Source organism: Bacillus sp. 3103sda1 (assembly GCF_024159135.1).
GTDB lineage: Bacteria > Bacillota > Bacilli > Bacillales > Bacillaceae_G > Bacillus_A > Bacillus_A rhizoplanae.
This window is the reverse complement of record NZ_JAMYWS010000001.1, coordinates 397844-455514: the sequence shown is the minus strand read 5'-3', so window position 1 is coordinate 455514 and position 57671 is coordinate 397844. Positions and strand designations below refer to the sequence as shown.

General features: G+C 36.6%; 53 protein-coding genes, 5 pseudogenes and 1 other annotated feature (2 of these 59 running past the window's edge). Of the genes and pseudogenes, 18 read left to right on the top strand and 40 right to left on the bottom strand.

Annotated elements, in window-relative coordinates:
- A protein-coding gene (locus tag NKR74_RS02290) for a sigma-54 interaction domain-containing protein (RefSeq protein WP_253628512.1) crosses the window boundary here: on the top strand, window positions 1–112 show its 3' end. 1304 nt of this gene lie to the left of the window's left edge; the window shows 112 of its 1416 coding nt (coding positions 1305–1416); the start codon falls outside the window, past its left edge; the stop codon is at window positions 110–112.
- A gap of 87 nt (window positions 113–199) precedes the next feature.
- Here the strand turns inward: NKR74_RS02290 and NKR74_RS02285 are convergent, their stop codons facing one another.
- Complete coding sequence (locus NKR74_RS02285; protein WP_253628511.1) at window positions 200–1474, bottom strand: acetylornithine deacetylase; 1275 nt, start codon at window positions 1472–1474, stop codon at window positions 200–202.
- 204 nt (window positions 1475–1678) lie between these two features.
- Here NKR74_RS02285 and NKR74_RS02280 point away from each other — a divergent pair, with 204 nt between their 5' ends.
- Window positions 1679–2464: a DUF4240 domain-containing protein gene (locus tag NKR74_RS02280; RefSeq protein ID WP_253628510.1), complete on the top strand. Its 786-nt coding sequence runs from the start codon at window positions 1679–1681 to the stop codon at window positions 2462–2464.
- Window positions 2465–2742: 278 nt separating this feature from the next.
- On the opposite strand, the gene truA is transcribed toward NKR74_RS02280, so the two are convergent.
- Both truA and NKR74_RS02270 read right to left on the bottom strand, forming a co-directional pair.
- Window positions 2743–3480, bottom strand: coding sequence for a tRNA pseudouridine(38-40) synthase TruA (gene truA, locus NKR74_RS02275; RefSeq protein WP_098306837.1), 738 nt, complete (start codon window positions 3478–3480; stop codon window positions 2743–2745).
- Window positions 3481–3763: 283 nt separating this feature from the next.
- The gene (locus NKR74_RS02270) at window positions 3764–4606 is read right to left on the bottom strand and encodes a DnaD domain-containing protein (RefSeq protein ID WP_253628509.1); all 843 of its coding nucleotides are present in this window, start codon (window positions 4604–4606) and stop codon (window positions 3764–3766) included.
- A gap of 374 nt (window positions 4607–4980) precedes the next feature.
- Between NKR74_RS02270 and NKR74_RS02265 the strand changes: the two genes are divergently transcribed.
- Window positions 4981–6444, top strand: a complete 1464-nt coding sequence (locus NKR74_RS02265; protein WP_253628508.1) for a L,D-transpeptidase family protein — start codon at window positions 4981–4983, stop codon at window positions 6442–6444.
- A 371-nt stretch (window positions 6445–6815) separates the two neighbouring features.
- Here NKR74_RS02265 and scpC read toward each other — a convergent pair whose 3' ends face one another.
- Both scpC and NKR74_RS02255 read right to left on the bottom strand, forming a co-directional pair.
- Window positions 6816–8330: a succinyl-CoA:acetate CoA-transferase ScpC gene (scpC, locus tag NKR74_RS02260; RefSeq protein WP_253628507.1), complete on the bottom strand. Its 1515-nt coding sequence runs from the start codon at window positions 8328–8330 to the stop codon at window positions 6816–6818.
- A 127-nt stretch (window positions 8331–8457) separates the two neighbouring features.
- Entirely contained in the window at window positions 8458–9102 is a 645-nt protein-coding gene (locus NKR74_RS02255) for a LytTR family DNA-binding domain-containing protein (protein ID WP_098306827.1), read from the bottom strand.
- Between the two features lie 58 nt (window positions 9103–9160).
- Here NKR74_RS02255 and NKR74_RS02250 point away from each other — a divergent pair.
- Window positions 9161–9559: pseudogene (locus NKR74_RS02250) on the top strand (IS200/IS605 family accessory protein TnpB-related protein); the annotation flags it as partial.
- A 201-nt stretch (window positions 9560–9760) separates the two neighbouring features.
- On the opposite strand, the gene NKR74_RS02245 reads toward NKR74_RS02250, so the two are convergent.
- Window positions 9761–10933 (bottom strand): MFS transporter, encoded by a 1173-nt coding sequence (locus NKR74_RS02245; RefSeq protein ID WP_098311043.1) that lies wholly within the window; start codon window positions 10931–10933, stop codon window positions 9761–9763.
- Window positions 10934–11014: 81 nt separating this feature from the next.
- Here NKR74_RS02245 and yeiL point away from each other — a divergent pair, with 81 nt between their 5' ends.
- Window positions 11015–11686 (top strand): transcriptional regulator YeiL, encoded by a 672-nt coding sequence (yeiL, locus tag NKR74_RS02240; protein ID WP_098311044.1) that lies wholly within the window; start codon window positions 11015–11017, stop codon window positions 11684–11686.
- A gap of 343 nt (window positions 11687–12029) precedes the next feature.
- Here the strand turns inward: yeiL and NKR74_RS02235 are convergent, their stop codons facing one another.
- Both NKR74_RS02235 and NKR74_RS02230 read right to left on the bottom strand, forming a co-directional pair.
- Complete coding sequence (locus NKR74_RS02235; protein WP_098311045.1) at window positions 12030–12494, bottom strand: phage tail protein; 465 nt, start codon at window positions 12492–12494, stop codon at window positions 12030–12032.
- A 22-nt stretch (window positions 12495–12516) separates the two neighbouring features.
- The gene (locus NKR74_RS02230) at window positions 12517–12996 is read right to left on the bottom strand and encodes a GyrI-like domain-containing protein (protein ID WP_098311046.1); all 480 of its coding nucleotides are present in this window, start codon (window positions 12994–12996) and stop codon (window positions 12517–12519) included.
- A gap of 109 nt (window positions 12997–13105) precedes the next feature.
- Here NKR74_RS02230 and NKR74_RS02225 point away from each other — a divergent pair, with 109 nt between their 5' ends.
- Window positions 13106–14068 (top strand): helix-turn-helix transcriptional regulator, encoded by a 963-nt coding sequence (locus NKR74_RS02225; RefSeq protein ID WP_098311047.1) that lies wholly within the window; start codon window positions 13106–13108, stop codon window positions 14066–14068.
- A gap of 520 nt (window positions 14069–14588) precedes the next feature.
- Window positions 14589–15377: a COG4705 family protein gene (locus tag NKR74_RS02220; protein ID WP_253628506.1), complete on the top strand. Its 789-nt coding sequence runs from the start codon at window positions 14589–14591 to the stop codon at window positions 15375–15377.
- A gap of 109 nt (window positions 15378–15486) precedes the next feature.
- Here the strand turns inward: NKR74_RS02220 and NKR74_RS02215 are convergent.
- The 7 genes and pseudogenes from NKR74_RS02215 to NKR74_RS02185 form a co-directional block, all read right to left on the bottom strand.
- Window positions 15487–15996: pseudogene (locus tag NKR74_RS02215) on the bottom strand (IS200/IS605 family accessory protein TnpB-related protein); the annotation flags it as partial.
- Window positions 15997–16246: 250 nt separating this feature from the next.
- Window positions 16247–17716: a glutamate decarboxylase gene (gene gad / locus NKR74_RS02210; protein WP_253628505.1), complete on the bottom strand. Its 1470-nt coding sequence runs from the start codon at window positions 17714–17716 to the stop codon at window positions 16247–16249.
- Between the two features lie 288 nt (window positions 17717–18004).
- The gene (gene rlmD / locus NKR74_RS02205) at window positions 18005–19390 is read right to left on the bottom strand and encodes a 23S rRNA (uracil(1939)-C(5))-methyltransferase RlmD (RefSeq protein ID WP_253628504.1); all 1386 of its coding nucleotides are present in this window, start codon (window positions 19388–19390) and stop codon (window positions 18005–18007) included.
- Window positions 19391–19400: 10 nt separating this feature from the next.
- Window positions 19401–20264 carry a DNA-3-methyladenine glycosylase family protein gene (locus tag NKR74_RS02200; protein ID WP_253628503.1) on the bottom strand — a complete coding sequence of 288 codons (864 nt, stop codon included), beginning with the start codon at window positions 20262–20264 and terminating at the stop codon, window positions 19401–19403.
- Between the two features lie 58 nt (window positions 20265–20322).
- Window positions 20323–21105: a delta-lactam-biosynthetic de-N-acetylase gene (gene pdaA, locus NKR74_RS02195; RefSeq protein WP_253628502.1), complete on the bottom strand. Its 783-nt coding sequence runs from the start codon at window positions 21103–21105 to the stop codon at window positions 20323–20325.
- A gap of 141 nt (window positions 21106–21246) precedes the next feature.
- On the bottom strand, window positions 21247–22773 hold the full coding sequence (locus NKR74_RS02190) for a fumarate hydratase (protein ID WP_253628501.1): 1527 nt from the start codon (window positions 22771–22773) through the stop codon (window positions 21247–21249).
- Window positions 22774–22890: 117 nt separating this feature from the next.
- Window positions 22891–23073 carry an SE1561 family protein gene (locus NKR74_RS02185; RefSeq protein ID WP_098310889.1) on the bottom strand — a complete coding sequence of 61 codons (183 nt, stop codon included), beginning with the start codon at window positions 23071–23073 and terminating at the stop codon, window positions 22891–22893.
- A gap of 418 nt (window positions 23074–23491) precedes the next feature.
- Here NKR74_RS02185 and yfkAB point away from each other — a divergent pair, with 418 nt between their 5' ends.
- Window positions 23492–24619, top strand: coding sequence for a radical SAM/CxCxxxxC motif protein YfkAB (yfkAB, locus tag NKR74_RS02180; RefSeq protein WP_253628500.1), 1128 nt, complete (start codon window positions 23492–23494; stop codon window positions 24617–24619).
- 126 nt (window positions 24620–24745) lie between these two features.
- Here yfkAB and NKR74_RS02175 read toward each other — a convergent pair whose 3' ends face one another.
- A complete protein-coding gene (locus NKR74_RS02175; RefSeq protein WP_098310887.1) occupies window positions 24746–25543 on the bottom strand; it encodes a YfkD famly protein in 798 nt (265 codons plus the stop codon).
- 133 nt (window positions 25544–25676) lie between these two features.
- Complete coding sequence (gene cax, locus NKR74_RS02170) at window positions 25677–26735, bottom strand: calcium/proton exchanger (protein ID WP_141525096.1); 1059 nt, start codon at window positions 26733–26735, stop codon at window positions 25677–25679.
- 198 nt (window positions 26736–26933) lie between these two features.
- Between cax and NKR74_RS02165 the strand changes: the two genes are divergently transcribed.
- The 3 genes from NKR74_RS02165 (at window position 26934) to NKR74_RS02155 (ending at window position 28159) form a co-directional block, all read left to right on the top strand.
- The gene (locus NKR74_RS02165; RefSeq protein ID WP_253628499.1) at window positions 26934–27350 is read left to right on the top strand and encodes a pyridoxamine 5'-phosphate oxidase family protein; all 417 of its coding nucleotides are present in this window, start codon (window positions 26934–26936) and stop codon (window positions 27348–27350) included.
- 162 nt (window positions 27351–27512) lie between these two features.
- The gene (locus tag NKR74_RS02160; protein WP_028411195.1) at window positions 27513–27659 is read left to right on the top strand and encodes a BH0509 family protein; all 147 of its coding nucleotides are present in this window, start codon (window positions 27513–27515) and stop codon (window positions 27657–27659) included.
- A 71-nt stretch (window positions 27660–27730) separates the two neighbouring features.
- A complete protein-coding gene (locus NKR74_RS02155; protein ID WP_098310884.1) occupies window positions 27731–28159 on the top strand; it encodes an EamA family transporter in 429 nt (142 codons plus the stop codon).
- Window positions 28160–28184: 25 nt separating this feature from the next.
- Here the strand turns inward: NKR74_RS02155 and NKR74_RS02150 are convergent, their stop codons facing one another.
- Entirely contained in the window at window positions 28185–28787 is a 603-nt protein-coding gene (locus tag NKR74_RS02150) for a DedA family protein (protein WP_253628498.1), read from the bottom strand.
- A 363-nt stretch (window positions 28788–29150) separates the two neighbouring features.
- Between NKR74_RS02150 and NKR74_RS02145 the strand changes: the two genes are divergently transcribed.
- Entirely contained in the window at window positions 29151–31949 is a 2799-nt protein-coding gene (locus NKR74_RS02145) for a dynamin family protein (protein ID WP_253628497.1), read from the top strand.
- Between the two features lie 186 nt (window positions 31950–32135).
- On the opposite strand, the gene lepB is transcribed toward NKR74_RS02145, so the two are convergent.
- The 3 genes from lepB to NKR74_RS02130 form a co-directional block, all read right to left on the bottom strand.
- Complete coding sequence (gene lepB / locus NKR74_RS02140; protein WP_253628496.1) at window positions 32136–32669, bottom strand: signal peptidase I; 534 nt, start codon at window positions 32667–32669, stop codon at window positions 32136–32138.
- Window positions 32670–32934: 265 nt separating this feature from the next.
- Window positions 32935–33615, bottom strand: coding sequence for a lysoplasmalogenase (locus NKR74_RS02135; RefSeq protein ID WP_253628495.1), 681 nt, complete (start codon window positions 33613–33615; stop codon window positions 32935–32937).
- 170 nt (window positions 33616–33785) lie between these two features.
- A complete protein-coding gene (locus NKR74_RS02130) occupies window positions 33786–34745 on the bottom strand; it encodes a DMT family transporter (RefSeq protein WP_253628494.1) in 960 nt (319 codons plus the stop codon).
- 269 nt (window positions 34746–35014) lie between these two features.
- Between NKR74_RS02130 and NKR74_RS02125 the strand changes: the two genes are divergently transcribed.
- Window positions 35015–36943 (top strand): heavy metal translocating P-type ATPase, encoded by a 1929-nt coding sequence (locus tag NKR74_RS02125; protein WP_253628493.1) that lies wholly within the window; start codon window positions 35015–35017, stop codon window positions 36941–36943.
- A 186-nt stretch (window positions 36944–37129) separates the two neighbouring features.
- On the opposite strand, the gene NKR74_RS02120 is transcribed toward NKR74_RS02125, so the two are convergent.
- From NKR74_RS02120 to NKR74_RS02110, 3 genes are all read right to left on the bottom strand, one after another.
- Window positions 37130–37999 (bottom strand): YihY/virulence factor BrkB family protein, encoded by an 870-nt coding sequence (locus NKR74_RS02120; protein WP_253628492.1) that lies wholly within the window; start codon window positions 37997–37999, stop codon window positions 37130–37132.
- Window positions 38000–38004: 5 nt separating this feature from the next.
- Window positions 38005–38493, bottom strand: coding sequence for a DUF4075 domain-containing protein (locus NKR74_RS02115; RefSeq protein ID WP_098311124.1), 489 nt, complete (start codon window positions 38491–38493; stop codon window positions 38005–38007).
- 175 nt (window positions 38494–38668) lie between these two features.
- Complete coding sequence (locus tag NKR74_RS02110; RefSeq protein ID WP_253628491.1) at window positions 38669–39133, bottom strand: low molecular weight protein-tyrosine-phosphatase; 465 nt, start codon at window positions 39131–39133, stop codon at window positions 38669–38671.
- 165 nt (window positions 39134–39298) lie between these two features.
- Between NKR74_RS02110 and NKR74_RS02105 the strand changes: the two genes are divergently transcribed.
- Window positions 39299–39523: a DUF1128 domain-containing protein gene (locus tag NKR74_RS02105; RefSeq protein ID WP_098311126.1), complete on the top strand. Its 225-nt coding sequence runs from the start codon at window positions 39299–39301 to the stop codon at window positions 39521–39523.
- Window positions 39524–39622: 99 nt separating this feature from the next.
- Here the strand turns inward: NKR74_RS02105 and NKR74_RS02100 are convergent, their stop codons facing one another.
- The 8 genes from NKR74_RS02100 to NKR74_RS02065 all read right to left on the bottom strand — a co-directional run bounded on the left by NKR74_RS02100 (window position 39623) and on the right by NKR74_RS02065 (window position 47636).
- Window positions 39623–40705, bottom strand: coding sequence for a toxic anion resistance protein (locus NKR74_RS02100; protein WP_098311127.1), 1083 nt, complete (start codon window positions 40703–40705; stop codon window positions 39623–39625).
- Between the two features lie 18 nt (window positions 40706–40723).
- Window positions 40724–42355, bottom strand: coding sequence for a YceG family protein (locus NKR74_RS02095; RefSeq protein ID WP_253628490.1), 1632 nt, complete (start codon window positions 42353–42355; stop codon window positions 40724–40726).
- A gap of 79 nt (window positions 42356–42434) precedes the next feature.
- Entirely contained in the window at window positions 42435–43220 is a 786-nt protein-coding gene (locus NKR74_RS02090; protein ID WP_098311129.1) for a TerC family protein, read from the bottom strand.
- Between the two features lie 73 nt (window positions 43221–43293).
- On the bottom strand, window positions 43294–43872 hold the full coding sequence (locus tag NKR74_RS02085) for a TerD family protein (protein ID WP_253628489.1): 579 nt from the start codon (window positions 43870–43872) through the stop codon (window positions 43294–43296).
- 29 nt (window positions 43873–43901) lie between these two features.
- Window positions 43902–44486, bottom strand: coding sequence for a TerD family protein (locus tag NKR74_RS02080; RefSeq protein WP_253628488.1), 585 nt, complete (start codon window positions 44484–44486; stop codon window positions 43902–43904).
- A 20-nt stretch (window positions 44487–44506) separates the two neighbouring features.
- Window positions 44507–45103: a TerD family protein gene (locus NKR74_RS02075; RefSeq protein WP_253628487.1), complete on the bottom strand. Its 597-nt coding sequence runs from the start codon at window positions 45101–45103 to the stop codon at window positions 44507–44509.
- 473 nt (window positions 45104–45576) lie between these two features.
- The gene (gene proS, locus NKR74_RS02070; RefSeq protein ID WP_253628486.1) at window positions 45577–47007 is read right to left on the bottom strand and encodes a proline--tRNA ligase; all 1431 of its coding nucleotides are present in this window, start codon (window positions 47005–47007) and stop codon (window positions 45577–45579) included.
- 45 nt (window positions 47008–47052) lie between these two features.
- Window positions 47053–47256: a binding site (T-box leader), on the bottom strand.
- Window positions 47257–47360: 104 nt separating this feature from the next.
- Window positions 47361–47636 carry a YesK-like family protein gene (locus NKR74_RS02065; protein ID WP_253628485.1) on the bottom strand — a complete coding sequence of 92 codons (276 nt, stop codon included), beginning with the start codon at window positions 47634–47636 and terminating at the stop codon, window positions 47361–47363.
- Between the two features lie 148 nt (window positions 47637–47784).
- On the opposite strand from NKR74_RS02065, the gene NKR74_RS02060 reads away from it, so the two are divergent.
- Together NKR74_RS02060 and NKR74_RS02055 are read left to right on the top strand one after the other, a co-directional pair.
- Complete coding sequence (locus tag NKR74_RS02060; RefSeq protein WP_098309106.1) at window positions 47785–49098, top strand: alkaline phosphatase family protein; 1314 nt, start codon at window positions 47785–47787, stop codon at window positions 49096–49098.
- Window positions 49099–49194: 96 nt separating this feature from the next.
- Entirely contained in the window at window positions 49195–50481 is a 1287-nt protein-coding gene (locus NKR74_RS02055; protein WP_098309107.1) for an MFS transporter, read from the top strand.
- 193 nt (window positions 50482–50674) lie between these two features.
- Here the strand turns inward: NKR74_RS02055 and NKR74_RS02050 are convergent.
- Window positions 50675–51088 (bottom strand): annotated as a pseudogene (locus tag NKR74_RS02050) (MFS transporter); the annotation flags it as partial.
- 896 nt (window positions 51089–51984) lie between these two features.
- Here NKR74_RS02050 and NKR74_RS02045 point away from each other — a divergent pair.
- Window positions 51985–53304 carry an amino acid permease gene (locus NKR74_RS02045; RefSeq protein ID WP_098309109.1) on the top strand — a complete coding sequence of 440 codons (1320 nt, stop codon included), beginning with the start codon at window positions 51985–51987 and terminating at the stop codon, window positions 53302–53304.
- Window positions 53305–53379: 75 nt separating this feature from the next.
- Here the strand turns inward: NKR74_RS02045 and NKR74_RS02040 are convergent.
- Window positions 53380–53534, bottom strand: a pseudogene (locus NKR74_RS02040) (IS6 family transposase); the annotation flags it as partial.
- 104 nt (window positions 53535–53638) lie between these two features.
- On the opposite strand from NKR74_RS02040, the gene NKR74_RS02035 reads away from it, so the two are divergent.
- Window positions 53639–55069, top strand: a complete 1431-nt coding sequence (locus NKR74_RS02035) for an IS4 family transposase (RefSeq protein ID WP_253628483.1) — start codon at window positions 53639–53641, stop codon at window positions 55067–55069.
- Between the two features lie 285 nt (window positions 55070–55354).
- Here the strand turns inward: NKR74_RS02035 and NKR74_RS02030 are convergent, their stop codons facing one another.
- The 6 genes and pseudogenes from NKR74_RS02030 to NKR74_RS02005 form a co-directional block, all read right to left on the bottom strand.
- Window positions 55355–55498: a histidine kinase gene (locus NKR74_RS02030; protein WP_253628482.1), complete on the bottom strand. Its 144-nt coding sequence runs from the start codon at window positions 55496–55498 to the stop codon at window positions 55355–55357.
- A gap of 171 nt (window positions 55499–55669) precedes the next feature.
- A complete protein-coding gene (locus tag NKR74_RS02025) occupies window positions 55670–55912 on the bottom strand; it encodes a hypothetical protein (protein ID WP_253628481.1) in 243 nt (80 codons plus the stop codon).
- A 17-nt stretch (window positions 55913–55929) separates the two neighbouring features.
- A complete protein-coding gene (locus NKR74_RS02020; protein ID WP_098309112.1) occupies window positions 55930–56241 on the bottom strand; it encodes a thioredoxin family protein in 312 nt (103 codons plus the stop codon).
- Window positions 56242–56256: 15 nt separating this feature from the next.
- Window positions 56257–56557: pseudogene (locus NKR74_RS02015) on the bottom strand (DnaJ family domain-containing protein); the annotation flags it as partial.
- A 336-nt stretch (window positions 56558–56893) separates the two neighbouring features.
- Window positions 56894–57562 carry a methionine ABC transporter permease gene (locus NKR74_RS02010; RefSeq protein ID WP_098309113.1) on the bottom strand — a complete coding sequence of 223 codons (669 nt, stop codon included), beginning with the start codon at window positions 57560–57562 and terminating at the stop codon, window positions 56894–56896.
- Window positions 57537–57671: the final stretch of a methionine ABC transporter ATP-binding protein gene (locus NKR74_RS02005; RefSeq protein ID WP_098309114.1), read on the bottom strand. 906 nt of this gene lie beyond the right edge of the window; 135 of the gene's 1041 nt are visible here — the last part of the coding sequence; its start codon lies off the right edge, out of view; its stop codon occupies window positions 57537–57539. Before NKR74_RS02005 ends, NKR74_RS02010 begins: the two co-directional genes overlap by 26 nt.

The window sequence follows — 57671 nt, the reverse complement described above, 5'->3', positions numbered from 1 at the left end:
CATTCAAGTTCTTAACGAACATAACGGTAATATCTCACAAGCCGCAAAATACTTAGGATTAAGTAGGCAAAATCTACAGTATCGATTAAAAAAGTACGGGCTAAACACGTAAAGATTATCGCTCTATCATTAATCCATACGAGTTTCTATAAAGTTTCTATAAGTACAGCAAAAAAGGGCGTTCTTAAAGAACAGCCCTCTATTTTTTTGTATGACACCACTCATAAACAAATGACAGAATCACTTTTGTAAACTCAACAAGCTGTTCTATCTCAACCTTTTCATTTACTGAGTGCGCTTCTTCTAACGTGCCTGGCCCGTAAATCACTGCTGGAATGTTAAATTCACTAAACCATCCTCCATCAGTTACTGTTGCAGACATATCAAGAATGGCACTGCGGTGTAATGTTGATTCATGTACAGCAGCAAGTTGTCGTACCGCTGGATGATCTTGATCAACTTCTAATGAAGGAAAGATTTCACCACGATCCACAATCATAGATTCCCCGCCCCATTTAAATTGTGGTGGATTTTCACGCAACCATGGATCAGCTGCCGCAAGTCTGCCAATATAACCTTCAATCTCTTCAATCACTTGTTGATGTGTTTCATTTGGATAAAAGTGTACCGTAATCCATAATCGGCATTCATCCGCAATAAATGCTGCATGACGGCCGCCTTCAATGACAGCCGGATTAATTGTCGTTGTCCCTACTGGATAACCTTCATATGTTTTCATAATAGCCCAGTGACGTTCTAGCTCTTGCAACCCTTGCACAATTTTCATCATCTTTTCAATCGCACTCGCTCCAAACAAGCGACCGCCGGCATGAATCATTTGTCTGCGCGTTGCATCATGAAATGTTTGCGGGCTTTTCACAGTAATCCATCCTGTAATAACCCCGCCTTGGCCTTGCATATGTAAATCACTTGTATCCACAACAACTGCAAAATCAGCATTATATCCACGCTTGCAACATTGAAGCGTTCCTGCTTCTCCCACTTCTTCTCCAATTACCGATTGAAAAATCAAATCCCCAGGCAGTTCCATACCAGCTTCTTGCAAAAGCTGAATGGCAAATAGAGCTCCAGCTAGTCCACCTTTCATATCAGCAGCGCCGCGGCCAACAAGCCAACCATCTTTAATAAAAGGTTCAAACGGTCCAGTTTCCCATGGTTCATCTGCTGAAACTTCTGCTACATCCATATGACCATTAATAATTAAGCTTTTGTGCGAATCTCCTGCTGTACCCTGTTTCACTCCAACAATATTCGGATCATTCGGATACACATCCCATTTATCAATCTTAAAATCACGCTTCGTTAAAAAATCAGCGATAAATTGCTGTGCTTCATTCGTATTTCTTGCTGGTGGTGCAGGAGTTTCAAAACGGATTAATGTTTTTGCCAGTTCTACTATTTCATCTTTTCTTACATCAATTTGTTCTAGTAGCTGTGAAATCGTTTCATTCATTGCAAATTCCCCTTTGCATACCTAGTATATTCTTGCTCTTATTTTCACATAAAAAAGAGACTGTTTACAATGTTACAGTCTCTCATAAGCCACAAAATATATTTGTAAAGAACTTATTCTACAGAAACAATTCATACAAGAGAAGATTCTATCAAATATTTTTAATATATAATGAATGCAAAAGTAATTAAGGAGATAATGGCTATGCAAAAATTACTCATATATCAAGATAACTCCTCTCATAAATTTTGGAGAATCAACGTTACCGGAAACTGCTTTACCGTTACTTATGGAAAGATTGGAACCATTGGTGCTATTCAAAGTAAACAATTTGATTCACCTCAAAAATGTGAAAAAGAAGCTAATAAACTAATCAATTCAAAGTTAAAAAAGGGATATATAATTACAGACAATACTGAAGAAATAGTAAAAGAAAGTACGATAACAGAGGACACTTTCTGGAATTTACTAGATTCAGCGAAAAAGAAAGGTGATGATCCAGAAGAACAAGTCGAATGGCTAATTAATCACTTATCCAGAAAACCAATTAAAGATATTATTGAGTTTGACTTCATTCTTCAAAATTATCATCATTCTTCTTATACATCTGACTTATGGGCCGCTGCCTATATTATCATGGGTGGTTGCTCCGATGATTCGTTTGACTATTTTAGAGCATGGCTGATTTTTCAAGGAAAAGATATATTTAACGTTACCCTACGGGATCCACAGGCTATTATTCCAGCTTTACAATTGATAGAAGACGGAGAAGTCCCTGAATTGGAAGATCTGCTATTTGTAGCAAGTAGTGCATATGAAGAAAAGACGGGATTAGATGATGAACAATATAACAATCTATACTTGCAAACAAAAGACGGGCCATACAGTTTCCCAGACATCGAATTTGATTGGGATGAAAATGACGAAGAAGGATTAAAAAATAAATTCCCCAAATTGTGGGAGTTGTATGGTGATGAACCATTAGGATAGCAAAAAACAATAAAGTGAAACTTCCATCAGTGGTTTTTTTCATCCCCCACTGATGGTTAGTTAAACCAATCGGGCTTTTACGGGCAGCTATCCCCCACCTATCTTCTTCGCTTCTCTCTCAATCTTGAAGTGGGGGTCTTACTGCCCGTTAATGCGGGATAAAACTTGATTTGATTGAAGCATCCCTTGAATTGAAACGATAAAATCCCAGCAAGTAAAAAAGAAATTGACTTACCTTTTACCTGCTAGGATTTTTATTTTCTCTCTCATTATCTTAATTAAAAATCAACCTTCTCCAAATACAACCCACTTGCATCGGCAAGACAATTTATTTGGTTTCGTTGTTTTGCCTCTAAAATTTGCGGTATTGCTTCAGCATCTAGCTGGCCTAATCCAACTTCTATTAACGCTCCAACAATTTTCCTCACCATATTGTGAAGAAATCCGTTTCCGCTTACTCTAATTTGGATAAAGCCCTCGTCTTCAACGATATCAAGCATATATACTTCTCGAACCATAGACTTCTTCTTAGATTTAGCATTTGAAAAGGCAGTAAAATCATGTGAGCCGATTAAATATTGAGCTGCTTTTTTCATGCGTTCAATATTTAACTTTTTTCCAACGTGCATGCTGTATTTTCGCATGAATGGATTTGTATGTTCCTCATTCCAAATCTTATATAAATACGTTTTCGCTTTCGAGTTGTAGCGGGCATGGAAACGCTCCGGAACTAATTCCACATCAGTAATACTAATATCATTTGGTAAGTATTGATTTAAGTACTTTTTAACTTTAGGTTCCGCCAAATTCTCATCAATCGTAAAATTAGCTACTTGATTAAGAGCATGTACACCAGCATCCGTTCTGCTGCAGCCAATAATTTCGATTTCTCTTCCGAGCATTTCAGATAATACACTCTCTATTTTTCCTTGAATGGTATTATCATTATTGCCAAGACGCTGCCAGCCCTTATAGCGTGCACCATCATATTGAATCGTCAATTTATAATTGTTCATTGTATTCTCCTTACTTTAATTCGCTGAATAAAGTGAAACTTCCATCAGTGGGAAGTTTCTTCATCCCCAACCTACCTTCTTCGCTATTCTCTGAATCTTGAAGTGAGGGTCTTACTGCCCATTAATGGGGGATAAAACAAAATCTTAAGCATTCTATGATGTTTTTCGTTATCTTCTTTCCATAGTAACACAAGACAGCTACTTTAGTGTCTACTTGTGCCAATGTATTATGCGCGTAGCCTAAATCAACAGTGTATAATCTCCCTCTTCTCGTTCACGGACGCTACCCATGTTCCTGCCAGAACTTCTGCAGTTCTTCTTCAGACGGTACATTTTTCTCCCACTCTTCGCACTCCTCTAGAAGCTTCTCAGTCTCATGGACGACAGACGGTTCCTTCTTCCGAAACCTCACTGTGGCTTCCTCTACTTCACTAAACTTCGTATATACTTTTCCATACCAATCTCGTAAGATGCCCTTCACATAAGCAAGCGTCCGCTTGTTGTTTTCATGAGCAATCTGGAGTGCTTTTAATACAAGTTCATCTGACAGATCATCCATCCACGCATTCAGTTCCTCCGTCGTATACCGTGACAAGCTGCCAAAGTTTTGTTCATAAAACATGAATACATTGTCGCCCGAATCAATTTTTCCATCTACTTCACAGCTTTCGGCATCATCTTGAGGAGCAGCTTGAAACTCCTCAACCGGCATACCGAAATGCTCCAATAATAGCGGAATGCTCAACTCCTCTTCCAAGCATTTTTGAAGAAACATATGAATAAACTTTTTGCTTTTCACAGTCTTTAACTCACGCAACACGCATTTCTCAATGTTTGTGTTCGCAACTGGGTTATAACGCAACCAATTCTGGATATATAACTCCTTCGTTTCTGCATCATATAATATTTTTCCATAGTCGATGAACCGCTGCAGCAGCTTCTCGACAGTCTCTCTGTTATAGCCTGTTTCCATCTCCGCCAAACGCTTCGGTAACGAATAAATACCGCATTGCGTCGTTTTAGAGCATGTCAGCAAGTATATGTAAAAGTATCGCTCCTCCGGCGTTAAGTCCAATATAAAATCATCCTGCCAAAAATTCACCTGTACATTCCGGTATACTGCCATATGTATTCCTCCCATCTTTACCGCAAATATAAAATTGCTGTTTCCTTAATAGATATAAGGATGAGTGAGGAAATTTGGTAGTTTTATTTTATAAAAAATTACTACTACGGTTTTATTGCTTTCGGGGTGATTCTTGTAGTAGTAGTGTTTTTTATTTTGTTTTTGTAATGATTTATTACTTGCAAGGGGCTTGGGATGGGCTTACAAGGGGTTTGTAAGGGGCTATTCATTGTGAGTCGAAAGAATTTGGCTATCATTACTATAAAACATGGTAAAAAATAGTGAAAATTTAAGAATAATAAGGTAAACTAATCAATGGTCTTATTTTACTAGTTTAAAGTCAATTGACGTTGATGTATGCGGAGGAAAGATTTATGAACAACAACACGCTAAATGAATCAGTTGAAGAAATTGATAAAAAACGAAGTGATAAAAAACGGGTAAACTCAATCAAGTGGTTTAAAAATTGGAAGTTTATCACAGCGGGTGGCGCTGTTATAATTGCACTTCTAATTGGGGGAATGAGTTATTATCAGGCAACCCGTTTCAATTCACATGTTACGATTAATGACACAAACGTCGGCGGTCTGACTGCTGATCAGGCAATAAAGAAATTACAAACATCTGTATTAAAAAACGAAGTCTATGTTGATCAACAACAAATTTTAGATGAAGAAGATACACAAATAGGATTTACGGATGAAGATTTGCCTAAAGTTAAGAAATTACTAAAAAGCCAGTGGACATTTTTCCCTTCCTCAAAGGAAAAAAATTATTGGCTGATACCCGAAAAGGCGGATCAATATCGAAGCGAAACGATGAAAAAACTTGTAGAAGAAAAGCTCTTATCTATGAATAAAGATTTAAAAGCGCCTCAAGATGCTATGGCGAAGTTGGAGCAGGGCAAAGTTGTTATCTCAAAAAGCATTGACGGAAAACAGTATGATGTCGCTAATCTATTGAAGGATTACGACAAGCAGAAGTATAAAAGTGAAATCCATTTGAATCCTGTATACATACAGCCTATTAAAGAAAACAATCCGATTGTAAAAAAAGAGGAGAAATCGCTACAGGATCTTCTTCAACAAACCATTGATTATAAGGTACAAAATGAAGTTTACTCTTTAACAGCTAAAGATCTAATTAAAAATGCCTCTATGTCAAAGGATATGAAGGTTACAATCGATGCGAGTGACATTAAAAACAAAATTACTGAAATTAATAAATCTCAAGCAACATTAAATAAAAACTTCACATTTACAACCCATTCTGGTTCGGTCATATCAGTAAAAGGACAAGGCTATGGCTGGGCAATAGATGTTGAAAAAGAAGCAAAACGAATCCAAGAAGCCTTCGAAAAAGGGGAGAAATCGCTTTCTGCTTCTAATATTTACGGAAATGGCTGGGAAAATAAAGGCATCGGTTATGAAACAACAGCCAATAATGGTATTGGAGACACGTATGCTGAAGTGTCAATTGCAGAACAGCAAATTTGGATTTATAAAAATGGACAATTGGCAGTTACAACGAATGTAGTGACTGGTAAACATAGTACCAATGAAGATACATCACCAGGAGTGTGGTATATCCTCTATAAACGATCACCGTACACACTCAAAGGCAGCGCAGTAGGTAAACCTGATTATTCCGTTAAGGTAAATTACTGGGCTCCGTTCACAAACAGCGGACAAGGGTTCCACGATGCCGGCTGGCGAACAAACTGGGCAAATAATGCCTATTTAACGGGAGGTTCGGGCGGATGTGTCAATCTCCCTCCTAGTGTTGCGAAAACTGTGTATGATAATCTCAGTACTTATGAACCGGTTATTGTGTACTAGCGAATAGCAGTCTCTCATGAAGTGAGGCATGTATCCAGAACTGAAAAAGTATTTTCTTTATAAAAAAAAGAAGCAGGCAATCGCAAGTGATTGTCTGCTTCTTTTTTTTATGTATGATACGTCCTTCTCATGTGCAGGTGGAGAAACAGTTATATGCTTATATTCACTTGCAACAAAAACTCCATTTACTTATGGTACAGTTCACCGTTATGAATCTATATGAGGTAAATTTCTAGGTGATTGAACTCTACTGGGCTTACCACCACGACTCTTCATGATATTTTTTGCTTTCTTCGTATTTAAGTAATGCAAATATAGTGATTCGTTGGATATACCATAAAAAAATTTAAGCGGTTACTTGTGATACGTACCTATACGCTTTCTACTGCCGCTTCAAGCATTGTTCCATTTTTAGCATAATTCGTATGCCAAGAAAAAGCTTTTTCTAAAACATGAGGAGTTTGTCCACCCCTTGTTTGTGCTTCTTCGTAATAAGCTCGTAGCTGGTCACGATACATTGGATGTGCGCAATTCTCAATAATCAGTTCCACTCTTTCCCTTGGCGCCAGTCCCCTTAAGTCAGCATATCCCTGTTCAGTGACAATCACATCTACATCGTGTTCAGTATGGTCTACATGAGAGACGAAAGGAACGATGCTTGAAATGTTACCGCCTTTCGCAATGGATTTAGTAACAAAGATAGCTAGGCGTGCATTTCTTGCAAAATCACCAGAACCACCAATGCCGTTCATCATCTTTGTACCTAAAACGTGAGTAGAGTTGACATTTCCGTATATATCTAATTCTAAAGCAGTATTAATCGAGATTAATCCAAGGCGGCGAATGATTTCAGGATGATTAGAAATCTCTTGCGGGCGCATCATTAATTTATCGCGATATTTTTCAAAGTTGGAAAATACCTGTTGCATTTTCTCTTCGGAAAGCGTGATGGAGCAGCAGGAAGCAAAATGGACTTTCCCAGCATCCATAAGATCAAAGACCGCATCCTGTAATACCTCAGAATACACTTCTAAATCTTCAAACTCCGAATCTAACATTCCATGCAGCACTGCATTGGCCACTGAACCAATTCCCGATTGTAATGGTGCTAAACGATTTGTTAATCTGCCTACTTTTACTTCTTTTCGAAGGAACTCTATTAAATGCTGTGCCATGATAACCGTTTCTTCATCTGGAGGAACAATCGTCGATGGCGAATCAAGTTGGTTCGTAAACACAATACCCTTCACTTTTTCAACATCAATTGGAATGCCGATAGTTCCAATTCGATCATCCGATTTAACGAGCGGAATTGGAGGCCTTGCCCCTTGTTTTCCTGGTTCATATAAATCATGCAGCCCCTCTAGTTGTGTAGATTGAGCCATATTAATTTCAATAATAATGGACTTGGCATTTAGGGAAAACGCTAAGGAATTTCCAATTGAAGTGGTTGGAATAATCATTCCGTCCTCAGTTATCGCAACCGCTTCTAAAATAGCGACATCTATATCCATAACGTCGGCACGGAGTAGCTCTGCTGTATGAGACAAGTGCTGATCCACAAATAAAAAGTCTCCTTTATTAATTCCTTTTCGCATGGTCGCATCGGCTTGGAAGGGCAATCTTTTTCCTAAAATTCCTGCTTCAGCAAATAATTTATCTACATCCGAACCTAAGGAAGCTCCAGTATAAACATTTACTTTAAAAGATTCATCATGCTTAACGCGGTTCACCAGCGCAAATGGGACTGCCTTCACATCACCTGCACGTGTAAATCCACTTAAGCCTAAAGTCATTCCATTTTGAATCCAGGAAGCCGCTTCTTCAGGTGTAACTACCCGGTCCTTTAGACGTTGGTCCCTGATTCTCTCCAAATTATTCTCCATAAGTAATCCCTCTCTTAATGAATATTCATAATTATTTTACACATTAACACTATCAAAATAGGGATTTTGGTATACGATACCGAAAATTCAGATAAAATAGCAAATCTAGGCTCTAGAGCAGAGAAATCTAGAATCCTAGAAGCTTCCGAAAATAACTGGCGTATGATTGACTAACTGGTACCCTCTCACCATTATCCATCGAAAGTAAAAAGGTAGAATGGGTATCAGGATAAATCGCTTTAATATGATTAACATTTACAATAAATGAGCGGTGGCATCTAATAAACGAATCCTTCGGAAGCAAGTATTCGAATTCTTGCAGAGAGTATTTATGCGTTCCTGATAACTCTTCGGAATTCACATACGTCTTTTTATCTTTAGCCTCTAAATAAATGACCTTTGAAAAAGGAATCGGAATCCAGCCGTCCGTTGTTTTTAAGGTAACGACCGATTTTCCATCCGTTAAAGCTGGATAAATTGCCGTCACGCAACCCTCAAGTTTTCCATTATTTAAAAATGGTACGGCCATTCCATGATAAGGAATACCAAAAACATCCCGATTAATAAACTCAGAAACCTTTTGCTTCGTCACGATTGCTTTATGGGCAATCGTCCCTTCCTTTATAGGGTCCCCGACGCTAATTTTTAAATCAATTCGTTTACTTGGCCGATAGTATATATATTCTTTTGTATTAGAAACAGCAATTGAAATTTCATCTGAAAATACTTCACCAATAACATCTAGTAGTAAGCCTAAGGTTATATCTTCCATACTATTAACACCTCATTTACTATTATACTACTTAACACCAAACTGTACTGATTCTGATGGGAAAAATACATCATGGAAACAAAACAGTGATATGGGAAAAAGACAGAATCAATCCTTTTGCCATATCCCACACAATCTCCTCATTGAAATGATCATCTATAAAGCAAAACGAAAAGGCATTCCTGTACAAGTCGTGGAAGAATCGTATACAAGCAAGGCATCCTTTCTAGACAGTGATGCGATCCCCACTTACGGTGAGGAAGACATTCCTGTATTCAGTGGAAAACGGATCAAACGTGGATTATATCGTACGAAAGAGAATAAACTACTGAACGCAGATGTGAATGGTTCCTATAACATCTTAAAAAAAGCAGTTCCAAAGGCGTTTGCCGATGGAATAGAGGGGTTGTGCCATCAGGCAGCTGTGTCAACTCCACTCGTGTTAAGCATCTTTTGAAGATGATACACGAGAAACCCCCACTTCAAGATCCGAAGGAGATAAGTGGCGGGAGTTTTCATAATAACCCAGTATTACCTAATAATGCTCTACGATGATCTTAAGTATTAGGAAAAACGAAAATATGCCGCTGCTTGAATATCCGAAGATTTGTGCGGCATATAAGATCGATTTAGCTTCGTATAGTCTTAAATAAACAAACTAAATAAAAACTGCTGCTTTCTTTTTATATTCCAAATTTCGATAAACAAGTGCAAGCAGCATCGACGGTATGGTACAAACAATCATCCCGATAAAGGCGTATCTTGGCTCGATTTCGTATAAATAACCGCCAAACATCGTGAACACCGCAGTACTCCAGCTAAGTGCCAGTGCTGAATACATGCCTTGTGCTTTTGGAATCTGCGCATGTGGAATATTTTTGATTAAATATTTCATAAAGGCATAATGCCCCATTGCAAATGAGCATGCATGCAATGTTTGTGCGATACAGAAAACAATAACATTTGGAAAGGCAAATACTAATATCCAACGTACGGATGAACCAAGTGCCGCTAGCGTCAGTAAGGAGCCTACTGAAAATTTATGAAAGCTCTGATCTGCGATTGAGAAGAAAATGATTTCTGCGATCACGGCAATGTTAATAATTAACCCAATTAAATATTTGGGTGCGTGAATATCTTGTAAAAAAATATAGCCATAGCTGTAATAAGAAGCGTGTGCCGCTTGCAGTAAAATCACAATGACGAGCACCAAACCAAAGTGTTTGATGCGAAATAATTCCAGCATACCGCCTTTTTTTGTTTGATCCTCTTGCGGTTTTTTAGATAAAACAACGGGTGCACGCATAAAACCAAGACACACGAATACCAATGTGCCGAGTAACAGTGCCCATAAAATCACTTCATCCCCAAACGCCCCTGTAAAGATGGTTAAGATCATACCTGCCACGACAAATCCAATGGATCCCCACGAGCGGCTCTTCCCATAATGTCTTAATTGATTACTTTGCGCAAGTACGCCAGCTGCGCTATCTAAAGCAGGCATCAGCGCTGGGTAAATAAAATTCAAAAGTAACGTTACCAAAAGTAAGCTAACAAAGGAACTCGCTGGAATACAACACAGGATAGCAATTAGTGTGCCGATTGCCATCCCATTTAATAAGATTTTACTACTAAATTTCCTCGATAAATAAGGAAATGCAATTAATGTAGAAAGGCCTCTTGCAACCAAACCTAAGCTCATAATCAAACTAGTTTGTGAAAGAGTAAGCCCTTTTGTATGAATCATCCATCCTGTCCAATAGGGTAGAAAAATGCCCCATGTCATATAAAAACTAAAAAACTGTCTACTCATCCAGCGTTGTGTGTTCATTCTGTATCCCCCTCATTGTTTGCATGATAACATGGAGATACGTACAATAATATGAGATATCTCACATTTTTGAGGTGGATTATGGAAATTTATAAAAATGAGAAAAGGAAAAGATATTTGAATGAGTACTCCATTGCGCATTTATTTTCTTTTCCGATTGAAGAGTTTATAGAAGTGCATGAATATAAACGCGATGAATGGATTATTCAAGAAGGCATGCGACCGGATTTTTTATTTTATGTCATTGAAGGAAAAGCAAAAATTTATGTAACGCATCAAAATGGGAAAGTTTCCTTAATTAATTTTATCAATGCGAATGATTATATTGGGGAAATGGAATTATTAAATGAGGTGTACTATACAAAAGGGATCCAAACCTCCACTAAGACCATTTGCTTTGCGCTTCCTTTTCATCGCTGTCGCACACAAATGTTAGAAGATGCAAAATTTCTACGTGAACTAACCAAATTTTTAAGTGTAAAAGCAACACAAATGGCTGCAAAGTATTCGTATAGTCTCGCCTTCCCGCTTGAAAACCGGCTTGCGGATTTTATTTTGCAAACCTCGGATGAAGAGGTCTATAAGGAGAAACACGTAACTGTTTGTGATTTTTTAGGCGTCTCCTATCGACATTTATTACATGTGCTTGCACAATTTTGCGACAAAGGGTATTTGCAAAAGGAAGGACGTCACTATCGCATTCAGCAGCACAACCTACTATATGAACTTGCTGAGATGTTGAGGAATAAATAACTAACTGTGATTCATAAATAGTGGTATACCAAAATAGAAGAACAGACGTTTACTCCGATAAAAACCTTAATTTAATGGGCCTCACTTAGATTAATCACGCTGAACCGTATCATAAGTAAATGATGTTTTTGCGAAAAAAGTAACAGCACCCTCTAATTTGATGGAGAGGTGCTGTTTTGTTATTTTGAATGCCTAGATGAGCATTTGTTGCATGAATGGTTGTTTTTGCTCTTGCGATGAATTTAATTTTTTTGCTCAATCAGGATTTTCTTATCCAAATGAAGAAAAAGAATGACCAACTACCAAAAATGGCTGAATTCCTCCACTTGCGCTTTGGCTTACTTTAATATTCTCCTTTAATTACAAAAAACGAGCCCCGAATTGTTCCAGCTAGTTTAGACTTCTGCCTAGCAAACTTAAACTTCGTTTCTAACTCCTTTGGTACCTCCATCGCCTCAGAAAGTTTAAAACCAACGGCACGCTTCTTAGGGTCATCAACCGTATACATGACGTTGACCCCAAGACCATCCTCATAAAAGACGTAGGCAAATTTGATATTTTCCACTTGAAAACGCGACGTTTCTAAAGGTTTGGCCGCAAACTCAATATCACGTTCTTCTTTCAAAATTCGGTTCACATAATCAAGGGTCTCCTGGCTTTCGCTGGCTGGTACAACCGTAAATTCATGCTTATATTTGTTCATAAAGTAACGGGCTTCATGAGCACGTAAACCAGCAAGCGCTTCTACTGCTGGTGAAGACTCTAAACCAACTGTAGACACATTTTTAAAATCAACGATATAGGACATTTCCATCCCTCCTTTAATCCTTTTATTTCCTAACAACAGGAATCCACATTTCACCAAATACTAAGCCGTTTCGCTGCCCCATCTCAACCGTTGCATTTGGCCCGCCAACATAGGCAATATTCTTTGCTTCTGGCAAGACTTGACCAAAGGCAATGCCAGTAAGCTTATTACTCAACTCATCAGCCGTTTCTCCTTCCCCTTTAACAACTAGGTATGCCCCTTTAGGAAATTGGATAACTCTGGATTCTTCTGGTACCAATGCCTCTGTCATGACGCCAGCATAATGCATCATCTTGTTATTCACCGCTTCGTTCACGGCAAAAATGTAGTCATTTGTGGCTATGGCTTTTAAAGTGTCAAGCCTTCCATCTTGTTTGACGGCCCGCCAAAAGTCTGACTTTTCCTTGTTTATGCCAGCAAAGTCTGTGTAATCGCTCTTAAGCTCAGTTCCAAAACCTAAAACGGTAAAGCTGTCTTTTTCTTCTAGTGTATAATCTGCCATATTCAAAACCTTCCTTTTTTTAAATTAATCAAATGATTTGTCTTTTCACTTGATAAGTTTATAATAGCCTTAAATCATGTCAAAAAATGATACTGTTTAGGAGGTCCTGATGAAAAAAGTTGAGCGGATTAATATCATCATGCGGTATATCAATAACCGCGCCCACTTTACAATTTCTGAAATCATGCGAGAATTTAACATCTCTCGTTCGACAGCTATTAGAGATATCAGAGAGATTGAAGCCATGGGGATGCCACTTGTCGCTGAAGTTGGAAGGGATGGGGGTTATTTTGTTATGAACAACTCTGTCCTGCCTACTGTTCGCTTTACCGATAATGAGATCAAAGCTCTTTTTATTGCCTTTATGGCTACAAGAAATCAACAACTCCCCTATCTAAAGAGTCGTCATTCTTTAGCTGAAAAATTACTAGGCCTCATCTCAGAAAACCAGCAAGAGGACCTTGTTCTTTTAAATCAAATCTTGCTTTTTGAAGGGACCAACCCCAATAATCCCGACCTGCTTGATCTGTCAGACCTCCCCCATCCTATGTTAGAAAAGCTTATCCAAATCCTTCTTTTGGATAGCTATTTATTGATTACCATCAAAGAAGAGAAGGTAATAAAGTCTTATCCAATTTATCTCTTGCACCTTTATCGTGAAAAAAGCCTTTGGCTGATTGAAGGCTTTGACTTAAAGGAAGAAAAGAGACAGACTTTTCCTGTCGACAATCTCACCAATGTCAAACCATACCCTACGAAAAAAAGATTAAGTAAGAAAAAGATTTTAGAAAAACTAAGTAAGCAGGAAGAAGTAATCAACCTTGTCGTTGAACTTGGTCCAAAGGCGATTGCCCAGTTCAAAAAATACCATCCTTTAAAAGTTTCAATTTCCTATACGAATCCTTACCAAACCACAGCCATTCTAAAGACTTTTATCAATGTTAATAATTCAGAAGAATTGACCGAAATAACAAATTGGCTACTTTTCCTAGGTGGGGATATCAAGGTCAGGGAAGTGCCAGAAGAAGTCCTAGAAGGTTTACAAGAGAGATTATTCCTATACTGCCGATAAGCAGTGCCAGTTAAAACCAAAATAATTTTGAGCTTGGCCAGTTGCTGGTTACTACTTATTTTCGCAAACCCTGAAAAGATAAGGGTTTCTGAATGTCGGAAATATTTTGAAAGGGTAATAGCATTTTTATCAGTATTGTTCTTTATTGAATTTCTAGTAAATTCATTCTAGCAAAAAAAGGTTAAACCTCATTTAGATGCGTTACGCATGAACCATGCCACAAGTAACAGTAAATTATATTTTTTTTTGAGTAAATGAACTTTATTTAATAAATTTCTAATATAATTCTCATTCTCCTTTCATGCAGTGAAGGGTGTTTCCTTGTAACATATTTTTATGTTCTGATACAGTGGTGGCTGTACAAATGATTATTTCCGCAAATCCGTTTGTTGAACGGCTAACAGACCGGATTATACAAAAAGCCCAATTCAGAAAAAATAATAGACTTTAAAAATAATTTCTTTTGCATCCAGATTGTTTTTTTGTGAAGGAAAGAATCATTGGAGGGAAAAACGAGCATATGAATAAGTCCTTATCGGCCGTTATGCATCGCGCAAAGCCGATCTTGTCGAAAGTTCCGGAAGTTACAGTCTATTTTTGGATTACCAAGGTGCTGACTACTGGAATGGGAGAGGTGTTTTCTGATTACCTAGTCAATCATATGAATCCGATCATTGCAGTTGCTCTTGGGGGATTTGGTTTAGCGGCCTCATTGGTACTTCAATTCTTGGTACGAAGATATGTGCCATGGATCTACTGGCTCGTTATTGTGATGGTCAGTATTTTTGGTACGATGGCTGCTGATGCTGTGCATGTTGTGTTGGGAGTCCCATACCTTGTATCAACCGTGTTTTTTGCAGCGACACTGGCAGTTATCTTCGTCATCTGGAACACGTTCGAGAAGAATCTGTCTATCCACAGTATTTACACGACTCGCCGCGAGATTTTTTACTGGTGCACTGTACTGAGTACGTTCGCCCTCGGTACTTCTGCAGGTGACATGACCGCGTCAACAATGCACTTAGGTTACTTTTCCTCGGGGGTGCTGTTTGCCGTCTTACTTGCCATTCCAGCTCTAGGATATTGGTTGTTTGGTCTAAATGAGATATTTGCCTTCTGGTTCGCCTACATCATGACTCGTCCAGTAGGTGCCTCGTTTTCGGATTGGATCTCGGCGTCTCACAACCGCGGTGGTCTTGGGCTTGGTGAAGGTCCGGTCAGTCTTGTCTTAACGATTATTATTGTTGTTCTTGTCGGCTACTTGACGATTAGCAAAAAAGATCGTAAGGATGAGTCTGCCGCGGCATAGGAGCGGTAGAAAGCTCACTTTCCCATAGCTTTTTCTTATTCTAATTAGGATGAAAACTCCCGCCACTTATCTCCTTCGGATCTTGAAGTGGGGGTTTCTCGTATATCATCTTCAAGCTTAACACGAGTGGAGTTGACACAGCTGCCTGATGGCACAACCCCTCTATTCCATCGGCAAACGCCTTTGGAACTGCTTTTTTTAAGATGTTATAGGAACCATTCACATCTGCGTTCAGTAGTTTATTCTCTTTCGTACGATATAATCCACGTTTGATCCGTTTTCCACTGAATACAGGAATGTCTTCCTCACCGTAAGTGGGGATCGCATCACTGTCTAGAAAGGATGCCTTGCTTGTATACGATTCTTCTACGACTTGTACAGCAATACCTTTTCGTTTTGCCTTATAGGTGATCATTTCAATGAGTAGATTATGCGGGAGATGGCAGAACGATTGATTCTGTCGTTTCCCCATCTCACTGTTTTGTTTCCACGATGTATTTTTCCCAATCACAATCGTAGAAATTTCGTATTGAACTGCAAGCTGAACAATATGGTAACTCATTTTGTGAAAGAGGTCTTTGATTTTGAGAAAACGTTTCTCATGAAGCCTTTCTAAACGATTACCCATTTTCATATTTTTCGAATCAATTGGCGGAATCTCTCCGTCTATTTATCAGATCGGGTGCTTAATCTATTCCCCCAACCGATAAGAGATATAAACTTTTCTTCTGTATAAAGCATATCCTTATTGGTCGACTTAATCTCCATGAAAAGTCCCTCCAATAAATTTCTTAATGGAGGGATTCATCTAAGATAGTTAATTTCACCGGTGGTTAGCTCAACTTAATGACTACGGGATCTGTCCCCACTTAGTGATGAAACCCATTATCACGTTTCGTATCATGTGGCATAGGCCCGTCCAGGGAATCCAGAAAGGCAACGGCCTGTTTGAGGTTCCTCAAAAATAAATGCGCGAGATCCATGGAAAATCCATTTCGAACCACAACGCGCATAATCGTCACCGCTTCCATATCTGGGGGCAATGGATAGGCGGGTACTTGCCAGCCGAACACACGCAATTGTCGAGATAAATCATAAAGATTCCAGTTTAATGTGTAACCATCTTTCAGTCGCCAAGCGAAAACCGGAATATCCGAACCATCGGACAAAAGTTCGAACGGTTCCATCTTCTGAATCGCCTTGCTAAGAAAAAGAGCGACTTTCTGAGAAGCCCTTTGGACATCATAGTACCCACTTTTCCCCAAACGCAGGTAATTGTAATATTGCAGGAGCACTTGTGCGCCAGGACGAGAGAAATTCAGGGCAAAAGTCGGCATGTTCCCGCCCAAATAGGAGACGCGGAAGATTAGATCCTCAGGGAGATCTTCAGCTTCCCGCCAAATTATCCAACCCAACCCAGGATAGACTAATCCATATTTATGTCCGGATACATTGATGGACTTCACCCTCGGTAATTGAAAATCCCAGACTAAATCTGGTTGAAGAAACGGTGCTATAAATCCCCCCGAAGCCGCATCCACATGCATGGGAATGTCGAGGCCCGTCCTCTCCTGTAAATCGTCCAACGCTTTCGCAATGGCGGCAACCGGTTCGTAAAGCCCGGTATAAGTCTCACCGAGAATCGGTACCACACCAATCGTATTTTCATCCACGGCAGCGAGGACCCTCTTAGGATCCAATCGGGGATGCTCTGGGCTAACCTTTACATAGCGTGGTTCAACCTCCCAATAGTTCGCGAATTTTTCCCAAACGACTTGAACAGCAGAACTAAACACAATATTGGGCCGATCCACCGGCTTCCCTTCGCTTTTGCGTGCGTTTTGCCAGCGTCTCTTTAACGCAAGCCCCCCGAGCATACATGCTTCCGACGATCCAGTTGTTGAAACGCCCATAGTCGTAAGGGGGGTGGGCGAATGCCAGAGGTTGGCTAAAATGCGGACACACCGCTCCTCAATTTCGGCTGTCTGTGGATATTCATCCTTGTCAATCATGTTCTTGTCGAATGATTTGGCATATAAGTGCTCTGCGGCAGGCTCCATCCATGTGCTAACGAATGTTGCAAGATTCAAGCGGGCATTGCCATCAAGAGCAATTTCATCATGGACGATTTGATACGCTGTTTCTGGTAACATGCCTTCATCAGGCATGTGAAAGCGCGGAACGACTAATTCTCCTTCGCGGGCAAACAGAGGATTTACAGAAAATTCGTGAGGCAGCTCCATTTGCACGTGACGCGGTAGATATTGTGGATTATCTTGCATGATCTCTTTTCCTTCGTATGCATCGTTTTGAGCTTCTGCTTTTCGATCCTGTGGCATACAAGTCCCCCTTAATTAATTGTTTAACAAACTTATTATTTACAAAAAAGCATTTGTTAAATCAAGGGGACAATTCTAATAAAAGGTGCTGCCACCATTCGAATTAAAGGAGTATATTAACGTAAGCCATTCAAATAACAAAACAGTACCTCTCTAGCAAATTAGAGGGTGCTGTTGTTTCTTCGCTAAAGCCTCATTTACTTATGATACGGTTCAGCGTAATCAATCCTAAATAAAAATTAGGCCTTATCGATTTTTCGATAAGGCCTATGGCTCACTACTACACCTTTAACTTTCTTTTCTAACAAGCCTTACAACATTCTCCACATGCGCCGTATGTGGGAACATATCCACCGGCTGCACATACTCCACTTCATAGCTCTTCATTAATGTTTTCACATCACGTGCTAATGACGAAGGATTACAAGAAACATACACAACTTGCTTTGGTTTTACTTTCAAGATCGTTTCAAGTAGTTTATCATCACAGCCTGTACGCGGCGGATCGACAACGATGACATCCGGACGCCACCCTTCTTTCACCCATTTTGGTAACCATTGTTCTGCTTTTCCAGCCTCATACTTTGTATTTGTAAAACCGTGACGTTTTGCATTTTTCTTCGCATCTTCAATCGCTTCTGGAATCACATCCATACCACGTACTTCCGCTGCATCTTTTGCAAGCCAAAGTCCGATTGTACCAACACCGCAATACGCATCTACGATTTTTTCTTTTCCTGTTAAAGCAGCTGCTTTTTTCGCTTCGTTATATAAAACAACTGTTTGCTCAGGATTCAACTGGAAGAATGCGCGTGCCGATAATTCAAATGATAAATCACCAAGCGTTTCTTGAATGATTTCTTTTCCAGCTAAGCGGAATGTTTTATCACCAAAAATAACAGATGTTTTACGCCAGTTCACATTTTGCATAATCGATTTTACAGTTGGCATCTGTTTTTGTACTTCTGCGATAAATTGATCTTTATTTGGTAATTCTTCTTTTGTTGTAATTAATGTGACTTGTACTTCCCCTGTTTGAACCGCAGCACGTGTCACAATTGTACGTACAAGACCTTTTTGTTTTTTCTCATTGTAAATAGAAATGTTCAGTTTTTCTAATATACGTCTTACAACTTTTGTTGCTTCGTTTGTTGCTTTATGCTGAATCATACAATGAGAAATATCAATTAATTGATGTGAGTTTTGTTTGTATAAGCCTGTAATGACTTTTTCGTCTTTACGCCCTACTTGCAATTGACTTTTATTGCGATAATGCCACGGATCTCCCATACCAAGTGTCGGACGAATATCCGCTTCCATACTTCCGTTCATATACTTTTCAAATGCTTGTACAACAATATCACGCTTTTGATTCAACTGCTCTTGATAATCTAAATGTTGCAGCTGACAACCGCCACATTCATCGTATACAGGACATGGCGGCTTCACACGATGCGGTGAAGCCTTGCGAATTTTTTTCACTTTTGCTTCTGCAAAACCACGTTGAATTTTCGTTGCTTCTGCAACAACTTCCTCTCCCGGTAATGCTCCTGGAATGAAGACAACTTGTCTCTTAAAGTAACCTACGCCCTCTCCGTTAATTCCAAGACGTTTAATTGTCACAGGAAACGTTTGACCAACTTCCAACTTACTCTCATGTTGTTTTTGTATCATTGTTACACCTCTACTCTATACTTTTCCATAAATATAATGATGCATAACTGCAATATGGTTCACACTCTTGTTTCATTCGTTCTAAAAATGCGTCATCTGGCTTTTGTTCTAACTGAAATAACTGTTGAAGCGCGCGTTGAATTCCGATATCTGCTTTTGGAAACATATTTTGGCGTCCAAGCCCGAACAGTAAGAAATTTTGTACGGTCCATGCCCCAATACCTCGCAGCGGCAATAGTTGTTCTCTAACCTCTTCGTCAGTTTTCCCCTCTAACTCTTCTAAGTTTAACTTACCGTCCATAATATGTTTCGCAAGTCCAATGATATATTCTGCCTTCCGCTGACTAAATTTTTGATTTCTCAATTCTTCTACTGTAATATTTGCTACTTGTTCAGGTTTTGGAAAAAAGAAAACACCGTGTTTCTCTGTTCCGTATGTTTTTACAAATTGTTCTGTAAGCTTTGTAGCAAATTTCAAATGAACTTGTTGATGAATAATGCAGCGAAGAAGACAAGAAAAATAATCAAACTCTAAAATAATGGGTGTATATGCAAACGTTTCAAAAAGTGGACGTAATGACGTGTTTATAAAATGATGTTGAATCTCATGAAAAGGTTGATTCCATTGGAAAATAGAAGAAATACGCTTCATAATTTTATCTTGTTTGTCTGTTTGGCTAGAGATCCAAAATTGTGGCTGTTCCATTGTTCCCTTTCCTTGTACACGTACAACAAGTTGCTCTTCATCTATGCTAAGCGGAACATGAATTGTTTTATCTTCTAGATTAACGACATTTAATGGATCAAAAGATAATCGCTTTAACACTTCTTCAAAACGATACGGGTATTCTAACGTAACTTGTTCGCTCCACATACGTTCCCCATCCTTTTTACACATCATTATAGCATGAGAAAACCGCAAGCATACATGCTTACGGTTGATTGCCTTTTACTAAATCATCTAAGCTTTTAAAATGATACCCCTTCTCGCGTAAATCATCAATGATTTTCGCCAATGCTTCTGTATTATCTTTGGAAACAGAGTGCAATAAAATAATAGCTCCAGGATGAATCATATTCATAACATTATTATGAGCATATTGCCAGCCTCTTTGCTGATCTACTTTCCAATCGAGAAAAGCAAGTGACCAAAATACATTATAATAGCCCATTTCTTTTGCAAGTGCTAATGTACGCTCACTAAAGATCCCGCGTGGCGGCCTTACATATAGTACTTCTTTTTGTCCTGTTACCTTCTTAATTTCCTCTGTTACAATTTGCAGTTCTTCACGAAGCTTTGCATCATGTACTGTTGTAAAATCCGGATGACTCTGGGAATGATTACCAACTATATGTCCTTCATTTGCCATTCTTTTCAATAAATCTGGTTGGCTTTTTATATAATGTCCTGTTACAAAAAACGTTGCTGGCACCTTCTTTTCTTTTAACACATCAAGAATCTTTCCTGTAAAGCCATTTTCATACCCATTATCAAACGTTAAGTAAATATCTTTTTTCTTTGTATCCCCTAAATAAAATCCTCCATTTTTCTGCAGCAGCTCTGTAAATTTCTGACCAGCATCCGGAGGAGTTTCATTCTTCGCACGTGGAATCCCCCAATGGTTCGGTGTATTTACATAAGCAAACACAGAAGCTGGGACAAGTACCATCATAATTGAAAAGATAATACTGATGTATAACCAATTACGCTTCATTTATAAGCTCCTTTTCATATATAATCGTACTTGTAGTTTCTGTGTCTCTAATTTGTTTCATGCTGAACACGTTTTTCCATTTATGCCAATACAAAGAAAGAGCATCTCCACTATTGGAAATGCTCTTTCTCCTCATTCATCTTATTTAAATACTGGTTCTTTAAACGTTGCTAATTTCTCTAAAGATGTTTTATCAACATCAGCATGTAAGCTATTACCATGAGAATCCATCGTTACAACTGCTTTAAATCCTTCTATACGTAAATGCCACATTGCTTCTGGAATACCAAATTGTAAGAAATCAACATTTTCTACTTCTTTAATACACTCTGCGTAGTACTGTGCTGCACCGCCAATTGCATTTAAATATACGCCGCCATGCTCATTTAATGCCGCCAATGTTTTCGCACCCATACCACCTTTACCAATAACAGCACGAATACCAAACTTCTTCATAATATCGCCTTGGTAAGGTTCTTCACGAATACTTGTTGTTGGTCCTGCCGCTTTAATTTTCCAATTGTCGTTTTCATCTTTTACAACAACTGGTCCGCAGTGATAAATAACTTGTCCATTTAAATCAACTGGGCAATCGTTATCCATTAAATGCTTATGAATCGCATCACGACCTGTGTACATCATACCGTTAATCGTTACAACATCACCGACGCGAAGTTCACGAATTTGCTCTTCTGTAATTGGAGCTTGCAGGACGATTTCACGTTGCGTATTTGCATCTTCCTTCGCTTCCTCGTGCTTTAACGTATCTTCACCTTCTTGATATAACCAGTCAATGATTTCACCTGATTCTGGATGAATCATTACACCTAAGCGGCGATACGCCCAGCAGTTATACGCAACAGAAACATAAAAACTAGCTGGAAGACGGTTGTATACGCCAATTTTGCAACCAAGCAATGTCGTTTCGCCGCCAAAGCCCATCGTTCCAATGCCAAGCTTATTCGCATTTTCAATAATATATTCTTCAAGCTGCTTCAATTCTGGGATTGGATTTTCATCATCTAATGTACGGAATAATTGGTTTTTCGCAAGCTCATAACCAGACGTACGATCTCCTCCGATACCAACACCAATTACGCCAGCACTACATCCTTGCCCTTGTGCTTGGTATACCGCATGAAGAAGACATTTACGAATTCCTTCTAAATCGCGACCAGCTCGTCCTAGTCCTTCTAGTTCACAAGGTAAGCTATATTGAATATTTTTATTTTCACAGCCACCGCCTTTTAAAATAAGACGTGCATCAATATAATCTTTTTCCCATTGCTCAAACTTAATAACAGGTGTTCCTGGTCCTAAGTTATTTCCGCTATTATCGCCAAAAAGAGAATCAACAGAGTTTGGACGAAGCTTCCCGTCTTTTGTTGCCTGTTCAATTGCTTGGTAGATCGCTTCTTTAATGTGTAATTGATTTACACCAACTGGTGTGTAAACTTTAAAAGTTGGCATCCCTGTGTCTTGGCAAATTGGCGAAATATTGTCATCTGCCATTTTAATGTTATTTGTAATTGTTCCAAGCGCCATCGCTGAACGAGTCCCTGCATTTTCTCGTTCTTTCGCTCGTTGAATTGCACGGCGAACATCTTTCGGTAAATTCGTCGACGTTTCAACAATTAGTTGATACATGCTTTCTTGAAGCTTTTTCATTATTACTTCCCCCTCAATTGTGAACGCTACCAAAACGCTTTAAAAAATTTCACATTTTGATTATACCTCTTTTTTTGTGTTGCTTCTAACAAAAAAGAATCAGCAATTTGCTGATTCTTACTCACCTTTTTTAAATTGCTCGCATTTAAATTCAATATCATCTAACATTTCAAGAAGACGGTCCACATCTTCTAGTTCTACATCTTCTGGTTCAATTGTATCAATAACTTCTAAAAACATATTTAGACGTTCTTTCAAATATACTAATTGTGAATCTTTATCATAAGTAGCATTTCCCATAGGTGCTCTCTCCTTTTTATTCGAGTTATCCTAATTAGCTCTTACTAGACATAAATGTTCAAAATAACACACTTATACAACTCGATTGTTTCGACTCATACTCATTTTGCTTGTTGAATCTTTATTTTATTATACAGCAAAAATGATTATCACGGTCATAAAATTTTTTCGTCAATTTGATTAAAATAGTTTATCCTGCTATTCGCGAACAGTAATCCTCATCCCTCAAAATTCAGCATAAAGCACAGAAATTAGGTATGGAAAAACTGCTGGTATATGCCCGATTGGTGAGAGCTTTCCATCAATGGGGATGAAAAAACTCCCCACTGATGGAAGTTTCACTTTATTAAAAAGCAATCTTCTTCTATCATAGAGAATGGACAAATTGTTATTTCAATAGTCAAAGGAGTATTTCATAATGAATACATCACAAAAAATGAAGCCGATTACTCCTTCTTATGATCCATGGGAAGCGTATATGGACCTTGAAGAGTATGGCAAATTATTATTAACAAACGTTGAGTTTACAACTACAACGTTATGCAATATGCGCTGTGAACATTGTGCTGTTGGTTATACATTACAGCCAAAAGATCCGAATCCACTTCCGCTTGATTTGTTATTACAACGATTAGATGAAGTTCCTCATCTACGTTCTTTAAGTATTACAGGCGGCGAACCAATGCTTTCAAAAAAATCCGTTGATAACTATGTAACACCGCTCTTAAAATATGCTCACGAACGAGGCGTTCGTACACAGATTAACTCTAACCTAACTATAGATTTAGCTCGTTATGAACAAATTATTCCTTACTTAGATGTTCTTCATATTTCCCATAACTGGGGAACTATTGATGATTTCGTTGAGGGCGGATTTGCCATGATGGAACGCAAACCATCATATGAACAACGTGCCAAACTGTTTGAACGTATGATTTCAAATAGTAAAGCATTATCAGAAGCGGGTGTTCTTGTTTCTGCTGAAACAATGCTAAATAAACGTACCCTTCCACACATTGAACATATTCACCGTCAAATTGTTGAAGAGATGGGCTGCAAACGTCATGAGATACATCCGATGTATCCAAGTGATTTTGCGAGCAATCTTGAAATTTTAACGAAAGATGAAATTCGCAGTGCAATTTCACATCTTCTTGATATTCGTGATGAAAATGTATGGATGTTATTTGGAACATTGCCATTCTATGCATGTAGCAATGACGAACGTGATTTAGAAGTATTCAAAAAGCTACATACAAGTAAAAACGTCACAGTACGCAATGACCCAGACGGTCGTTCTCGCTTAAATGTAAATATTTTTGACGGTAATATTATCGTTACAGATTTCGGTGACATTCCATTGCTTGGAAACGTCCAAACGAACACATTGCAAGAAGCTTATGACAAATGGAGCTCTTCACAAACAGCAAAAGAATTAAGCTGTCATTGTCCAGCTGTAAAATGCCTTGGACCAAATATTCTTGTGAAAAATAGTTATTATTCAACAGAAGACTTCTTAACAAAACAAGCAAATCTCACTCTATAAGTGAAAAAAAAAGCCAGCGCAATATGCGCTGGCTTTTTTTCCTCTATTCGCCGGCAGTAAGAGCCCGATTGGTGAGAGCTTTCCATCAGTGAAAGATGAAGAACCCCCAATGATGGAAGTTTCACTTTATTTTGGGGTAGGAGACGAAATAAACTTAAATGAAATATGATCTTGAATTGGTATGGAAGCTCCAATTCCTTGTGATGTTATATTTTTTATCATAAGTTTTCGCTGATTTCCTTTTAAGACAAGATATACTTCTCCAAATGTTACTTTTCCTTTTTCATTAACTGCTGGCGTATATGCGTATAAGTATCCAAGTTGTTTCGGACTAATATTGTATACTCGTTCATGCTCGGTTCCATAGCCAATAATTGTTTTAAACGAAAGAGGTAAGCGTACTTTTTCCATTGCTTTTAGTAGCATCATCTTCTTTACATCTTCCGCATTTTTAATGTAAGAAGTGAGTCCACCTTCCACAATTTTTTGTGCTTCTTGCTTATAACGAAGTGAATAAAACCCCTGTCCACCACGATTATCATGGAAATTCCGATTCACTTGTCGATATTCCCAATTCATCGTTGTTTCAGTTGATTCATAATTTAAAGGCCATTGTCCTAAATAAATTTTAGCCCGGTATCCAACTGCAAGCGGCGCATTAGAAATAGACGTCTCATTAAACATTCGAATTAGGTCCGGATTTTCAATCACTATTGGCGATGTTTCAAGCAATGTTTTTGCTAGTTCGCTCGGTTGTAAGCGCGGCAAATCTTGTGTTGGATTTGGATACGTATTTTCTTTTGAAATGTTTAAAACAGACGGTGGAATTTTCACATTCAGTTCTGTCTTTGCAAAGCTACTACAAGGGAATAAAAAGATAAACGAGAACATGATGATGAGACAAATACTGGACACTCGTTTCATCCGTAAAGCTCCTTCCTAATGGGACTATACGGTTATATTCTTTTCCGCACTCCTCGTTGTTATCCAAACTTTTTATCAAAAAATAGGAGAAAACCCCACTTCAAGATCTAAAAGTGATAAGTGATAGAAGTTTTTATAATAAATAAAAACCGATACCCATAATGAGATACGCTGCAAGTAATGTTAAACCTTCAAACCAATTCGTATCGCCATCATTTGATATAGCAATTGTCAAAAATACAGCTGTAATCATTGCCACTAATTCCGGGAAAGTGAATATAAGAGGCATTTCCACTGCAAAAAACATAGAACTAATGACAAGTACAGGCGCAACAAACATTGCAATTTGTAATGTTGATCCAACTGCAATTTCAACTGCAATATTAACCTTATTTTTGTAGGCCATGAGAATAGCCGATGCATGCTCTGCTGCATTTCCAACAATGGCCACAATAATAACCCCAATAAATAATTCACTCCAGCCAAATGCTTTTGCAACTGTTTCAAACGTATGTACAAGCGCCTCTGATACATAGCCAACCGCTACTGTTGCAAGTGCTAAAATAAGCAACGCTCTTCCTTTTGACCATTCTGGCTCTTCGTCGTGTTGTTCTATTATTTCTTCTTTAGGCTGATATACTCCTCGATGCGTGACAAGTTTAAAATACAATGCAGCTAAATATAAAATAATCATAACGATTGAAACGCCAATACTAAGTTGGAATGTTTTTCCTATGTTCATTTTCATTGAAAATATTTCTGGAATAACAAATGCAACAACAACCGCAAAAATTAATAGGGCTGAATTATGTCTTGCATCATATACATTAAAGCTTTGACGTTTATACTTTAGACCACCTACAAAAAATGAAAGGCCGCCCACTAGCAATAGGTTACCGAGAACAGAACCTGTTAACGAAGCGAGCACTACTTCTATTAACCCAGCTTGCAATGCAAAAATAGAAATAATAAGCTCAACTGCATTACCAAATGTTGCATTTAACAAGCCACCGATACGTGGTCCTGACAAAATCGCCAAACTTTCTGTCGCTCTCCCCATAAAGCCAGCAAGCCCAATAATCGTAATACAATATACGGCAAACATAATTGTTTGTGGCCAGTGCATGACGTTACCAAGAATGGAAAACGGCACACCAATAACTACAACGAATAAAAAGATTTTATTAAACATCCTTTTCATCCTTCCAATTTTCATCAATTACCCTTTGTTTTATCATTATTCTTCTAACTTACCCAATTTTCATAAAAATTACGTTTAAAAAAGGTCATTGAAGAAAAAAGTAAGAGCGAGCAAAGAATTTTTCATCACGTAAAAGCCTGTTAATTCAACTAATAATAAGTGCGAGACAATAGAAAGGGGCATAAACAAATGCATATAAAAGAAAAAATAGCAAATATCATTCAAAATCAAAAAACAGGTGTACTGGCAACACTTCGTGACAACAAACCACATAGCTGCTTTATGATATTTTTTCATGAAGATTTCGTATTGTACGCTGCAACAGATCGTCATTCAAAAAAGATAACAGATATAGAACAAAATCCAAACGTTCATATTTTACTTGGTAGGGAAGGAAAGAACTGGGATGAAGAGTACATTGAAGTAGAAGGAATCGCTTCTATTGAAGAAGACAATACATTAAAAAATAAATTCTGGACAAACAGCTTGAAACGTTGGTTACTTGGTCCTGAAGATCCAAATTACGTTTTAATAAAAATTAATCCTAAAACAATTTATTACATTGATAGTGTCGGTACAACGCAACCAGAATTTTTACGCCTATAGCAAAAAGAAACGAGATCTCACGAAATATGAGGTCTCGTTTTGTCGAAAAGTTCTTTTCCAAAAAAATTTGAAAAAGCTGGAACTTTCTAAAGATTCTGTTATATAATAGCATTAACTTAAATAAACTGTATTAAAACAGAATGAAAGGGGAAATAAAAAATGATGAAAAGAGAAGAACGGAAAAACATGATTGAATTTATTGAAAAGAAAAAAGGGATTGAACGCGAAGAACTTATGTATATGACAGATGACGAGGTAGAACATATTTATAACGTGACGTACTTCTTATATGAGGAGATTGCAGAATAATAAGAAAAGACCATTCCCTAACAGGAATGGTCTTTTTTTATGTAAAATAATAGATGATCGGAGGAATTCATATGAGCTCATGGTTATTATTCGCATTACTATCAGCAATCACGGCAGCACTTGTATCTATCTTTGGAAAAATAGGACTAGAAGGAATTGATTCGAACGTTGCAACGACAATTCGTTCAATCATTATGGCCTTATTTATGATCGGCGTTATTATCATCCAAGGAAAATTCCAAAATATCGGAGAAGTATTAGTAAACAAGAAAGCATTATTATTTATCACACTTAGCGGTGTAGCAGGGGCTTCTTCTTGGCTCTTTTACTTTCTCGCCTTAAAAACAGGAAAGGTTTCACAAGTAGCACCTGTTGATAAGTTAAGCGTGGTCTTTTCGATTATCCTCGCTATGATTATTCTTGGTGAAAAATTAAATTTCATGACTGGTATCGGTGTTCTCCTTATTACAACAGGAGTTCTTTTTATTGCTTTTAGTTAATAAAAAAACCGCTATATAATATAAATTAGCGGTTTTTCTTAGCTTTTTGTATTCTTACATATGTATAAACAATCAAAGCGATGACAATTGAAATAATAAAAATCCAAAATCCATATCGATGTAAATTGTACTCTACCTCTCTCCACTTTTCTCCTAATTTCCATCCAAGCCCAATAAATACACTCACCCAAATCAAAGCACCGCCATACGCATATAAGCAAAACTTACCCCATTTTAAGTTGGACATTCCTGCAAAATATGCAGTTAGATGTCTGACACCAGGTAAAAAATAGCCAATCATTAGTAAAAAAGGACCATACTTCCCAAATAAAATATGAGTCCTCTCAATTTGTGCTTCTTTAATTCCCACTTTAGAACCATATTTTTTTAGTACAGGAAGTCCTAGCTTTAAACCGAGCATATAACTTAATGTAATCCCAAGTATAGACCCAGCCATACTGCTCATAAAAGCCTCTGTACCTGACATATATCCCCTTGAAATATTATATCCGATAAATGTAAGTAAAAATTCATCTGGTATCGGTAATCCAACGATTCCTCCAGCAAGTGCAATAATAATTCCATAATAACCATAGTGTGCGATTAATTCACCAATATGTTGTTCCATTCGCACGACACATCCAATACGTTATCGTTATTCCACATTGTACCCTCTCTATCAATGAAGCAAACATGGCATACATATTCACTATACATTGTTTTTATAACGAACTCTACATGTAATGTTACAACTTAATGTAGAATATTATATTCGCATTAAGTTATTAGGAACATCTAATGTTGTTTCACAACTGAAAGGAAATTGAAAAAGAACTGAAACTTTTCGCATAAAAATTCAATCATACTTAAAAAATGAAAGGAAAATGAAATTTTCCAAAAGAAAATCTTTGTTAAAATAAAAAGCATAAATACAAAAAAATGTTGACACATAGAGGAAAATGTATTTTTCAAGATATAGTGGGGGAAAAAAATGAGACTAGAAAAACAATTAATAAAAAAGATATATTATGAAACATTCCTAATGGAGAATGAAACACATCCACCTCTTCAAGTACTTGGAGAAGCTTATTTAAACGAACAAAAAAATGAGTTTTCCGATGGATCTTATATTCGTTTTGCACAAGGTGAATTTTATTATCACCATCAAGATTTTGAATCGGCTATTTTTAAATGGGAGAAAGTCAATAATGAATTAGCACCATGGGCACAAAAAAATATTGCGGATGCTTACTTCGAACTTAACCAATTATCAGTTGCTGAAAATGTTTATACCTCCATTACTACTGATAACAAAATACTTATGACCGAAATTGCACTGGAATTACTTTCTCTTTACATCGAGCAAAATAAACTTGATTCAGCTTTCGCTGTTATTAAAGAAGCGGTTTCTTTAAATCCCGATTATCCAAACGTTACAACAATTGCACGTTCCTTTTATGAAGAACAGCAAGATTTTGGCAGTGCAGTAGAGCTTGCTGTGAATGAGTTAATTCGAACAGAATCTTTTCCATGGTTTGAGGTTCTAAAAGAATATATTGATAAAGGATTTACTAAAACCATTTCACCAGATTATTTTTATGAAGTATTAGTTACATTAAATAATGTAGACCAAGTACAATTTACGCAAATTGTTTCATCACTTTGGCACAGCTATAAAAATGAACAAACTTACTTATTATGGCTTAAAACAATAAATGAATTTTTCTTACATATCGAAATACATTCGTCCGATATATGGGAAAAAATCTCTTCTCTTTACGAAGAAACGTACTTTGAATTAATTCAAGGTCAATATATGCTGAGACAATTACACGATATCATTCCGAATCTTTTAACAAATTGGTTAAAGGTAGCCAATCCGTCTCATTCTGTATTTCCATCTGCAGCAGTATTGGCATGGGATGAGATTTTCCCTTCCAAAATAGATTCAGCAAATATAAAACATGCGGAAAACCTCCTGTCATATTCTACTCATCATGCGGATGGCTTAGGGTATAGTTTACATCTTTTTGAATCTATTACACAGTGGGCACAAAAAAATGATTTAGAAATAGGTCATCGATTTAGATGGTTAGTTGAAGAGCTTGCAGATTTAAGAACAAATCGTCTTTTAGTAACTGGAACTTCAGGAAACGGAAAATCTTCATTTATTAACTCAATACTAGGAGAAAATATATTAGAAAACTCAGGCTCAAATGTAGTTGTCTTTAAAAATGATGATCATACAGAAATTAACGCCGTAACAGATTCAGCAATTACAACAACTGAGAATTTCTCTGATTTCCATAACATGATGTCTCTGCATCGCCAAACATATAGAGATAGAGCATGTGTTGAATTTAAATTACCATGCAGATTTTTAAGTAAAAATAAACTTACATTCGTTGTTACACCTAGCTTTAGCAGGAACAACGATGGTAGAAATGAAACATTTGAATATTTACATTCAGTAGACGAATTATTATTCGTATTGAATGCTGATTCACCTTTTACTGACAAAGAACGTGACATTCTATTAAGCATTCAAGAACATACACCAAATCTACAAATTCATTTCTTATTAAATAAAATTGATAACATTTACAGTGAAGCAGAAGCAAAAAGAGTTATACATGATACGCAAGCGAGAATAAACGCATATTTCCCGCATGCTAGAGTTTTCCCATATTCTTCGTTATATACAAATAGTCAACAACTAGCCGAGTTCACTGAGTTTATTCATTTTAACTTTAACCATAAAAATATCGATGCAGAACGTACTGAAAAGCTATTAGTTTTCATTCGAAAAACAATTACATATCTTTTGGATAAACGCGTCGAGATGGAAAACAACCTAGTGGATTCTATTAATTGGAATGAAGATATGTTAGTTAGACTAAATGGTTTTATTAATAACGTTACTGCTTTTGAGAAAGAAAAGATTCATTTAATTACAGAATCATATCGTACAATGAAAAACGCAATTACTAATGATATTAGAGAACATATTCCGAAACTATTGCAGAGTTGTTCTGATTTAATTAGTGAAGAAAGCGATTTTGGACACATTGATATTGAACTAAATACAGCGATGAACGAAAGAGTTCACACATATCTCGAACAAACTGTGTTACCTAATCTTGCTCGCTCTATGCAAAATTGGATTGCAGCTTCTAATAACGAGTTCCTTCAAAGTCAATCGTACTTAGAAGAAATCTGTGAAGGACTTAATTCTTTATGTGGAGAAAATCGAATACAGTTAGAATGTGACTTTAAAGTGCTTGATGACTGGCGCAGAGATACTGATAGAATGACAACTAGAATACAAATGGAAGAAGTAAATATCTTACGCCGCTTTACACCAGCACAATTTTTACTGAAAAGTGCCGGTAAATTATTTGGAGTTCTTCCTAAAAATAAAGCTATGCTATATAGCAAATACAAACAGTATTTAGAAAATGAAGATTATACCGATGTAACAGCTTCTATTATGAACAAATTTTTCTTGCAGTTTGAGCTATTTGAAAATGCACTAGAGCGGGATATTACTATGTTCTTTAGAAATCCATTTGGCGCGTTGAAACAAGCTGTAGAAAACACTCATTTAGAAATACAAGAAAAACAAAATACACTGCACAAAATGAAATCAAATCCTGAAGTTTATCATGACCCTATAACGCTCTTTGAATTGAGATTACGTCAGTATGAAGTAATCTTAACTACAGGTGAGGATCATTCCTATACAGATTCAACTTTAGAAACAGAAATAGATGAACTATCTACCTTCTAATTTTCTCATATTGTACTAAATAAAAAGCAGCCAATATTGGCTGCTTTTTATACTAGACTCTTATGTGAATATAAAAAAGGATTAATTTTTAACGTATTTCCGAAAGAAGTCCCCATCTTCAAGCGCGTGACGGGCAAGAGCCCAGCAAGAATGTGACCAATAATATCTTCCATATCCACTCTCCTTCTAATCTACTATGTGCATCCGTTCAAAAGGATAATATATTGCAACCAAACTTCCTAATACATCATCTTTATCAATAAGTCCTAGCCCGTTACGACTATCTCGGCTCACTAATCGATTATCCCCCATCACAAAGATTTTATTTTTTGGAATTATCATCGGACCAAAATCCTCAGTTAAATTTATCATAAGTTGTTTTGCCTGCTTCTTATTTTTTTCCAAATATGATTCCTTTTGCAATTGACTATTTATATACAACTGATCATTTTTCATTTCAATTGTATCTCCAGGTAAACCGATAATACGCTTTACATAAAAATTATCTGTTTTTATCACAATTACATCACCATGGTTATAGCTATCAACTTTCCTTGCTAACTTATTTATAATGACTTTATCTCCTTCATAAAGTGTAGGCTGCATGGAAGCTCCTTGCACCGTCGTCGGAAAAAATACAAATACTTTCATAAAAAAAGCAATCATGCATGCAATCGCAAATACTTCAATCCATTCCCGAAAGCGGCTTTTCTGTCTCATGCTTATCTCCTTTATCCCTCTATGTACATATATTATAAAATATTTTTGTAAATATATTCTATATTATCAGTAAATTATCCGCGCCATTTATAGAATGGAATCTAACATTCGATATATAGAAAATGAAGGAAGAACTGCTTAAGAGCAGTTCTTCCTTCATTTTCTATACGTATAGCAATTATTCCTACGTCAACTTCATAATAATCTCCTTATGCTGATGATATTTTCTTAAACGTTCATCGTTAGCACCTGATTAGTTCAACAACTACATTCCAACATAAATAATACACATTTGTGCTCCAACATATGTTGCCCAAACCCAAAGAGGGTCATATTTTATATTTCTTCCCCCGATATCAGTAATTCCAATAATAAAGTCAGAAATGACAAACAGCAAACCACCAAGCGCTGGAATCCACCATATTCCACCGTAAGAATATGCAAGTCCAAATGCAAAGCACGCCATTCCACCAACCCAAAGCCCGTATACAAGTGCTCCTATTGTAAATAGCTTATCTTGCTTATTATTTCTAATAAAAAAGAACCAACCGATAATTAAAAATAACCCATATCCTACTAAGCCAAACCATAATCCTGTCCATGAAATACCTGTTTCTAAAAAAGCTGTAACATACAAGCAATGTGCAATAGCAAATGTGACCATCCCACCAATTAAACGGTTACCAAATGGAATTAAGCCTGCCATAAATAAATCGCCAATTGTTGACAAAATCATACCGATTGCAACCCATTGCCGATAAGGTGTCGCAGGGTCTTGCACCCACATCCATATTGCAGCTCCAGTTAATGAAAAGCTTAGGAGTAAACGTACAAATAAAGGTAATGGTTCGTTTTTCTTTGTTTGTTTTGATTGCCTTATTGCATAAATTGTACCAAATAGAAACAAAGTTACTTGTCCAATCAGCAGTACGTACATTTCATTCATATTTTTCTCCTTGATGAATTAATATTTCTACGTTATTCGATATAAAAACATCATTTCCCTTCCTTTTATCTACAAATTTCAACAAAAATATGTGTGTTTCTATTACTCCATCACTTTCTAAAAAAAATTCCATTTAATATTTCCTAACTTTACATATGAAAAAGAGGCTCTTACTGAACCTCTTCATGCTGCTTTTGTATTTGCTCCGTTTTTTTCACCATAGGTGCACGATTCACCACAATGATTCCCGTCGCTACACATGCCAATCCAAACAATACGAAAGAATGAATCGCTTCACCCAAAATTAAGCTTGATAATATTACACCAAACACTGGAATGAAGAACATGTACATCGATACTTTTCCAACTTTGTTGTATTTCATCACTGTATTCCAAATACAAAATCCCGCTGCCGATAAGAAAGATAAGTATAGTAGCATAAGCAACGTTTGCATATGGAATGTAAATGGCATGAATCCAACTTGTAAAATCCCGATGAACAATAAACCTAAAGAACCAATAATCATTTGATATGCAGTCATATAGCCTACATCCATTGTTTTACTGCCTTCTTTCGCCAAAATGTTACCGTATGAGTACAGCATTGCTGCACCTAATAATAACAATTCGCCAATACCAAAATGAAAATCCATATTTCCTTTTGGAATATTTACAAGGACTACACCGCAAAACCCAATTGATACTCCAACGATTTTTCTCATATTTAATGAATCATCTTTATATAGAAAATGTGCTAATAAAATTTGAAAGAATGAAGATGTTCCAGAGATAACTGCTCCTTCAATCCCGGTGCTATAACTCATGCCAATATAAAAACAAATATATTGTAAAAACGTTTGAAACAAACCAATCTGAACAAGCTGCTTCGCTGTACCTTTTTGGAAAGATACATTTTTTCCTAATACTTTTAAAAAGAATAAGAGCATTAATCCCGCTATGAAAAATCGGTAACCTGCAAATAAAATTTGTTCACCTACTTCATGAGGTTGAATGTCTAACTGTACATAACTTAATTTAATAAATGGAAACGCACTGCCCCATAAAAAAGTTGCACTTAATGCCGCTACAAATACGCCGAGCGGATGTGTAAAAAATCTTTCTGTCTTCACGTGATGTCTTCCTTTCCGTACTTTTTACGAACAATATTCATATATAACAAAGCAAACTCAAAAACACAAGTATTTTCACTTCTAATCATTAAATAAAAAATCTTTCTATAAGTGGAAACATATGTTACAATTTAGAATAATAATAAAGTGAATAACTACACAGAATGTGTTTTCTAAGAAATGCTGCTATCCGTATGGATGGCAGCTTTCGTCATTTTATAAGGGTTTCGATGATGATTCTTTTTCTCAATAGAAAGGAGTAAAAAGCTATGAATTCACAAGTAAAAGTATTATCAACACAAACAACAACGCCAACTTCTCCATCCTGGTTGGAAACATTCCAAAAACATTATGAACTCATTTTTGCGATTACATCTGGAATTTTTATTTTGGCAGGTTGGTTACTAACAAAGAATGATATTACAACAGCTGCAACCATATTTTACGTATTAGCTTATGTAATTGGAGGTTATGCCAAAGCAAAAGAAGGGATTGAAGACACAATTGCAGAAAAAGAGCTGAACGTCGAAATGCTCATGATTTTTGCGGCTATCGGCTCAGCCATTATCGGCTACTGGACAGAAGGTGCCATATTAATCTTTATCTTCGCTTTAAGCGGAGCTATGGAAGCTTACACGCTGGATAAAAGTCAAAAAGAAATTTCAGCACTGCTCGACTTACAACCTGAAGAAGCACTGCGCATCTCTCGCGGAGTAGAAGAACGTATTTCAGTCCAGCAGCTGCATATTGGTGACATCATTTTAATTAAGCCAGGTGAACGTATTCCTGCTGACGGTGTAATTCACACTGGCGAAACAAATATTGATGAAGCTGCCATTTCAGGTGAACCAATTCCAAATGAAAAGAGACCAGGCGACGAAGTATTCGCGGGAACGGTTAACTTGCGCGGTGCCATTGAAGTGGAAATCACAAAACATAGCGATCAAACATTGTTCCAAAAAATTATTCGTCTCGTGCAAAATGCACAAAGTGAAAAATCTCCTTCACAACTTTTTATTGAAAAATTTGAAGGAACATATGTGAAAGGAGTACTTCTTGTTGTAGGGCTCATGATGTTTGTTCCTCACTATGCTCTTGACTGGAGCTGGAATGAAACATTTTACCGGGCAATGATTCTACTCGTTGTTGCTTCTCCTTGTGCGCTCGTTGCAGCCATTACACCAGCTACGTTATCGGCGATTTCAAACGGTGCAAGGCATGGCATCTTATTTAAAGGCGGTGTTCATTTAGAAAGACTCGCTTCATTAAAAGCCATTGCCTTTGATAAAACAGGTACATTAACACAAGGAAAACCAACAGTAACAGATGTATATACCCGTGATGGAGTATCTGAAAAAGAGTTACTGTACATTACAGCATCTATTGAAAGTCATTCTACACATCCTCTAGCAGAATCAATTGTTAAATATGCAAAACACGCATATGATATTACATTAACAAAACCAGAAAACGTAGAAGATGTAACCGGATTTGGCTTGAAAGGAATACTGCAAAACAAAGCTTATAAAATCGGGAAAGCTGATTTTATCGGTGCAGAAGCAACATTATTCCATAACGGCGTTTCAACACATTTAGAACAAGAAGGAAAAACTGTTGTATATATAGGCGATGAGAAAGGTATTCTTGGTATTATCGCCTTGAAAGATACACTACGCCAAGAAACAATTGCAGCAATTCACGAGCTTCAAGGCCTTGGTATCGAAGCGATTATGATTACAGGCGATAATGAACAAACGGCAAAAACCATCGCTGCTGAAAGTAATATTAAAGAGTATTATGCATCTTGCTTACCAGAAACAAAAGTGGAAGCAATAAAAGAATTGAAAAAGAAATATGGTACAGTGGCAATGGTCGGTGATGGCATTAATGATGCTCCTGCATTAGCCACAGCAAGTATTGGAGTTGCGATGGGAGAAGGAACTGATGTTGCTTTAGAAACTGCAGATGTTGTCTTGATGAAAAATGAACTTTCTCGCTTAGCACAAGCAATTCGCTTATCAAAACGAATGAATCGTATTGTAAAGCAAAACGTTACCTTTTCGTTGACAGTAATTATGCTGCTCATTTGTTCGAACTTCCTACAATTTTTAGCACTTCCATTAGGTGTCATCGGTCATGAAGGAAGTACCATTCTCGTTATTTTAAATGGGTTACGATTATTAAAAGCAAATAATTAAAAGGGTTCCAATATGGAACCCTTTTTTTAATGATAACCGTTATGTCCGTTTGCACTGCTGCTCGTTTTATGTTTTGGCTGTGAGCTGCTGTGTTGTTTACGTTGGTTTTTATCGTTTTTGCTATTGCCAGTTTTATTTTGGCCCATGAATAATCCCCCCTATTCCCTTTTAGTATGGAACAGAAGGTTACTTTTGATTACGGGAATTATTGTCACTCGTTCGATAATAATTCAAGAGTGCGTTAATTTCTCCACCAAGCAAAATCACCCAGCCAGTTAAATAAAACCATAATATTAAAATAATAATAGCACCGAGACTACCGTATGTATTAGAATAATTTCCAAAGTGATCGACATAGAATGCAAATGAATACGATGCCACAATCCATCCGATTGTAGCAAATAATGCTCCTGTTATCACTTCTCTTCTATTTACATGACGATTTGGAGCAAATTTATACAAAAAGCAAAATAAACCAAATAATACGAGAAAACTTAATAGTAATCGAACAATACTCCAAACAAGGGAAAATTCATGAGATAAACCTAAAATTTTAAAAATTGCTGATCCAATTACTTGGCCAAATACAGGTAAAATTAAAGCAAAAACAATCATAAAAATCGTTGCTAATGTTAATACAACTGACAATGCTCTTGTTGCAATATATGAACGTGTTTCAGTAATATCATAAGCACGATTAAATGCCTTCATCACAGCATTTACACCATTCGAAGCAAAATATAACATTGCAAGTAAACCAAACGATAATAATCCGCCATTTTGTTCACTTACTATTGTATCTACATTTGTTTCAATTAAACTCAATACATCTTCAGGAGCATAATTCTGTAAAAAGCCTAATACATCTTCTGTCTGAATTGGAATATATCCAAGAAGAGTTATTAAAAAAACAAGTGCTGGAAACATAGAAAGCAAGAAGAAATAGGCAAGCTGTGCTGATAAGCCTGCCACATCATCTCGCATTGTTCGATCATATAAGTCTTTCCCAAATGTGAAAACATGATGAGTTCTTGCTTGTTGTAAAAATGTTCTCATCTTTTTTAAACGCTTTTCTTTTCTTCTTGATTTTGTTCTAGCTCAATAAACGCTTCTGACTTCTTCTCTTCTACAATAGATTCCTTCGTACCGCTATCTTCTGCTACAATCAGTTCTTCTTCCGTCTTTAGCTCTTCTGTTGGTACAACCGCTTGAATTTCAATTGTTTCTGGTTTCTCTTTCGCATTATTCTTCTTCTTGTTAAAAATATCTTTCGTCTCTTTTAATGTTTCAACAACAGCTGGCGTTAATTTTTTAATTTCTGCCACTTTTGCTTTTACAACATTAAAGTCAGCAATTTCGCGCCCTTTATCTGTAACTGTTTGCATCTTCTCTTTTAGCTTTGCATTTTCACCAATTTCAATCATTTTTGTTTTCGCTTTTCCTGCCGTATACTTCACTTTCTCACGATTTTCTTTCTTTAACATAGAAACCGCCACACCTGCTGCCACACCGATCGCAATGTTTCGTACAATATTTCCCTTCTTTTCCATATTCCTTCACCCTTTCATCTATTTTGTTAGAAAGTTATCTCACTCTAACGGACAATGAATCCTAAAGGTGATAGCCTTGAGGTACCTCCCCATAAGAGCTCGATTGGTTTAACTAACCATAAGTAGCGATGCTCACCAATGGAAGTTTCACATTATACTTTCTGAACTAACATCCTTATATTCCTTGCTCATTTCGAATGAACGCTAACAATTTTGCACATCCTTCTGTTACAAGGTCATATACTTCTTGAAAGTTCCCTGTAAAATATGGATCCGGAACATCTGTCCAGCCACCGTCTGGAACAAAATCGGATAGTCTGCCAATATAGTCGCCTGCTTTTCCTAAAGCCTTTAAGTCGTCTAAGTTTTTATTGTCCATTGCAATTATGTAATCAAACTTTGTTAAGTCTTCTTTTTCTACTTGACGTGCTTTAATTCCTTCAAAGGACACTTCATTTTCTGTTAAAATTTTTTGTGTGCCATGATGAGGCGGGTGACCGATATGCCAATCTCCGGTTCCAGCAGAATCAACAGTAATCGCTTGTTCTAATCCTTCCTTTTTTACAAGCTCACGAAAAATTGCTTCTGCCATCGGAGAACGACAAATGTTTCCTAAACAAACAAATAAAACTCGAACCATATTTGTTTCTTCCCTTCATGATGCATTTGTTATATTTAGTATAAACAATCAACAATTACTTATAAAGGAAATAGGTACTAATTTAATACGAGTTCAAACTTCCGTTAACGAAAATGATAAAAAATGTTAAGATAAGTCTATGTTACTTTAAAAGGGGGCACTTTCGTGGATTTATCTGTAAAAACACAAGAAAACGTTGAATATATGGTAGAAGCAATTAAAGAAAAATTACGCATGGTAAACGCCGGAGCAATGAGAGCTTCAAATTTCAATGAAGATATGTATGAAGATTTACGTGACATTTATGAACACGTTATGAAACGCGAAACATTTAGTATTAGTGAGATGCAAGCTATTACAGAAGAATTAGGCTCATTAATTAAAAAATAAAATAAAAAGGCAATGAGGAGCATCCTCATTGCCTTTTTTATCTCGCTATTCGCGGGCAGTAAGCCTCCCACTTATGGAAGTTTCACTTCATATCAGTCATTATCCTTGCATTTCCTTTTTAATTCTATCCGTTAAGTCTGCCATACGCTTACGGCTTTCTTCACGCTCACGTTTGTTTTGCTCTTCAATTTGTTTTGTTTCTTGAACACCTTTAGAGATAATGTTCCAAGTCTCTTCAAGAGTTTCCATCTTAATACTTGAAGAACCCGCCAATTTTGCTACTTCTACACTTTGCGTCGCGATATTTTGTGCATTTCTCTTCAATAGCTCGTTTGTGCGGCGATCAAGTTCTGCCATTGAATCAGCAACAAGCTTTTGACGTTTTGCATTTACGGCTTGAATAATACCATTTTTAAAAATAGGAATTGTCGTAATAAACGCTGTATTAATTTTCCCTATTAACTTGTTGTTACCACGTTGAATCATACGAATTTGCGGTGCTGTTAATAGTGCAACCATACGCGCTTTTTCTAAATCGTCAATGCGTTGCTCTAAAATCTCTACAGAGTTTTTTAATGATTCCAGCTCGATTCCTGCAAGTTGATCATTGTTACGAACGCGCTCTTCATACATTGGAACTAATTCTGTTTGCAGACGCTCAAGTAGCATTTCACCCGCAACAACGTATTTCTCTAAATCTAAATAGTATTTTAAGTTTTGATCATACAAACCATCTAACGTACCGATTGAACGCTTCATTTCATCTTGATATTTCGTGATTTCCACGTATACTTTATCCATTTCGCGTCCCATCGTTTGATACTTATTAAAGATTTGTTCAATCATTTGATTTCCTTTTTTAAATAAACGAGAGAAAAAACCGCCTTTTTCTTCAACGAAATCCTTACTGTCAAACTTGTCCATAATTTTCCCAAGCTGTTTTAATAGCTCACCGGAATCTTCTACCTTAGATAATGTCATCGTCTGTAAAATTTGATCAGCAAATCGAGAAATTTCTACAGATGGCTCTTTTCCTAGCTCAATTAATTCCAATTGATCTTTTATATCCACCGCATTATAGATGCGCTGTACTTCAGGATCTTGTCTTAACTGGAGACGAATATCTTGTGATGTTTGCTCGTTCAATTCTGTTGTTTTTGAATCTAATACAATCGGATTCATATATGGATCTTCCTTCCTTTATAAAAATGGACGAAATAGCCCTTTTAAAGTATTTGATAAATTTTTATAGGCCGATGGGCCGTGAAACTCTACATCAAAACTCACTTCTTCTAACCAATGTGAGTCAAAAGCTCCCGCTTCAATGTACTGCTCAATATCATTACGTCCTGTCGGATTAAAATGTAAAACATCTACACCAATGTGATTTAAAAAGAGCATTAATACCGCATCGGAACGCGTAAGCTCTCCACTTTTTTCGTTGTTAAATATGACTATTTTTGGTACTTCTTGCGAATAGTCGAATTTCTCAAGCTGTTCAAGTATGTTCGGCGGAATTTGTGAAAGCTGCGCAAACACATATAAAGCAGCATCTTGCTCTATCTCTGTTCCCATTCTCTTGTAAACCTTACTTTCACATGTATGAATAATCGCTTCAGCAATGCCGTATTGTAATCCTTCCGGTAAGCGTTTATGCGGCCACCAATGACTTTGAAGGATTTTCTGTGCATGAAGCTTTCCAGAACGATCTAATGCATCGCGATAATGGAATTGAAAATTGGCTTTCTGTTCTTTCGTAAACGGAAATTGATTTATTAATATACTGTTTTCATACGATGTTAACATTTTCAATCTTTGAAAATATTCTTTCTCATTTTTAGAAACACCGGACACTTTTGCGAATAACGATGGAATATAAATATGTTGATTTTCTACAAAGAATGTTGGTCTTATAAATGCCTTCTCTTTCGTAAGGATAAACAGTTCATCATATGTTGTCTTTAATGTACGCGCAACTGGCGTATATGCTCGAAATTGCCACGGTTTATATAAGAGTGAATTATCATGATGAAGCACTTGCTCAATTTCTTTCGACGCTTGATATGCAACTGTTGCAACGCGCTCCCGCTTTTTATCTGGAAATGGTTCAAGTGAAATCCGGCTCGGATGCGAAATTACAAATGTTCGATTTTCTTCATCGACCTGTGCAAATCCATCTTTTCCTTCTGGATGATAATACAATACATCACATCCGAGCATAATAAGAAAGTATAAAAAGTAAATTTGACTCTCTGACGCATCACCATACCATATAATTTGAGGCATTTGTACTTTGTAATCCTTTTGTGAAAACCATTTTGAAACGTAATTTTCACTTAGCTTAATCATATCAATTAAAAAACGGCGGAAACCCTCTGTTTTTAACGATTGATTGTGCTGTTTTTCGTACAGCTTTAAAATTGAAATAAAAGTTGTATGTATGTAGTGTTGTATATCTGGATGGTCAACTTCAGGCAACAAACGTTTTCCCGACAAATGAGCAACGAGACGATTTACAGTTAAGCCGTTTGGTGCTTGTTGATGTAATGAAAAAACTTCTTGAATATCACGAAGCTTCTCTGAAGGAATGACTTTATTTAAATTTTGTTCATGAAACACGGTGATATTCTCATTTTGACTATAATCAAATAACTGGTTATAGTATCCATCCACATCATTCGGTACACCAAGAATGCGGCATCCGACATAGCTAAAATGTATATCATTCTCTGTCAATTCATAATGCGGGCGCTTTGCTAAACCCATTTCAAATTGTTTAAATGCTTCTTCCCCGCTTAATGCATGTGGGTGAAATATAAAACGTGAAAACACACTCGTTCACCTCCAAACGAAACGTTTATAAAAAATGGGCGCCCATGTAAAGAGCAAGCCCATTTAGTCTATTAACCTATTAATCTTCTTTCTTAGAAGCCGCCACCTCTTCACGAGTTTGGCGAGATGTTTTCATATTATGCACAATAAATGTAGCCCCAAATGCAACAACTAAAATCGTAAAGAACATCCAATGCGGCATTTCAATATGGAATACAGAAAGGAACATTTTTACAGCAATAATTGCAATTAATATATATGCTGTCGTTTCAAGCTCTGGAATACGTTCTAGTAATCTTAAAAATACACCTGCAATACCACGCATCATTAAAATACCAAGCATTCCTCCAAGAAGCAAAATCCATACTTCATTTGAAACACCAAATGCCGCAAGAACGCTATCTACAGAGAACGCGATATCCATTAGTTCGACCATTACAACTGTTCCCCAGAACATGCCAAACATTCTAAATAGAATGCTATCTTGCTTCATACCATGAGCTTCTTCGTCTTCATTTTCTTTAGATTTATCAATGAAGTGTTTCAAAGAAAGCCATGCAAGGTAAAGGGCACCAAACACTTTTACCCACCATAATTTAATTAAGTACATACCAATTCCGATGGCAAGAAAACGAAATACATACGCACCAATAAGTCCGTAAAATAAAGCTTTTTTACGCTTTTCTGCTGGAAGGTGTTTTACCATAACCGCTAATACAAGTGCGTTATCAGCAGATAACAACCCTTCCAAAACAACAAGCGTACCAATTAATCCCCAAGATACTGGATCTGTTAATACTTTTACCCACATATCCCAATCAAAGAACTGGGCATACGTATCAAGGATTCCGTGTAAAATCTCCATATCGTTGTTGACTCCTATTCTCTTTGTAAATTTCTAAAAAGCGGAAAAGAAGGAAACGAAAGTCGCTTCCTTCTTACGCATCCAAGCCGTACGCTCTTACAAGCGCACCTAGTCCACCTTGGAAGCCGCTTCCGACAGCATTAAACTTCCACTGTCCATTATGACGGTATAATTCACAAAAGACAACTGCTGTTTCAATGGAGAAATCTTCCCCTAAATCATAGCGAATCACTTCTTCATGTGTTTCTTCGTTGGCTAAACGAACAAAAGCATTGGCAACTTGTCCAAAGTTTTGACGGCGCCCCTCCGCATCATAAATCGTTACTGTAATGGCAATACGATGTACATCAGCCGGTACCTTACTTAGGTCAACAACTAATTGCTCATCATCACCTTCACCTTCTCCAGTTCGATTATCACCTGTATGTGTAACAGAACCACAAGGAGATTGTAAATTATTATAAAAGATAAAGTCTGTTTCCTTCGTACATTTACCATCTTGATTTAATAAGAAAGCCGATGCATCTAAATCATAATCAGATCCGCCGTCATATTGTTTAATATCCCAGCCAAGACCAATCATTGCTTTCGTAAGGCCTGGGCTTGTCTTACCTAAATCAATTTTTTGGCCTTTTTGTAACTGAATGACCATATCTATTCACCTCTATTTACACAGATTCTTTACTCTACATCTAAACCAAAGTTTTTACATAAAGCTGCTAATCCGCCTTGGAAGCCGCTTCCAATCGCATTGAACTTCCAGTCATTGTTATGGCGATATAATTCACCTACTACAACCGCTGTTTCAATTGAGAAGTCTTCACCTAAATCATAGCGAATTAGCTCTGTATTCTTCTCTTCATCTAAAATGCGTACAAAGGAGTTAGATACTTGTCCAAAATTTTGACGACGACCTTCTCCATCATAAATTGTAATCGTAAAACAAATGCGTTCAATATGCGCAGGAACATTTTTCAAATCTACCTTAATTGTTTCATCGTCTCCTGCACCGTCTCCTGTACGGTTATCCCCTAAATGCTGTACAGAACCATTCGCTCCAGTTGGATTGTTGTAGAAAACAAAATCTTCTCCTCCACCAACTTTACCGTTTGCACCAACTAAGAAAATACTTACGTCTAAATCAAAATCAGCTTGTCCATCATATTTATTTGTATCCCAGCCAAGACCAACAATTACTTTTGAAAGACCTGGATTTGTTTTCGTTAAATCTACTTTTTGTCCTTTTTGTAATGAAATAGCTGCCATATATAGCGCCTCCTTAGAGATTATTGATAACGTGTTACAATTTCGCTTAAGTTTTTAGCTTGTGCTCCGTCTCCAATTGCAGAGAATTTCCATTCACTGTTATCACGATATATTTCACCAGCAATTAGCGTCGTCTTTCCGCCGTAGTTATCCGTTAAATTATAACGTACCAACTCTTCATGTGTTTGTGGATTTTGAATACGAATATACGCATTATGAATCATTCCAAAGTCTTGACGACGATTCACACAATCATAAATATTTACAACAAATATTAAGCGGTTCACTCTAGATGGAACTTTTGATAGTTCCACAAAGATCGTTTCATCATCGCCCGCTCCTTCACCTGTTAAATTATCACCTGAATGAACAATACTTCCGCAAGAAGATAATTTATTTCCAAAATAAATAAGGTCATGTTTATTTAAAAAGCGATCATTTTCAAGCATAATTACAGATGCATCACAGTCAATATTTGGCTTACTTCCAAACAATGAAGATAAAAATCCACCTGATTTTCCCATCGGATCCCAACCTAAACCAACTTGTAACTTTGTTAGACCAGGTTGTCCTTTCGTTAAGTCGATCTTCTGTCCTTTTTCTAAAATAATAGGCATGAAGTCTCTTCCTTTCTACAAATCACTTTCCACCTAGGAAAATATTGTATTCTTTCTTTATATTGTAGCATTTTTCATAGATTGAGAAAAAGAATAATTTATCAATTATACGAAAACACCTATTTGATTTCATCATACTGATGTAAGAAGTAGAAATTTATCGAACAATCTATGCACAATTTTTTTATTTAACCTTTCACATTGTAAGCGCTTTCTGTTATATTGATTATAGGTAGGATAGCACCGGTGGCTATCAAAGCATATGGCGAAGGCGGGGCCAATGCTGTGGGTGGGATAAAAGAGTTATCCTTCTCATTTATTATACGAACCTAATTTTCTAACAGCTCAAAATGTTGATTGACAAAGCTATGGTAGCAGCTATATACCTTATAAAAATTTTTAAAAAGTGAAATCCTTTTGTGTTTGGATTTCACTCTTTTTTCTTTTAAATTAAAATAAATCATTTGAACTACTTAATACGCCTTACCCCAATACACCATATGCTTCGCATCTTTCTCACAGCACACACATTGTTTAGCTAATTCCTCTTGTTCAAATGGCATACAACGTGATGTAACACCTACTTCTTCTTTCAACTTCTCTTCACAAGCAAGGCTTCCGCACCACATCGCTTTAATAAACCCTTGTTTTTCTTCTGCTACTTGTTTCATTTCTTCAAAAGTAGTAGCTATATATGTTTTTTCTTCACGAAATACTTTTGCTTTTTCAAAAAGAGACCGCTGAATGTCATCAAGTAATGTTGTAATACGTTCTTCTAATTCGTTTATAGATACAAATTCTTTCTCTTTTGTATCACGGCGTACAAGGACAACTTGATTTTTTTCAATATCTTTCGGCCCTACTTCTAAGCGAATTGGTACTCCCTTCATCTCATATTCATTAAACTTCCAGCCTGGTGTTTTGTTGCTTGCATCCATTTTCACACGCGCAACTTTCTGAATACGAGTTTGAAGCTCAGTTGCTTTTTCTAACACGCCTTCTTTGTGCTGGGCAATTGGTACAATCATCACTTGCGTTGGCGCAATCTTTGGTGGTAACACAAGTCCATTATTATCGCTGTGCACCATAATAAGTGCACCAATCATTCTCGTTGTTACACCCCAAGATGTTTGATGTGCATACTGCCATTTTCCATTTCGATCTAAAAATTTAATATCAAACGCCTCGGTGAAGTTAGTGCCAAAGTTATGTGACGTGCCCGTCTGTAGTGCCTTACCATCATGCATTAAACTTTCAATTGTATAAGTTGCTTTAGCACCTGCAAACTTTTCTTTTTCCGTCTTCTGCCCTTTTATAACTGGAATAGCTAAATACTCTTCACAAAACGACGCATATATATCTAAAATATTAAGCGTTTCTTGCTGTGATTCTTCCGCTGTTTCATGAATTGTATGACCTTCTTGCCATAAAAATTCAGTTGTGCGTAAGAACGGACGCGTTGTTTTTTCCCAACGTACAACTGAACACCATTGGTTATATAACTTTGGTAAATCATTATACGACTGAACAATTTTCGAGAAGTGCTCACAGAATAACGTTTCTGATGTTGGGCGAACACAAAGACGCTCTGCTAATTCTTCACTTCCTCCATGTGTAACCCACGCTACTTCTGGTGCAAAACCTTCCACATGATCTTTCTCTTTTTGAAGTAAACTTTCTGGAATAAACATTGGCATATACACATTTTCATGCCCTGTTTCTTTTAATTTTCCGTCCATCACTTTTTGAATATTTTCCCAGATCCCATAACCATATGGACGTAAAATCATACATCCTTTTACACTTGAATAATCAACAAGCTCAGCTTTCTTTACAATATCGGTATACCACTGTGCGAAATCTTCTTCCATTTTTGTAATGGCTTGTACTTGTTCTTTTACCATCTACTTTTCCTCCTTCAAAAAAATAAAAAAAGCCCGTGTCCCTATAATAGGGACCGAGCTTTTGCCGGCGTTACCACCCTGATTCATATACAACATGTATATGCTCTCTTGTTTGATAACGGGAATTTCCCGCTGCATATGCAGAACTCAAAGGTAGGTTCCATATTATCTTTTAAGAATCTCTCAGCCACTGGATTCTCTCTCTGCAAAAAGATTGAACATGTACTAATCCTTTTTCATCGTCATAACGATATAAATTTGTTGATTATCATAATACACACTTTGTTGTAAAGCAATATAAAATTTTCTGATTCTTGTATATTCTTTTCATTTTATTTTGTTTTATACTTGTATTATATATATTTATCTCGAAAAAATTTTACGACTTGGTGAAGTAACATCCCAGTAATTGTTCCGATTAGGATAAAGAAACATAGAAAACCATATGCCATGCCTTCCCATCCACCAATGAAAAACAATGTGAATAAAAAACAAACGAAACAAATTATAATCACAATAAGTCCAAAGGCAATGTCAAACGAACGATTCGGAAAGCTTTTCCGTAACATAAACGAAATAAAAAAAACAACAACCGTTGTGATAATACTGATTATCCAAAAGATCTCCACCTTTTCCACCCCCTTCTCCTCCTAAATATATTATATGTTATAAAGTCCGAAAATTTTAAAAATACTTTTTTAAAAGATAAGTTTTTATCACAAAGTACTAATAGTAATATATATAAATAGGATATAGAAACTTGTGGAGGTATTTTCTATGAACAAACCTGCAACAAAACATGTTATTGTTTTATCTTTTGATTGTTTATCGGCTTTAGATTTTCCTATATTACAAACACTTCCTCACTTTCGTTCTTTACTAAAACATGGTGCGTACGCTGAAAAAGTCGAGAGTATTTATCCATCTGTTACATATCCAAGTCATGCAACGATTGTGACAGGAAATTATCCTGCAAAACATGGTGTTGTAAACAATACACTACTGCAACCTGGAAAAGAATCACCCGACTGGCACTGGTACCGCCGTTCTATTAAAGGAACAACCCTTTATGATGAAGCGCGAAAGGCAAACTTAAAAACAGCAGCACTTCTATGGCCTGTCACAGGAAGAGCAAAAATTGATTACAACATGCCAGAAATTTTCCCAAATCGGCCATGGCAAAATCAAGTACTCGTCTCCCTATTCAGTGGAAGTCCATTGTATCAACTAGAATTAAATCAGCGCTTTGGTCATATTCGGAACGGTTTGTCACAACCAGAGCTAGATAATTTTGTTCTCGCTTCTGCGGTACACACAATTCAAACGAAAAAGCCAAACCTTATGTTTGTTCACTTTACCGATTTAGATACACAGCGCCATTACCATGGATTTTCTTCTGAAGAAACAGTAGCAGCTATTCATCGCCACGACAAACGTCTAGGTGCAATTGTTGAGGCGTTAAAAGAAAGCGGCATTTATGAAGAAACAACTATCATTGCACTTGGGGATCATAGCGCATTAGATGAGCATAAGGCTATTCAATTAAATGTCTTATTGCGTGAAAAAGGATTCCTTACTGTGAATAAAAAAGGAGAAGTAACAAATTGGAAAGCTTATTGCCAAAGCTGTGATGGTTCAGCATATGTATACGTAAAAGATAAAAATGATACAGACACAATTGGAAGTTTGCACCGTTTACTGCAAGAAATCATGCAAGATGACCAAAACGGAATTGAGTTTTTATTAACAGATGAAGAAGCAAAAGATCGCGGAGCTGATGGAAATTGCCTCTTTATGCTTGAGGCTCGAGAAGGGTATTACTTTTTAGAAAATCATACTGGAGACCTGATAAGAGAGATTACAAGAGAAGATGTGACCTCTAGTAAAAAATATACGTTTGGTACTCATGGCTATTCTCCATCAAAACCAAATTACGAAACAATTTTCATGGCAGCTGGTAAGGGTATTCGTCAAGGAGCAATTATTCCACGTATGCGACTTATTGATGAAGGTCCTACGATTGCAAGATTGCTTGGATTACATCTTGGTGAAACAGATGGCACTGTAATAGAAGAGTTATTGCAATTGTAAAGTTGTGTAAAAAATATGTAAACATTCAGTTAGTTTCTCTTTTTTATAAACGCCTTTTTGTACAATAACATTAGATTAGTTGAGGGAGGAACATATATGAAAAAAATGTCCAGGCAGGAAAAAAGCTGGATATTATATGACTGGGCAAACTCAGTGTATTCACTTGTTATTACAACTGCTGTATTTCCAATCTACTTTAAAGCAGCCGCTAAAGAAGCTGGACTTGCAGGTACAACATCAACTGCATATTGGGGATATGCAAATTCCTTTGCGACACTTATGGTGTCTATACTTGCTCCAATTCTTGGTACAATTGCTGATTATAAAGGATTTAAGAAACGTTTCTTCACATTCTTTTTCCTATTAGGCATTATTTTTACAAGTATGTTGGCAGTAGTACCAACTTCGCAGTGGATTCTCTTACTTGGCTGTTATATGCTCGCTTTAATTGGATTTGCAGGAGCAAATATTTTTTACGATGCGTTTTTAATAGATGTGACGACAGAGGACCGAATGAACCGTATTTCAACACGCGGCTTTGCTCTTGGCTATATCGGGAGCACAATTCCATTTATCGGCTGCATGGCCCTTATTATTCTTTCACAAAAAAGTATCATCCCATTATCAGTCGGCGTGGCAAGCCAAATTTCATTCGCAATTACAGCACTTTGGTGGGGACTCTTTACCATCCCTATGTTAAAAAATGTTGAACAACGTTATTTTATCGAACGCGATCCAAATCCTGTTGTGACAAGCTTTAAACGCCTTGCTTATACATTTAAAAATATCCGTCAATACCGAACTGTTTTTTTCTTCCTCCTTGCCTATTTCTTCTATATTGATGGAGTCGACACAATCATTACAATGTCAACAGCATATGGAACAGACCTTGGGATTAGTGCAACAAATTTATTAATTATTTTATTCGTTACGCAAATCGTTGCCTGCCCATTTGCATTGTTATATGGCAAGTTATCTGAAACATTTACCGGAAAGAAAATGCTATATGTCGGTATTATTATTTATATTATTATTTGTACGTACGCCTATTTCCTAAAAACAACGCTGGATTTCTGGATTTTAGCGATGCTCGTTGCTACTTCACAAGGCGGTATTCAAGCGTTAAGCCGCTCCTATTTTGCAAAGCTCATTCCGAAAGAATCCGCAAACGAATTCTTTGGATTTTATAACATATTTGGTAAATTCGCTGCCATTATGGGTCCTGTTCTCGTCGGTGTCACAACGCAATTAACAGGCAAAACAAACGCTGGTGTTTTAAGTATTATCATATTATTTATTATCGGTGGATTTCTGTTAACACGCGTACCAGAGGGCTCTTCTGCTTCTGTAACACCACCTTCTCCAAAATCAGAAACATTATAAAGTGAAACTTCCATCAGTGGGGATTTTTTCATCCCCCACTGATGGTTAGTTGAACCAATCGGGCTTTAATGGGCAGTTCCCCCCCACCTAGCTTCCTCGTTTTTCTCTTCATCTTGAGGTGAGGGGGGCTTACTGCCCATTAAAGCGGGGTAATAAAGAAACTCTCCCAACTTATGCTAGTGGGAGAGTTTTTTTATAATTGATTTACTTTCTGCATTTCTTGTTTTTGTGTCATCTTCATTTTGAGTATCGGCAAGACAGCAATTACGACAAGTACAGCTGCTACACTAAACACTGTAATAAGGGAAGTCGCTTCCTTCAATATCCCCCCTAAAGAAACACCTATTAACATCGTGCTCATAAATAACGGCAATATAGTTCCGTTTACCCGGCCAATCATATTGTCAGCTACAAGCTGAGTCATGAAAGTTCCTATTACGATATTTACACACGCTAAACAAATTCCTGTTACAAAACGCATACATACCGTAATCCAAAATGAAGTAGAAAATCCTTCTAAAACAAATGAAACGGCTAAAATGATAATTCCAAAAACAAGCAAACGTTTCTGCTTTACTTTTGCAGCAACCACAGCTGGTACTTGGCCTTATAGCATAAGATACAATTCTGTTAGGGATATATGCATTTTATTCTCTTTTTTACACCAGAACCTAAATAACTGTTCTTTTTCCATACTAATCACACACCTTTTGTAAAGTAATAATATCAGTATGTCCAAGATTTATACAAAAAGAAGTTCCTTTTTTCTGAAAAATGAATATAAACTCAAGATTAATAATAAATATCCTAAGGAGATTTTATATTTCTTTCATTTATTCCTTTACATCTGCATGAATCATTTATTATAACAGTTTTCCCGTCTAAAATAAGATGTTTCAACAAAGGAAAGTATAATTATCTTTGTAATGGTCTTCCAATATAATCGATGTGTTAATCAAAGGAAAACTGTATTATTATTTTCTTTCTACTAACTAATACAGATTCAAACGATGGGCACAACTGCTACATGCCAAGTGTAATTTATTATCTATTCAAGATTCTGTTTATTCAATCTTTCTAAAAATAAAAAAATATTAAAACTCATAAATATGCAAGCTATAATGAGGGCGTCAGGAGATAATCTATTACCTTCAGAGAAAATATCAAACCAAGTTCTGGTGCAAAAATTCTAAACTTCTAAAATTGGACATACTGATACGCTTCCTTTTGTAATCAGAAAGGGAAATTTATTTAACATAAAAGTGGAAGCGTTACCATCCGAATCTTATGTTCTGATTTTTGGAACAAATGTAATTGTAGAAAATAAAAGCCGGAACATATTTTGAATTGGACATTCTAATAACTTAGATTCAACTGCAGTTAAAAACAATACATTATGGGGGGCTTAGTTGTTAAATACAAAAGTTGTTTTGATGTGATTGGGCCAATATTCCTAAGCCTTAAAAAGAGACGTAAGAATAGGATACAAGGAGGAATTATTATATGAATGGGAATACTGCAAAAAAAATAGAATTTCAAGCTGAAAATACTGCAGTAAAAAATGAGAAATATCCAGATCCTAAAAAGTGGCATAAACAGGATACTACCTGGGCATTGAGCCTTTTTGGAACAGCAATTGGAGCAGGAGTACTCTTTTTACCTATTAATGCAGGTTCAGGTGGTTTATTATCATTACTGTTAATTACCATACTTGCATTTCCTGTTATGTACTACTCACATAGAGCGCTTGCTAAAATGATATACGCTTCTAATTCTGCTGAAGAGGGGATTACAGGTACAATAAGAGAGTATTTCGGAAATAAGGCAAGTATAATTTTTAATATAGTATATTTCGTCTCAATTTATACTATTGTGCTGATGTATTCGGTTGCACTTACAAATACTGCAAGTAGCTTTATCGTGAATCAATTGCACATGCAGGAGCCTCCAAGGGCCATTTTATCGCTTGTATTAGTACTCGGTCTTATAGCTATATTAAATTTTGGTCAAGATATCACTGTAAAGATAATGAGCATGCTAGTATATCCTTTCATAGCTTCTCTACTTTTTATCGCAATATCTTTGATTCCACAGTGGAATACGTCAATGCTTAGTTTTTCAAGTGTTTCTACTGCTTCAACAGGCACAGGATATTTTGGAACGATATTGATGATACTACCAATCATAGTATTCTCGTTCAATCATTCGCCTATGATTTCATCATTTGTTATGAAACAGAGAGCAACCTATGGAATAGAAGCTACTGATGCCAAATGTGCTCAAATACAAAAAGCTTGTTATATCATGACATTCGCTGTTGTTATGTTCTTTGTTTGGAGCAGTACATTGAGTTTGACTCCAGCTGATCTTATAAAAGCAAAAGAAGAGAACTTATCAATTCTATCATATCTTGCTAATGAGCTTAATTCGCCTGTCATCACTATTGCAGCTCCTATCATTGCTTTTATGGCTATAACAAAGTCCTTCCTTGGCCATTATATAGGAGCATATGAGGTAATGCGTGACATGATTATCAAGGTCGGTAAAAAACGCGGAAAAAATATGGGAGAAAAAACAGTTAAGACAATGATCCTTACTTTTGTTGTATTAACATGCTGGTATGTTGCTTATGCAAATCCAAGTATTCTTGGAATCATTGATGCCCTTAGTGGTCCGTTAGTTGCTGCTATCTTATGTCTATTACCAATGTATGCGATCCGCAAAGTACCAGTACTAGCTAAATACAGAGGGAAAGCGAGCAACGTATTTGTCATTATTATAGGTATACTTACTGTCCTAGCAAGTATTAGATCATTATTCTAATTCACTATTGTTGGTTCTGTTGCAAAAATAGTGGGAAATGAAAAAAGAACGAAAGATTCCTAGCGGAAATGAATTTTATGCTGTTAAACCAAAGAAATTATAGATAAGATATATCTGTTTTGGACAAACTTCTCACCTTGGGGAGTTTGTCCTTTTTTGATTATATGCATAACTTCTATTCCAGCAATCACTTTTTTAGCTGTTTGCAATGATTTTAATCCAAGCATATTGGGGTGCCGCCCCACATCCATCAACTTAAGGATTTAGACTATTTTTGAAGCTAAAAGCACGTTACTATTCTCTTATGTTAATGAGAAAGGGTGACGTGCTTTTTATGAATATGCACCAAAAACAAGAGTTATCTTTATTTGCCGAAGAGTTATATCGATATATGTCTCCCGCTACACTTAATCAATTAGCTATAGAAGCAGGCGGAATGAAACGAAAACGTAAGTGCCACGGGCACCATTTCTTATCTTTGTGTGTATGGTTAAATCAACAAATCGCTACTACCTCTCTTACTCAACTTTGTAGTCAATTAGAAACTTCAACAGGAATTTTATTAAGTCCTGAGGGACTTAATCGACGATTTAACTCGGCTTCTGTAGCCTTTTTTCGAACTGTATTTACTACACTTCTACAAGCTAAAATTGGAGGGTTATCTAAGATTTCTCATTCTCTTTCTGCTTACTTTGAGCGTATTCGTATCCTTGATTCTACAACCTTTCAAGTTCCAGATCGATTCGCATCTACTTATCCTGGTGCCGGAGGATGTAGTCATAAAGCTGGTGTAAAAATCCAACTAGAGTATGACTTGTTGAGTGGAGAATTTTCTGATGTGAAAATTGAACCAGGAAAACGAAGTGATCAGGCGTATGGTGCGACTCGAACAGGCATGATACAAAAGAATGAGCTGTATATTCGTGACTTAGGATATTTTCGTCTACAAGACTTTAAGTCTATTCAAGACAAGCAGGGGTATTATTTATCCCGTCTTAAGTTACCAACTAAAATATATAGAAAAGAGTTCGAAACAGTGGTATTTAAAACAAAATCCTCTCAATTGAAACCGGTATATATACAAATTCATTTAGAAGACATTATGAAACAACTACAACCTGGCCAAGTGTATGAATTACACGATGTATATGTAGGGAGTAAAGACAAACTGCCTACTCGTATTGTAGTTTATAGGTGTACCGAGGAGCAAAAACAGAAACGCCTACGTGACCGAGCTATTCGCGAAAAGAAAAAAGGAATTACATATACAGAGCGCACGAAGCTTTTACAAGGTATTACGGTATATATGACAAACATTCCTACGGAATGGGTTCCAAAAGAGAAAATCTATGATTTATATTCATTACGTTGGCAAATTGAGCTGTTATTTAAAATATGGAAATCTTGGTTTCAAATTCATCGTTGTAAATCTATTAAACAAGAGCGATTAGAATGTCATCTTTATGGGCAACTCATTAGTATTCTATTATGTTCTTCTACTATGTTTAAAATGCGAGAACTCCTATTACGTAAGAAACAGAAAGAGCTAAGTGAATATAAAGCGATGTACATAATTAAGGATTATTTTTTACTTTTTTACCAAGCATTACACAAAAACACCCAAGAATTATCAAAGGTTCTCCTTCGTCTGTTTAACCTCCTACAGCACAACGGACGAAAATCTCATCGATACGAGAAAAAGACAGTCTTTGATATTTTGGGTGTTGTTTATGAGTATACCACTTCTACTCATCAGGTAGCATAGTAAAAAAATTGAAACCCGTCAGGGTTTATTTGATATGCCCACTTTTATAAAATCTACAAAAGATAATAAAAAACTATATGGAAAGACCGCATTTTGTTTGAAAATATACCTTAAGTTGATGGATGTGGGGTGCCGCCCCATGTCCATCAAGCTAATATTTTGAAGTATCCCCAAAACGAAAATTTTATATCACTACAACAGTTATTTATAAGAATTTAGTGCATTTTTTGCGTTTTGGGGAACAACCAATTTCTTAAGTTGATGGGTATGTAAGGTGACCCCTATTTAAGAAAACATCTTGTCAATCCAATTATGAATCGCATACAGTTTCCCTATTTTTAACGCGACCTTAAATAAAATAATGCCTACCCCTACTAAAGCAAATGCAATCATCTTCCCTTTATTTTTTACTTTCGGCTTTTTTTCCATTCTATATTCCCTCTTTATATCTTTTTATATTTATTAATCGATATAAGTTCCCTTATTAATCAAACGTTTGTTTAATACATTTCACAAGGCTTTGCCCCAACTAATCAAACGTTTGTTTAAATTTCAAAACAGTAAGAAATGCGCCTTTTCAGACGCATTTCCATATTAACTTCAATCGCCACCACAACTTCCACCATCTCCGCCATCTCCACCATCTCCACCAAAAGAACTATCACAATCTCCTGAACTCTCACTAGGTCCTGCGAAAAAAAATGGTGTAGCAGTATACGTTGTACTACCCGTTGCATCAGACTTATATTGTTTTTGTGCCCGCTTTCTTTCACTAGATACAATTATTTTTACAATAATCCAAAATAGTATAATAAAAAGCACAGCGCCTACTAATATTTCCATTTTAAATCCCCCTTTCACTATTCAATCATTTGTAGAATACGATTTATATTCTCCAAAGAAATGAAACGAGATTCTCGTACTATTTCTTTTCCACCGTGAAATAGTAAAACAGTTGGTGCAGTAAACACTAAATATTGCCCTGAAATTTCCCTCATATCCTCTAATGAAACAACAATTCTTTCCACATTCGAATGATGTTCGAGTAATTGTGTTATTTTTTCGAGCATAACGTCGCATACACCGCAATCTTCAGTTTTAATAAATAGTAGTAATAATGGCTGTTGTTCAATATATGCTGTTAGTTCTTCTATATTTGAGAATTGTTTCATGCAAATCCCTCTTTCTTACATGAATTTTTGAAATGTCTTTTTACGATATGTGCCAAATACTGATGTTTCTTTTAATTTACACCTTTCTAGCATTTGCTGAAGACGAAGCGATTTTGCAGTTAATTCTTCTTATAATTGCCTTCTTTCTGCTTCATCGTGACAGCAAGCAATCAGATCTTCGATTTTTAACATATCTTTTTGTAGCTGCATTTCTTCCGGAATCATGCCAGCATTTTTTAAAATTTTATAACTTATGCGAAGCTTCTGGTATCATTGACAAATCCTTTCATTCAAGAGGCTTTCCTTTGTCATGTATCAGCATTTATATAGATATGTTAAAAACTTCATGTGCCGTGGCTTCATTATCATCATACGGAAATATATGTAATTCCGTCAATAAAACAAGCTATTTTTATATGATTCATACACGCAAAATAGATTTATAAAGTGAAACTTCCATCAAGTAGGATTTCTTCATCCCCACCTATTTTCTTCACTTTCTCTGCATCTTGAGGTTGGGATCTTACTGCCCAAAAGTAGCGAGATAAATATAAAACTGTCGTTTTTCTAATATTTGAAACTCTAATTATCTTAACTGGAACAAAGAAAACGGCGCTCTTGCACAAAAGAGGCACCGTTTTTACATTTTCTATTAATCTTTTTTTAATTTTCTAGCAATCCCATTTCCAAGAGACTGCAATCCTTGTACGAGGATAATTAAAATTAGAACGGTCGCATACATCACTTCTGGTTCATAACGCAAATGCCCAAAGCGATATGCTAAATCACCAAGCCCACCTGCTCCAACAAGTCCCGCCATTGCAGTTGCACCAATTAACCCGATCGTCGCAATCGTTAAACCTAGAACTAAAGATGGCCTTGCTTCCCTAACCATCACATACCAAATTATTTTTCGAGTCGAGATTCCCATCGCTTTATAGGCTTCTAATACTCCTCGATCAACTTCAAGTAATGCTGTTTCCATAAGACGTGCAATATAAGGTGCTGTAAATACGACAAGTGGTACAATTACTCCTTTTACTCCAATTGTTGTCCCAACAATGAATTTTGTAAAAGGTAAAATAAAAAATAGTAGAATAATAAACGGAATAGACCGAATGATATTAATCACTGTATTGAGAATCGGATATATGATTTTATTCTCTAGTTGCCCGCCGGGACGTGTTAACACAAGTGCTACACCAAGCGGAAGCGCAATGATAATTGAAATAAAAAGAGCAATGCTTGTCATTTGAAATGTTTGAATCGTTGCTTCCCATATTACTTCACTCCACTCACCCAAAAAGGACTTGCTGGTCATGTTCTTTTCCGCCCCCTTCTACAATAATTCCCTGTTCTTGTAAAAATGATAATGCCCTATGTACTTCTGTTGTTTCTCCTTTCATATGAACAACTAATTTTCCATACGC

What these genes read in the sequence shown, in the direction of transcription:
- NKR74_RS02245 (WP_098311043.1), bottom strand. Translation starts at nt 10,933, where the DNA reads ATGAACACACAACGCTGGATGAGTAGACAGTTTTTTAGTTTTTATATG.
- NKR74_RS02155 (WP_098310884.1), top strand. Translation starts at nt 27,731, where the DNA reads ATGAGCTCATGGTTATTATTCGCATTACTATCAGCAATCACGGCAGCA.
- NKR74_RS02030 (WP_253628482.1), bottom strand. Translation starts at nt 55,498, where the DNA reads ATGGAAAAAAAGCCGAAAGTAAAAAATAAAGGGAAGATGATTGCATTT.
- NKR74_RS02145 (WP_253628497.1), top strand. Translation starts at nt 29,151, where the DNA reads ATGAGACTAGAAAAACAATTAATAAAAAAGATATATTATGAAACATTC.
- scpC (WP_253628507.1), bottom strand. Translation starts at nt 8,330, where the DNA reads ATGGAGAATAATTTGGAGAGAATCAGGGACCAACGTCTAAAGGACCGG.
- NKR74_RS02060 (WP_098309106.1), top strand. Translation starts at nt 47,785, where the DNA reads ATGAACAAACCTGCAACAAAACATGTTATTGTTTTATCTTTTGATTGT.
- NKR74_RS02190 (WP_253628501.1), bottom strand. Translation starts at nt 22,773, where the DNA reads ATGAAAAAGCTTCAAGAAAGCATGTATCAACTAATTGTTGAAACGTCG.
- NKR74_RS02080 (WP_253628488.1), bottom strand. Translation starts at nt 44,486, where the DNA reads ATGGCAGCTATTTCATTACAAAAAGGACAAAAAGTAGATTTAACGAAA.
- yfkAB (WP_253628500.1), top strand. Translation starts at nt 23,492, where the DNA reads ATGAATACATCACAAAAAATGAAGCCGATTACTCCTTCTTATGATCCA.
- proS (WP_253628486.1), bottom strand. Translation starts at nt 47,007, where the DNA reads ATGGTAAAAGAACAAGTACAAGCCATTACAAAAATGGAAGAAGATTTC.
- NKR74_RS02035 (WP_253628483.1), top strand. Translation starts at nt 53,639, where the DNA reads ATGAATATGCACCAAAAACAAGAGTTATCTTTATTTGCCGAAGAGTTA.
- NKR74_RS02135 (WP_253628495.1), bottom strand. Translation starts at nt 33,615, where the DNA reads ATGAATGAAATGTACGTACTGCTGATTGGACAAGTAACTTTGTTTCTA.
- NKR74_RS02090 (WP_098311129.1), bottom strand. Translation starts at nt 43,220, where the DNA reads ATGGAGATTTTACACGGAATCCTTGATACGTATGCCCAGTTCTTTGAT.
- NKR74_RS02045 (WP_098309109.1), top strand. Translation starts at nt 51,985, where the DNA reads ATGAATGGGAATACTGCAAAAAAAATAGAATTTCAAGCTGAAAATACT.
- NKR74_RS02255 (WP_098306827.1), bottom strand. Translation starts at nt 9,102, where the DNA reads ATGGAAGATATAACCTTAGGCTTACTACTAGATGTTATTGGTGAAGTA.
- yeiL (WP_098311044.1), top strand. Translation starts at nt 11,015, where the DNA reads ATGGAAATTTATAAAAATGAGAAAAGGAAAAGATATTTGAATGAGTAC.
- NKR74_RS02110 (WP_253628491.1), bottom strand. Translation starts at nt 39,133, where the DNA reads ATGGTTCGAGTTTTATTTGTTTGTTTAGGAAACATTTGTCGTTCTCCG.
- NKR74_RS02025 (WP_253628481.1), bottom strand. Translation starts at nt 55,912, where the DNA reads ATGGAAATATTAGTAGGCGCTGTGCTTTTTATTATACTATTTTGGATT.
- lepB (WP_253628496.1), bottom strand. Translation starts at nt 32,669, where the DNA reads ATGAGACAGAAAAGCCGCTTTCGGGAATGGATTGAAGTATTTGCGATT.
- rlmD (WP_253628504.1), bottom strand. Translation starts at nt 19,390, where the DNA reads ATGATACAAAAACAACATGAGAGTAAGTTGGAAGTTGGTCAAACGTTT.
- NKR74_RS02160 (WP_028411195.1), top strand. Translation starts at nt 27,513, where the DNA reads ATGAAAAGAGAAGAACGGAAAAACATGATTGAATTTATTGAAAAGAAA.
- NKR74_RS02265 (WP_253628508.1), top strand. Translation starts at nt 4,981, where the DNA reads ATGAACAACAACACGCTAAATGAATCAGTTGAAGAAATTGATAAAAAA.
- NKR74_RS02220 (WP_253628506.1), top strand. Translation starts at nt 14,589, where the DNA reads ATGAATAAGTCCTTATCGGCCGTTATGCATCGCGCAAAGCCGATCTTG.
- NKR74_RS02185 (WP_098310889.1), bottom strand. Translation starts at nt 23,073, where the DNA reads ATGGGAAATGCTACTTATGATAAAGATTCACAATTAGTATATTTGAAA.
- NKR74_RS02115 (WP_098311124.1), bottom strand. Translation starts at nt 38,493, where the DNA reads ATGGAAAAGAAGGGAAATATTGTACGAAACATTGCGATCGGTGTGGCA.
- NKR74_RS02120 (WP_253628492.1), bottom strand. Translation starts at nt 37,999, where the DNA reads ATGAGAACATTTTTACAACAAGCAAGAACTCATCATGTTTTCACATTT.
- NKR74_RS02150 (WP_253628498.1), bottom strand. Translation starts at nt 28,787, where the DNA reads ATGGAACAACATATTGGTGAATTAATCGCACACTATGGTTATTATGGA.
- NKR74_RS02125 (WP_253628493.1), top strand. Translation starts at nt 35,015, where the DNA reads ATGAATTCACAAGTAAAAGTATTATCAACACAAACAACAACGCCAACT.
- NKR74_RS02235 (WP_098311045.1), bottom strand. Translation starts at nt 12,494, where the DNA reads ATGTCCTATATCGTTGATTTTAAAAATGTGTCTACAGTTGGTTTAGAG.
- NKR74_RS02230 (WP_098311046.1), bottom strand. Translation starts at nt 12,996, where the DNA reads ATGGCAGATTATACACTAGAAGAAAAAGACAGCTTTACCGTTTTAGGT.
- gad (WP_253628505.1), bottom strand. Translation starts at nt 17,716, where the DNA reads ATGCCACAGGATCGAAAAGCAGAAGCTCAAAACGATGCATACGAAGGA.
- NKR74_RS02285 (WP_253628511.1), bottom strand. Translation starts at nt 1,474, where the DNA reads ATGAATGAAACGATTTCACAGCTACTAGAACAAATTGATGTAAGAAAA.
- NKR74_RS02200 (WP_253628503.1), bottom strand. Translation starts at nt 20,264, where the DNA reads ATGTGGAGCGAACAAGTTACGTTAGAATACCCGTATCGTTTTGAAGAA.
- NKR74_RS02175 (WP_098310887.1), bottom strand. Translation starts at nt 25,543, where the DNA reads ATGAAACGAGTGTCCAGTATTTGTCTCATCATCATGTTCTCGTTTATC.
- NKR74_RS02225 (WP_098311047.1), top strand. Translation starts at nt 13,106, where the DNA reads ATGAAAAAAGTTGAGCGGATTAATATCATCATGCGGTATATCAATAAC.
- NKR74_RS02010 (WP_098309113.1), bottom strand. Translation starts at nt 57,562, where the DNA reads ATGACCAGCAAGTCCTTTTTGGGTGAGTGGAGTGAAGTAATATGGGAA.
- pdaA (WP_253628502.1), bottom strand. Translation starts at nt 21,105, where the DNA reads ATGAAGCGTAATTGGTTATACATCAGTATTATCTTTTCAATTATGATG.
- NKR74_RS02075 (WP_253628487.1), bottom strand. Translation starts at nt 45,103, where the DNA reads ATGCCTATTATTTTAGAAAAAGGACAGAAGATCGACTTAACGAAAGGA.
- NKR74_RS02100 (WP_098311127.1), bottom strand. Translation starts at nt 40,705, where the DNA reads ATGAATCCGATTGTATTAGATTCAAAAACAACAGAATTGAACGAGCAA.
- NKR74_RS02020 (WP_098309112.1), bottom strand. Translation starts at nt 56,241, where the DNA reads ATGAAACAATTCTCAAATATAGAAGAACTAACAGCATATATTGAACAA.
- NKR74_RS02280 (WP_253628510.1), top strand. Translation starts at nt 1,679, where the DNA reads ATGCAAAAATTACTCATATATCAAGATAACTCCTCTCATAAATTTTGG.
- truA (WP_098306837.1), bottom strand. Translation starts at nt 3,480, where the DNA reads ATGAACAATTATAAATTGACGATTCAATATGATGGTGCACGCTATAAG.
- NKR74_RS02270 (WP_253628509.1), bottom strand. Translation starts at nt 4,606, where the DNA reads ATGGCAGTATACCGGAATGTACAGGTGAATTTTTGGCAGGATGATTTT.
- cax (WP_141525096.1), bottom strand. Translation starts at nt 26,735, where the DNA reads ATGTTTAATAAAATCTTTTTATTCGTTGTAGTTATTGGTGTGCCGTTT.
- NKR74_RS02055 (WP_098309107.1), top strand. Translation starts at nt 49,195, where the DNA reads ATGAAAAAAATGTCCAGGCAGGAAAAAAGCTGGATATTATATGACTGG.
- NKR74_RS02085 (WP_253628489.1), bottom strand. Translation starts at nt 43,872, where the DNA reads ATGGTCATTCAGTTACAAAAAGGCCAAAAAATTGATTTAGGTAAGACA.
- NKR74_RS02165 (WP_253628499.1), top strand. Translation starts at nt 26,934, where the DNA reads ATGCATATAAAAGAAAAAATAGCAAATATCATTCAAAATCAAAAAACA.